The organism is Streptomyces sp. NPDC045022, assembly GCF_056432605.1.
In genome coordinates this window covers 1-57,538 of record NZ_JBWKIR010000037.1, presented here as the reverse complement: position 1 = coordinate 57,538, position 57,538 = coordinate 1, and the positions used below count along the sequence as shown (strand labels likewise).

45 protein-coding genes and 12 pseudogenes (1 of these 57 cut by a window edge) are annotated in these 57,538 nt (G+C 70.6%); 24 read left to right on the top strand and 33 right to left on the bottom strand.

Annotated features, from left to right (window positions below; genetic code table 11):
* The 16 genes from AC07C1_RS36945 to AC07C1_RS36870 form a co-directional block, all read right to left on the bottom strand.
* On the bottom strand, nt 1-894 hold the 5' portion of the coding sequence (locus AC07C1_RS36945) for a hypothetical protein (RefSeq protein ID WP_478946389.1). The gene continues 666 nt to the left of window position 1, outside the view; the window shows 894 of its 1,560 coding nt (coding positions 1-894); the start codon lies at nt 892-894; the stop codon falls past the left edge of the window.
* Between the two features lie 166 nt (nt 895-1,060).
* The gene (locus tag AC07C1_RS36940) at nt 1,061-1,561 is read right to left on the bottom strand and encodes a hypothetical protein (RefSeq protein ID WP_478946387.1); all 501 of its coding nucleotides are present in this window, start codon (nt 1,559-1,561) and stop codon (nt 1,061-1,063) included.
* 882 nt (nt 1,562-2,443) lie between these two features.
* On the bottom strand, nt 2,444-3,046 hold the full coding sequence (locus AC07C1_RS36935) for a hypothetical protein (RefSeq protein WP_478946385.1): 603 nt from the start codon (nt 3,044-3,046) through the stop codon (nt 2,444-2,446).
* Between the two features lie 2 nt (nt 3,047-3,048).
* On the bottom strand, nt 3,049-7,320 hold the full coding sequence (locus AC07C1_RS36930; RefSeq protein ID WP_478946383.1) for a LamG-like jellyroll fold domain-containing protein: 4,272 nt from the start codon (nt 7,318-7,320) through the stop codon (nt 3,049-3,051).
* Nucleotides 7,317-8,633, bottom strand: a complete 1,317-nt coding sequence (locus AC07C1_RS36925; RefSeq protein WP_478946381.1) for a baseplate J/gp47 family protein — start codon at nt 8,631-8,633, stop codon at nt 7,317-7,319. Before AC07C1_RS36925 ends, AC07C1_RS36930 begins: the two co-directional genes overlap by 4 nt.
* Entirely contained in the window at nt 8,626-9,135 is a 510-nt protein-coding gene (locus AC07C1_RS36920; protein ID WP_478946379.1) for a hypothetical protein, read from the bottom strand. The genes AC07C1_RS36925 and AC07C1_RS36920 overlap by 8 nt, the downstream gene beginning before the upstream one ends.
* Complete coding sequence (locus AC07C1_RS36915) at nt 9,135-9,509, bottom strand: hypothetical protein (protein ID WP_478946377.1); 375 nt, start codon at nt 9,507-9,509, stop codon at nt 9,135-9,137. The genes AC07C1_RS36920 and AC07C1_RS36915 overlap by 1 nt, the downstream gene beginning before the upstream one ends.
* Nucleotides 9,509-11,311 carry a hypothetical protein gene (locus AC07C1_RS36910; protein WP_478946375.1) on the bottom strand — a complete coding sequence of 601 codons (1,803 nt, stop codon included), beginning with the start codon at nt 11,309-11,311 and terminating at the stop codon, nt 9,509-9,511. Before AC07C1_RS36910 ends, AC07C1_RS36915 begins: the two co-directional genes overlap by 1 nt.
* Nucleotides 11,302-11,724 (bottom strand): hypothetical protein, encoded by a 423-nt coding sequence (locus tag AC07C1_RS36905; RefSeq protein WP_478946373.1) that lies wholly within the window; start codon nt 11,722-11,724, stop codon nt 11,302-11,304. The genes AC07C1_RS36910 and AC07C1_RS36905 overlap by 10 nt, the downstream gene beginning before the upstream one ends.
* Nucleotides 11,721-12,230 carry a hypothetical protein gene (locus AC07C1_RS36900; protein WP_478946371.1) on the bottom strand — a complete coding sequence of 170 codons (510 nt, stop codon included), beginning with the start codon at nt 12,228-12,230 and terminating at the stop codon, nt 11,721-11,723. The genes AC07C1_RS36905 and AC07C1_RS36900 overlap by 4 nt, the downstream gene beginning before the upstream one ends.
* 9 nt (nt 12,231-12,239) lie before the next feature.
* Nucleotides 12,240-15,959, bottom strand: coding sequence for an AHH domain-containing protein (locus tag AC07C1_RS36895; RefSeq protein WP_478946369.1), 3,720 nt, complete (start codon nt 15,957-15,959; stop codon nt 12,240-12,242).
* Nucleotides 15,956-17,647 carry a hypothetical protein gene (locus AC07C1_RS36890; protein WP_478946367.1) on the bottom strand — a complete coding sequence of 564 codons (1,692 nt, stop codon included), beginning with the start codon at nt 17,645-17,647 and terminating at the stop codon, nt 15,956-15,958. Before AC07C1_RS36890 ends, AC07C1_RS36895 begins: the two co-directional genes overlap by 4 nt.
* A 28-nt stretch (nt 17,648-17,675) precedes the next feature.
* A complete protein-coding gene (locus AC07C1_RS36885; protein WP_478946365.1) occupies nt 17,676-17,951 on the bottom strand; it encodes a hypothetical protein in 276 nt (91 codons plus the stop codon).
* A 19-nt stretch (nt 17,952-17,970) separates the two neighbouring features.
* On the bottom strand, nt 17,971-18,369 hold the full coding sequence (locus AC07C1_RS36880; protein WP_478946363.1) for a hypothetical protein: 399 nt from the start codon (nt 18,367-18,369) through the stop codon (nt 17,971-17,973).
* A gap of 51 nt (nt 18,370-18,420) precedes the next feature.
* Nucleotides 18,421-19,716: a hypothetical protein gene (locus tag AC07C1_RS36875; protein WP_478946361.1), complete on the bottom strand. Its 1,296-nt coding sequence runs from the start codon at nt 19,714-19,716 to the stop codon at nt 18,421-18,423.
* A 63-nt stretch (nt 19,717-19,779) separates the two neighbouring features.
* Complete coding sequence (locus AC07C1_RS36870) at nt 19,780-20,685, bottom strand: hypothetical protein (RefSeq protein WP_478946359.1); 906 nt, start codon at nt 20,683-20,685, stop codon at nt 19,780-19,782.
* A gap of 295 nt (nt 20,686-20,980) precedes the next feature.
* Here AC07C1_RS36870 and AC07C1_RS36865 point away from each other — a divergent pair.
* From AC07C1_RS36865 to AC07C1_RS36850, 4 genes and pseudogenes are all read left to right on the top strand, one after another.
* A pseudogene (locus tag AC07C1_RS36865) lies at nt 20,981-21,549 on the top strand (transposase); the annotation flags it as partial.
* 382 nt (nt 21,550-21,931) lie between these two features.
* Nucleotides 21,932-22,168 (top strand): annotated as a pseudogene (locus AC07C1_RS36860) (GntR family transcriptional regulator); the annotation flags it as partial.
* Nucleotides 22,116-22,307, top strand: a complete 192-nt coding sequence (locus tag AC07C1_RS36855) for a LamG-like jellyroll fold domain-containing protein (RefSeq protein ID WP_478946357.1) — start codon at nt 22,116-22,118, stop codon at nt 22,305-22,307. The pseudogene AC07C1_RS36860 and the gene AC07C1_RS36855, both read left to right, overlap by 53 nt.
* Nucleotides 22,308-22,524: 217 nt before the next feature.
* Nucleotides 22,525-22,713: pseudogene (locus AC07C1_RS36850) on the top strand (integrase core domain-containing protein); the annotation flags it as partial.
* On the opposite strand, the gene AC07C1_RS36845 reads toward AC07C1_RS36850, so the two are convergent.
* Nucleotides 22,714-23,703 (bottom strand): LuxR C-terminal-related transcriptional regulator, encoded by a 990-nt coding sequence (locus AC07C1_RS36845; protein ID WP_478946397.1) that lies wholly within the window; start codon nt 23,701-23,703, stop codon nt 22,714-22,716.
* A 261-nt stretch (nt 23,704-23,964) separates the two neighbouring features.
* On the opposite strand from AC07C1_RS36845, the gene AC07C1_RS36840 reads away from it, so the two are divergent.
* The 5 genes from AC07C1_RS36840 to AC07C1_RS36820 all read left to right on the top strand — a co-directional run bounded on the left by AC07C1_RS36840 (nt 23,965) and on the right by AC07C1_RS36820 (nt 28,501).
* Nucleotides 23,965-24,960, top strand: coding sequence for a helix-turn-helix domain-containing protein (locus AC07C1_RS36840; protein ID WP_478946355.1), 996 nt, complete (start codon nt 23,965-23,967; stop codon nt 24,958-24,960).
* 589 nt (nt 24,961-25,549) lie between these two features.
* On the top strand, nt 25,550-25,747 hold the full coding sequence (locus AC07C1_RS36835) for a hypothetical protein (RefSeq protein ID WP_478946353.1): 198 nt from the start codon (nt 25,550-25,552) through the stop codon (nt 25,745-25,747).
* Between the two features lie 5 nt (nt 25,748-25,752).
* Nucleotides 25,753-26,055: a hypothetical protein gene (locus AC07C1_RS36830; protein ID WP_478946351.1), complete on the top strand. Its 303-nt coding sequence runs from the start codon at nt 25,753-25,755 to the stop codon at nt 26,053-26,055.
* A gap of 364 nt (nt 26,056-26,419) precedes the next feature.
* On the top strand, nt 26,420-27,196 hold the full coding sequence (locus tag AC07C1_RS36825; RefSeq protein WP_478946349.1) for a hypothetical protein: 777 nt from the start codon (nt 26,420-26,422) through the stop codon (nt 27,194-27,196).
* A gap of 57 nt (nt 27,197-27,253) precedes the next feature.
* Complete coding sequence (locus AC07C1_RS36820; protein ID WP_478946347.1) at nt 27,254-28,501, top strand: hypothetical protein; 1,248 nt, start codon at nt 27,254-27,256, stop codon at nt 28,499-28,501.
* A 349-nt stretch (nt 28,502-28,850) separates the two neighbouring features.
* On the opposite strand, the pseudogene AC07C1_RS36815 reads toward AC07C1_RS36820, so the two are convergent.
* Nucleotides 28,851-29,612, bottom strand: a pseudogene (locus AC07C1_RS36815) (IS5 family transposase); the annotation flags it as partial.
* On the opposite strand from AC07C1_RS36815, the gene AC07C1_RS36810 reads away from it, so the two are divergent.
* The 5 genes and pseudogenes from AC07C1_RS36810 (at nt 29,551) to AC07C1_RS36790 (ending at nt 33,987) form a co-directional block, all read left to right on the top strand.
* Nucleotides 29,551-29,727 carry a hypothetical protein gene (locus AC07C1_RS36810; RefSeq protein ID WP_478946399.1) on the top strand — a complete coding sequence of 59 codons (177 nt, stop codon included), beginning with the start codon at nt 29,551-29,553 and terminating at the stop codon, nt 29,725-29,727. The pseudogene AC07C1_RS36815 and the gene AC07C1_RS36810 overlap by 62 nt on opposite strands.
* 1,022 nt (nt 29,728-30,749) lie before the next feature.
* Nucleotides 30,750-31,451: a DUF4232 domain-containing protein gene (locus AC07C1_RS36805; RefSeq protein ID WP_478946345.1), complete on the top strand. Its 702-nt coding sequence runs from the start codon at nt 30,750-30,752 to the stop codon at nt 31,449-31,451.
* Between the two features lie 697 nt (nt 31,452-32,148).
* Complete coding sequence (locus AC07C1_RS36800; RefSeq protein WP_478946343.1) at nt 32,149-32,733, top strand: DDE-type integrase/transposase/recombinase; 585 nt, start codon at nt 32,149-32,151, stop codon at nt 32,731-32,733.
* A pseudogene (locus AC07C1_RS36795) lies at nt 32,730-33,275 on the top strand (ATP-binding protein). The gene AC07C1_RS36800 and the pseudogene AC07C1_RS36795 overlap by 4 nt, the downstream one beginning before the upstream one ends.
* Nucleotides 33,276-33,528: 253 nt before the next feature.
* Nucleotides 33,529-33,987 (top strand): HIT family protein, encoded by a 459-nt coding sequence (locus AC07C1_RS36790; protein ID WP_478946341.1) that lies wholly within the window; start codon nt 33,529-33,531, stop codon nt 33,985-33,987.
* Nucleotides 33,988-34,098: 111 nt separating this feature from the next.
* Here the strand turns inward: AC07C1_RS36790 and AC07C1_RS36785 are convergent.
* The 6 genes and pseudogenes from AC07C1_RS36785 to AC07C1_RS36760 all read right to left on the bottom strand — a co-directional run.
* Nucleotides 34,099-34,705, bottom strand: a pseudogene (locus tag AC07C1_RS36785) (class I SAM-dependent methyltransferase); the annotation flags it as partial.
* Nucleotides 34,706-34,921: 216 nt separating this feature from the next.
* Nucleotides 34,922-35,353, bottom strand: coding sequence for a subtilase-type protease inhibitor (locus tag AC07C1_RS36780; protein WP_478946339.1), 432 nt, complete (start codon nt 35,351-35,353; stop codon nt 34,922-34,924).
* A 968-nt stretch (nt 35,354-36,321) separates the two neighbouring features.
* Nucleotides 36,322-37,110: pseudogene (locus tag AC07C1_RS36775) on the bottom strand (alcohol dehydrogenase catalytic domain-containing protein); the annotation flags it as partial.
* Nucleotides 37,111-37,338: 228 nt separating this feature from the next.
* Nucleotides 37,339-37,479, bottom strand: a complete 141-nt coding sequence (locus tag AC07C1_RS36770; RefSeq protein WP_478946337.1) for a hypothetical protein — start codon at nt 37,477-37,479, stop codon at nt 37,339-37,341.
* Nucleotides 37,480-37,549: 70 nt separating this feature from the next.
* Entirely contained in the window at nt 37,550-38,899 is a 1,350-nt protein-coding gene (locus AC07C1_RS36765) for an alpha/beta hydrolase family protein (protein WP_478946335.1), read from the bottom strand.
* A 459-nt stretch (nt 38,900-39,358) separates the two neighbouring features.
* Nucleotides 39,359-39,583: a hypothetical protein gene (locus tag AC07C1_RS36760; RefSeq protein ID WP_478946333.1), complete on the bottom strand. Its 225-nt coding sequence runs from the start codon at nt 39,581-39,583 to the stop codon at nt 39,359-39,361.
* Between the two features lie 163 nt (nt 39,584-39,746).
* On the opposite strand from AC07C1_RS36760, the pseudogene AC07C1_RS36755 reads away from it, so the two are divergent.
* The 5 genes and pseudogenes from AC07C1_RS36755 to AC07C1_RS36735 all read left to right on the top strand — a co-directional run.
* Nucleotides 39,747-40,407: pseudogene (locus tag AC07C1_RS36755) on the top strand (LacI family DNA-binding transcriptional regulator); the annotation flags it as partial.
* A 476-nt stretch (nt 40,408-40,883) separates the two neighbouring features.
* Nucleotides 40,884-41,539 (top strand): annotated as a pseudogene (locus AC07C1_RS36750) (IS110 family transposase); the annotation flags it as partial.
* Nucleotides 41,540-41,776: 237 nt separating this feature from the next.
* Nucleotides 41,777-44,497 (top strand): CHAT domain-containing protein, encoded by a 2,721-nt coding sequence (locus tag AC07C1_RS36745; protein ID WP_478946331.1) that lies wholly within the window; start codon nt 41,777-41,779, stop codon nt 44,495-44,497.
* Nucleotides 44,498-44,499: 2 nt separating this feature from the next.
* Nucleotides 44,500-45,033 carry a trypco2 family protein gene (locus AC07C1_RS36740; protein ID WP_478946329.1) on the top strand — a complete coding sequence of 178 codons (534 nt, stop codon included), beginning with the start codon at nt 44,500-44,502 and terminating at the stop codon, nt 45,031-45,033.
* A 360-nt stretch (nt 45,034-45,393) separates the two neighbouring features.
* A pseudogene (locus AC07C1_RS36735) lies at nt 45,394-45,934 on the top strand (transposase); the annotation flags it as partial.
* Between the two features lie 18 nt (nt 45,935-45,952).
* On the opposite strand, the gene AC07C1_RS36730 reads toward AC07C1_RS36735, so the two are convergent.
* From AC07C1_RS36730 to AC07C1_RS36720, 3 genes are all read right to left on the bottom strand, one after another.
* Nucleotides 45,953-48,298, bottom strand: a complete 2,346-nt coding sequence (locus tag AC07C1_RS36730; protein ID WP_478946327.1) for a glycoside hydrolase family 65 protein — start codon at nt 48,296-48,298, stop codon at nt 45,953-45,955.
* Complete coding sequence (locus AC07C1_RS36725; protein WP_478946325.1) at nt 48,295-49,038, bottom strand: HAD-IA family hydrolase; 744 nt, start codon at nt 49,036-49,038, stop codon at nt 48,295-48,297. Before AC07C1_RS36725 ends, AC07C1_RS36730 begins: the two co-directional genes overlap by 4 nt.
* 956 nt (nt 49,039-49,994) lie before the next feature.
* The gene (locus tag AC07C1_RS36720) at nt 49,995-50,468 is read right to left on the bottom strand and encodes a VOC family protein (protein WP_478946324.1); all 474 of its coding nucleotides are present in this window, start codon (nt 50,466-50,468) and stop codon (nt 49,995-49,997) included.
* Nucleotides 50,469-50,673: 205 nt separating this feature from the next.
* On the opposite strand from AC07C1_RS36720, the gene AC07C1_RS36715 reads away from it, so the two are divergent.
* A complete protein-coding gene (locus AC07C1_RS36715) occupies nt 50,674-51,039 on the top strand; it encodes a hypothetical protein (RefSeq protein WP_478946322.1) in 366 nt (121 codons plus the stop codon).
* Between the two features lie 412 nt (nt 51,040-51,451).
* On the top strand, nt 51,452-51,970 hold the full coding sequence (locus AC07C1_RS36710) for an alpha/beta hydrolase family protein (protein ID WP_478946320.1): 519 nt from the start codon (nt 51,452-51,454) through the stop codon (nt 51,968-51,970).
* A 19-nt stretch (nt 51,971-51,989) separates the two neighbouring features.
* On the opposite strand, the gene AC07C1_RS36705 is transcribed toward AC07C1_RS36710, so the two are convergent.
* Together AC07C1_RS36705 and AC07C1_RS36700 are read right to left on the bottom strand one after the other, a co-directional pair.
* Nucleotides 51,990-52,310, bottom strand: coding sequence for a hypothetical protein (locus tag AC07C1_RS36705; protein WP_478946318.1), 321 nt, complete (start codon nt 52,308-52,310; stop codon nt 51,990-51,992).
* A 309-nt stretch (nt 52,311-52,619) separates the two neighbouring features.
* Nucleotides 52,620-52,985, bottom strand: a complete 366-nt coding sequence (locus AC07C1_RS36700) for a MerR family transcriptional regulator (RefSeq protein ID WP_478946316.1) — start codon at nt 52,983-52,985, stop codon at nt 52,620-52,622.
* Between the two features lie 98 nt (nt 52,986-53,083).
* Here AC07C1_RS36700 and AC07C1_RS36695 point away from each other — a divergent pair, with 98 nt between their 5' ends.
* Together AC07C1_RS36695 and AC07C1_RS36690 are read left to right on the top strand one after the other, a co-directional pair.
* Nucleotides 53,084-53,554, top strand: coding sequence for a hypothetical protein (locus tag AC07C1_RS36695; RefSeq protein ID WP_478946314.1), 471 nt, complete (start codon nt 53,084-53,086; stop codon nt 53,552-53,554).
* A gap of 135 nt (nt 53,555-53,689) precedes the next feature.
* Nucleotides 53,690-54,144: pseudogene (locus AC07C1_RS36690) on the top strand (helix-turn-helix domain-containing protein); the annotation flags it as partial.
* Nucleotides 54,145-54,252: 108 nt separating this feature from the next.
* Here AC07C1_RS36690 and AC07C1_RS36685 read toward each other — a convergent pair.
* The 3 genes from AC07C1_RS36685 to AC07C1_RS36675 form a co-directional block, all read right to left on the bottom strand.
* Nucleotides 54,253-54,768: a DUF6069 family protein gene (locus AC07C1_RS36685; protein ID WP_478946312.1), complete on the bottom strand. Its 516-nt coding sequence runs from the start codon at nt 54,766-54,768 to the stop codon at nt 54,253-54,255.
* Nucleotides 54,769-54,862: 94 nt separating this feature from the next.
* The gene (locus AC07C1_RS36680) at nt 54,863-55,096 is read right to left on the bottom strand and encodes an ANTAR domain-containing protein (protein WP_478946395.1); all 234 of its coding nucleotides are present in this window, start codon (nt 55,094-55,096) and stop codon (nt 54,863-54,865) included.
* Between the two features lie 29 nt (nt 55,097-55,125).
* Entirely contained in the window at nt 55,126-55,632 is a 507-nt protein-coding gene (locus tag AC07C1_RS36675; RefSeq protein WP_478946310.1) for a GAF domain-containing protein, read from the bottom strand.
* Nucleotides 55,633-55,996: 364 nt separating this feature from the next.
* On the opposite strand from AC07C1_RS36675, the gene AC07C1_RS36670 reads away from it, so the two are divergent.
* Nucleotides 55,997-57,268 carry a cytochrome P450 gene (locus AC07C1_RS36670; RefSeq protein WP_478946308.1) on the top strand — a complete coding sequence of 424 codons (1,272 nt, stop codon included), beginning with the start codon at nt 55,997-55,999 and terminating at the stop codon, nt 57,266-57,268.
* Nucleotides 57,269-57,307: 39 nt separating this feature from the next.
* Here the strand turns inward: AC07C1_RS36670 and AC07C1_RS36665 are convergent.
* Nucleotides 57,308-57,538 (bottom strand): annotated as a pseudogene (locus AC07C1_RS36665) (ATP-binding protein); the annotation flags it as partial.

The window sequence follows — 57,538 nt, the reverse complement described above, 5'->3', positions numbered from 1 at the left end:
AGCGGTCCCCTCCAGCCCGGTCCCGCTGGTCACAAAGCCCTGTACTCCGGTCCCGTTCTCCATCTCGCCCAGCACTCCAGTGCCGCGGCCGCCCTTTCCTGATACCCCGGGGCCTTCCCGGCTGACCCCCGACACACCCGGCCCGGTGTCCGACGATCCGGACACCCCGCTCCCGCCGGTCGAGGAGCCCACCACCCCGTCCCCGGCGTCCGCCGTGCCCTGCACGCCGGCGCTGCCGTCACTGCCCGTGCCGAGCACACCGGGGTTGCCCTCGCCGCCGGTGCCGGACACTCCGACGTTCTGGCTGCTCTGCCCCACCACCCCCGGCCCGCCGTCGGCGTTGCCGAGCACCGCCGGGCCGGCTCCGAGTCCCTGCCCCAGTACACCGGCGCCCGTCCGCAAGCCGGTACCGGCCACGCCCGCGCCCACTTGGCTCTGGCCGAACACCCCAGGTGCGTTGACTCCCGTCCCGGACACGCCCGCGCCGTTGGGGCCACCCGTCCCGGAGACACCGACGCCCTGGGCACTCGTACCGGAGACACCCGCATCCGATCCCCTGCTCACCCCCGTCACGCCGACGCCCTGGGCGCTGGTACCGGCGACGCCGTCGGCGCCACTGGCGCTCGTGCCCCTCACCCCTACGCTCTCGGAGCTCGCCCCCTCGACACCGGCGCCGCCGACGCTGGTGCCCGACACTCCGGCGCCCTCGGAGCTCCGGCCGGACACCCCTGGCCCCTTGCCCGCCTCCCCCGCGACACCCACGCCCTCGCCGCCACCCTTCCCGGAGACGCCGGTTCCCTGACGGCAGTGGCCGTGCACCCCGATGCCCTGCGCCGCGATGTTCACGCCCAGCACGCCCACCCCGCTCTGGATCTCACCGTCGCCGGCCGGCACGCCGCTGCATCCCACCACCCCTGGACCGACGTTGCTGTCCCCGAACACTCCGAACCTGATCGGCGGACTCTCCTGCCCAGGATCGAATCCGCTGGGCCCATCCTGCGACTCCGGTGGCTTGACCGGCACCGTCCTCACCTCCAACTCGTCATGCGGATAACTGCGTTCACGGCTCCTGGCTCGGGGCCGCGGCGATTCCTTGTTCGGGTGGCTTTCCGTGCTCCCCGGGGTGCAGGAAGTAGCCGCGCTCGGTGGGGACCTTCTCCTTCTCGGTGGCCAGCGGATGGCCCCGCGCCCAGACATCCGTCCGGACGCCGGTCACCTGCCAGCTGACCCGCTGCCCCGGGCCACCGCCCGCCACCGCGAAGGAGTGGTCAGTGGCCTCCCGGCTGATGTGCAGCTCCGGCGCCGGCGCACCCAGCGCGGTGAGTTGGTAACGGAAGTCCTCGTTCAACGCCTCGAACCAATCGCGCAGTTCGACCGTCGCCCGGCCCTCCGCGTCAAGCGTGACCGTGCCGTCGTAGACGTTCTTGCGCTCGGGCGACTCGACGAACGAATGGGCCAGGAAGCGGTTCTCCGGATCGAGCGGGTGGTCGATACGGAAGCCGCCGCCGCCCTTGGTCAGCGTGCCCGTCACCTGGACGTCGCCGTTGAACTGGCCTGCCACGGGGCGCACGCTGGCCACGATTCCCACGGTTCCGCTGGCGATGACCCCCTCCGCCCCAAGGCTCGAACCCACCACGCCGGCCCTGAATATGCCGAAATCGTCGACGGCCGGCGCCGGGGTGTTGTCCTCGGGGGCTTCGCCCGGCAGAGGGCCGCCTTGGATACCGTCGACACGCCACGGCGGCCGGACGGGCAGCCGCCCGCTGCGCGCGGTGACAGCGGACGGCGGCCGGACGGGCAGCCGCCCGCTGCGCGCGGTGACAGCGCTTCCGGTGGCGCTGAACGCCTGCACCGCGACTGTCCACGCTGCTGAGGCCGAGTACGCCCGCCCCTCCCTCGGCCGGGCCCAGCGGGCCCGTCTCGACGGGCTGCGCGCTGCTGCCGACGACTCCCGGCCCGACGCCGCTATCACCCCACACCCCGAACTTGAGCGGCGGATCCTCCTGCCCCGGATCGAAACCACTGGGCACATCCTGCGATTCAGGCGGCTTGATGGACATCGCTTCTTTCCCTTCTCGCTGATCCCGCACTCAGTACTCAGTCCTGTTGTTCGCCCTCCGTCCTCCGCACCGGCAGCTCCCGGGCACGAGCTACGGCGATTGCTCGCTCGGGTGGCTTCCCGTGGGCCTCCGGGCACAGATGAGTCTCCGGCTCACATGCAGTCCTGGCGCCGCCGCGCCCAGCGGTGTCAGCTGGTACCGGAAGGAATCGTGGTCAGTACAGAAGGCACTGACCGCCGCACTGGTGACGCTGCTCGCCCACACCGCGTTCCCCTGTTCACTGACAGCCAGCACATCCGGGGCGAAGGTGCTGGGGCTTCCTCCCTGTGTCTGCGGCGATCCGAGTGACATCTCGGTGCCCCTTCTCGGTGGTTGACGGGCGATCACTGGTAGGAGATCTGGAAACAGGACAGCTTGACCGAGTCCGCACCAGCCGTGGTCGGTGCCCCGCTGAGGTCCGCCGTGATGAAGTACCGGTGTGTCTTGTTGGTTACTTTCGCCGGAGTCAGCAGATCGGCCGACGTGTTCAGCACGGTGACCCTGCAGAGGTCCTCCGCCCCGGCGCCCGAGAAGTCCTTGCGGCGCAGGGTCACCGTGATGGTGCTCCCGTCGTTCGGTTTGGTGCCGAACACCTGGAACGACTTGAGGTCGACCCCCTCCGGCAGGACGACGTTCATGATGCCGTGGGCCTCCGCGGACCCCGGTGCCTTCTGCGCCACGTCGGTGGCCACCAACCAGGGCAGCGGGGGCTGCGTACCGGCATCGGGCATCCGGGTCGGGGTGAGGATCGGAACCACCGAGAGAAAGGAATCCGGCCGGGCCAGGGCCTCGATCAGCGGGTTGAGGTGCTCGTCGGCCAGGGTGGCGAACTCGGCCTCCAGCTTGTGGAAGCGGATATTGAATCCGTTCTCGCCGCCCGCCTGGACCCTGTCCTCGTTGTCGATCCAGTCGGTATGGGTAAACTTGGGTGAATAGGAATGGATCATGGTCATCGTCCTTGGTCGTGGCCGGCGGCGGCACCGCCGTCGGCGCCCGGGTCGTCATTCCGTCCAGGGCGGGTGAAACGGGCAGGCCGGCGCTGGTCTCCGGCCCGGTAGGCCGGGAAGGTGTACGCGGGCGGCAAGCCCGGCTCCACGTCGTCGAGTTCGCGCACATGACCGCGGAGTCGTCCGGTCCGGAACTCCACACCGATGGGCTGGAACCAGTTGAGGATGTTGAGCACCAGGTCGTACTGGTCCTTACTGACCACGACGTCGCGCCGGGTGTCGAGGTCGGCCCGCAGCCGCACCTCGCACTGATAGGGCAGTAGCGGGCTGCCCCGGAGGTAGTCAGCGCGCAGCCGGACCACGCCGGGGGCGAGGCCGGTGACCTGGGTGACCGGGCTGCCGGGCGAGCACGGTTCGGCCCGGCCGGGGCCCGCCGGGGCCGCGGACCAGGTGAGTTGCGCGTCGGGTTCCGAGGCCAGGATCTGACGGAACGCCAGCTGCGGTGGCCCTGGCGGAACCCCCGCGAGTGGGGTCTGATCGGCGAGCAGCAGCGTGCCGGCTGACTCCACTGCGGCCAGCAGACAGGGCCGGTACGCGGCGCCGGCCGGGGAGGCGGCCAGCACCCGGCAGTCGCCGCCCGGGCTGAAGGCGGTCGGCAGCAGCGCGCCGACGGCCGGTTCGCCGTCGTGGACGCGCCCGGCGGCCAGGTCGAGGACGTGGACGCGCCCGGCGGCCGTCTCCGATCCGGTGGTGGCGACGTACAGGTGCCGTTGGTCCGTGGCGGCGCACATCGTGACCGGAACTGTGCCGGACGGGAGGACGCCGACGGTGGCGACCGGTTTGGAAGCGCCGGTCGGGTAGACCTGGACGGTAGAGTTCCCGGCGCCGGGCGTGGTGGGGCCGGTGCCCACGTACAGCTTGGTGCCGTCCGGGGCGAAAGCCGCGCAGAGCGCCGGGGTGCCCGCGCCGACGACGCCGCCCTGGAGCTGGAAGGCGGCCCGGATCACCAGGCAGAACCCGCCGCCCTCGAGCAGGACGGCGAGCACCGGGCTGTTCGGAGCGGCGACGATCGCGGTGGGCGTGGCGGGCAGGTTGACCCTGCCGGTCTGCTGCACGGTCCGCGGGTCGAACGCGCGCAGGGTGCGGTCGCCGGCGCAGGCGACGAAGAGCCTGGTGTCGTCGGTGGCCAGGGCTGCCGGGCCCGGCAGCGTGACGGGCAGGACGGCGGGCCCCAGGGTGACGGGGTCGAGAACGGCCAGCATGCCGACGCCTCGGTGGGCTACGAACAGCCGGTCGGCCGCGAAGGCGAGCGCGCCGGGCAGCGGGTCCACCTGCCTGGCGGCGGTGAGGGCCGGGACGGGCAGGGAGGTGGCCGTAGGGGCCGCCAGCCGAAGGGCCAGCACCCGGTGCCGACCCGAGTCGGCCAGGAAGAGCCGGGCGCCATCGGAGGACAGGCAAGCGGCGACCGGCACAGTGCGCGGCATGATGGCGACGGTGACCGTCCCGTCCACCCGGACCTCGGCCGCGACGTTCCCGGCGGCCCCGGCGGCCCCGGCAGGGGCCACCCCGGCGCCCACGACTTCTGCCCGCAGGTGTTCGCCCGCCGCGACCGCGACCCGCACGGTGGCTGGGGCACCTGCTGCGGCCGGGGCCTGGAGCGCGATGTGATCGAGGCCGGCTGCGAAGGCGCGGGCGGCAAGAGCGGGTGCGGACAGGGTGTCGTGGGCGAGCACCAGCACCCGGCCCTGCCCTGCCAGGCCGTGGTCGGCCTGGTCGAAGGCGCTGAGCACGTGCAGTTTGCCGACGGCCGGGCCGAGCACGTCGAGCAGCCGCTCCAGCGCGGCGCCGGCGGCCGGCTGCATCCGGCGCGCGGCCAGGTCCGGTCCGAAGACCACCGCGCGGGGCTCGGTGCGCACGTCGTCCGTGCGCAGTTGGAGGTAGGCGGGGTCGAAGTCGTCGGCGGGCGGACCGGCCGCCTGAGCCTCGGTGGCCCCCAGCCGGCCGTCCCGGCCGACGGATCCAGCGGCGCCGAGTGCGGTGTCCGGCAGACCGATGCGGACCGTCCGGCGGCCGCTTCGGGTGTGTCCGGCGCGGCTGACCTCGACGGTGACGGTGACATCCCCGGCAGCGGAGGCGAGCAGGGCGGGGGCCTCGCCGGATCTGCCGGGCACCACCGTGGCGGAGCCCGGTCCGCCACGGGTCACGGACCAGCGGACCTCAACTTCGGTGAGCGTGCCCGGGTCGGGGTCGAGGGCGAGGGCGGCGGGCAGGCCGGCCGTGGTGTCGGTGCCGGGAACGGGCGGCACGTCGGGACGAAGGGTGATCGCGAACGTTTCGGTCGGCGGCTGGGCGACGCGGAGCAGGCCGTCGGCGGTGTGGCAGACCCAGCCGAAGCCGGCGGCGTGCGCCTGGACGCCGAGCTCCGCGGTCGGGCCGGGGCCGGCCGGGCCGCTCGGTTCGTCGAGGCGGAGCAGCAGGGCCCGGCCGACCGAGAACAGGTCGGTGGCGGTGGGGTCGTAGGCCCGCACGACGGTGAGGGTCCGGGACGGGAGGGGCTGCGCGCCGAGCCGGGTAAGGAAGGTGTCGAGCGCCCGGCGGACGCCGAGTTGCATCAGACGGCAGCGGTCGTCGGCGAAGGCGAGCCCGTCGGCACCCGGGTGGTGGCAGAGCCACCCGGGGTCGAAGTCGGGTTCGCCGGCCGCGGTGCCAACGGCCTGCGCCTCGGTGCGCAGCCGGTCACCGTCGGCGGCGATGCACTGGCCGGTGGTGAGCGGCGGCGGGAGGACCCTCAGGTCGAGCGAGCCGGTGGCGATCCGGCCGGTGGTCTCGTCGATCTCGAACGAGCCGGAGCCGGATTCGGGCGTGTTGTCGCCGCTGACGCGGCCGGCGGTGCGGTTGAGCACGTCCTGAAGTGCGTCGGGGGTGGGCACCAGCCAGCGCTGGAAGATGTGCAGTCGCCGCCGGTAGTGGTCGTCGCCCTCTCCGGTGACCGGGTCGAAGGTGGTGCGGGCGGTGCGGGAGATCCGTACCTCCTCGACCAGGCCGTGGTATTGGGCGGGCCCGTCGGGGCCGGTCTCAGGGCCGTGGCCGATCACCAAGGGCTCGGGGCTGGTGAGGGCGCCCAGCTCGGGCAGCACGGACCGGGCGACCTGGGTGCCGTCGAGGTGGAGGCCGACGGCGGTGCCGTCCGGGGTGCGGCGGACCACCGCGGCGACGTGGTGGAAGCGGCCGTCGCCGAGGTCCCGGTCCGCGAAGAGCCGGATGTGGGCGGTGCCGTCTCCGAGGGAGAGCCTCAGGTTGTGGTCGATGCCGCGGAAGGTGCCGATGGCCAGGGACCAACCAGGGGCGGTGTCGTCATCGAGCCCCGCCCGCTTGGTCAGGACGGCGCCGGTGTCGGTGGTGGTGGTGCGCTCGGGGCGGACGACGGCCTCGGCAGTGAGGTCGGCGTCGGGGGCGACCGCGAAGTCGGAGTGGTCGGAGACGGTGATGCTGCTGTGCGGCGCCGTGAAGCCGAATGCGAACGAGAACCGGCCGGTGCGGCCCGGTTCGGCGCCGTGGTTGACCCCGTGGTGGTCGGGGGCACCGAACCGGGCACCGATGTCGGCCACGTTCAGCACGGTGGTCGTCGTCCCGTCGGGCGGGGTCTCGTCGAGGTGGTAGAGGGCGATGGTGTCGGCGTCCCAGGAGTACGGCCGGGCCGGGAACCGCAGCGCACCGAGGTCCTGGCCGAGCAGGTCGAGGCCGGCGCCCCGGGCGGTGGTGGCGACGCGCTGGGCGGCGACGTCGGTGAGCTGCCGGGTGAAGTCCTGGTAGTCCCGGCCGATCACCCAGAGCAGTTTGGCGAGGTTGCCGAGCAGCACGGTGAGCTGCCAGTCGTCGGCCGCGCGGGGCGCGGGGGAAAGCGGACGCAGTGCGGTGATCCGCAGTTCGTCGGTGAACTCGTCCGCGCGGCCGGGCAGTTCGACGGCGAGGGTGTCGCCGCCGGGCCAGCCGGCCGGAAACCGGACCTCGGCCACCTCCTCGGGGCCCCCGGTCCTGCGACGGAACGCGACCTGGACAGTGAGCGGTTCGGCGGTGTCCCGGGTGGGAGCGAGCAGGTAGCGGGGGGCGTCGGGGGTGCGGCCCCAGCGGTCCTGATAGGCCCGGGTGCCGTCGTCGGCGGGCCGCAGTCCGCCGTTGTCGTCAGAACGCAACGGGAGGGTGACGCGCTCCATGCCCCTGTCGTAGACGGGGGTCAGGCCGCCGCGCAGCACGTCGAGGAAGTCGCCGCTCATGGCCCGGCCACCTGGAGGTCGATCAGTGGACTGTCGAGCGCGAAGAGGGCGATCTCCTCGGCGGCGAGGGTCAGGTTCTGGCCCACCGACAGCTCTGCCGCGCTGCCGAATACGGCGTTGCCGAGGCCGACATCGCCGAAGGCGGGTGCGCCGCGGCGCAGTCGGAGGTTCTGCACGTCGACCACGCCGGCGACGGACCGCGCGGTGAGCACGATGTCGGAGTGGAGCACGCCCCGCCCGAGGCGCAGCCGGTCCACCCCGGCCTGGACGGCGGTGAGGATCTCGCCGCGGATGGCCTCGGGGTCGTGGCCGGCCTGGACGACCAGGGTGCCGCGGACGCCGACGTCGACCTGGTCGGCGGGTTTGACATCGGGGAAGACGGACACGGGCCGCCACTGCCGGACGACGTCCAGCACGCCGTCGTACACGGGCGGGACGGAGCCCTCGCCCTGGCGCCAGGGCCAGCCGGGTTCGACGGCGACGACGATGTCGAAGAAGTAGGGGGAGCCGGTGCGGCGTCCGGCGGTGAAGGTGCGCTGGCCGAAGCGGTAGGTGTGGAAGTCGCCGTGGGAGGTGTCGACACCGCCGAGCGGGTCGAAGACAGCGGCGTCCCGTACGCCCGGCACGTCGAGGATCCGGGCAAGGAGCGCGTCCTTGGTCCACAGGGTGCGGGGGACTCCGAGCAGCCGGGCGCGGTAGGTGTCGTCGGGCTCCTGCAGCTCGCCTCCAGTGACGGGGACGGGGGTCGCGACGGTGACCGTGGCCGGTCCCAGATTGAGGTGGAGTCTGGCCCAGTTGGGCTCCAGCCGGAGCGCCTGGCCCGCCGGGAGGTTGCCGTCCGGGCCGCGCCGGACAGCCCGGACGCCGACGGACAGCGGCGGGGCGCCAGCCGTGAGCGTGGCACGGGCGGTGGTCCGCAGGCTGATGTGCGGCGGGTCGGGGGTCTCGAAGACGGTCCCTTGCGGCAGGGTGAAGCGGTGTTGCGCGTCGGCGCCGGTGAGGGTGAGGGTGACCTCTCCGGTGGCGGGCAGGAACTGACGATCCAGTCCGAGATCGGTGCCGAGCAGGTCGAGTCCCGCGCCCTGGGCGGTGGTGGCGAAGTTGGCGTAGTACTGGTTCTCCAGGGCACGCCACAGTTCGTGGACGTGCACGGCGGCGGCGTCGAGCACCTTGCGCAGGGCGCTGCCGGAGCCAAGGTCGACGTCACTGCCGAACATGGCGCGAGCGCGGGCCTGCTGGTCGGCGACGATCCGGTCGAGCCCCTTGAGTACGAAGCCGTCCGGGGTCACACCGTACTGGTCTTGGTCACTCAAGGCGTCCTCCCGTTTCGAGCGTCAGCGCCGAACCGGCGACGGTGTCCACCACGGCGTAGACGGTGTAGCCGCGGCCGGTGCGCACGGTGTCTCCTGTGCCGCCGGCCGCCACCCGGTCGGGGACGGGTTCGGCGAAGCGCGAGTCGTCCTCGAAGAAGACCTCCCGGACGCCGGTGACCCGGCGGTCGGTGTCGAGGCAACGGACCAGCTCCATCCGGATGTGCTCCTTGCGGGCAGCGACGCCTTCGGCGTAGCGGCCGATGGCGAGCCGGTCGAATCCGAAGCCGCTGTTGAGGAGGTCGCTGCCGAGCTGGGTCCGGACGGTCAGGACAAGTGCCTGGACGAGGGCCGGGAACCCCTCGACCAAGGCGGGCCCGTGGGTGACGCGGTCGATGACGAGGTCCCCGTCATCGACGGCGAGGCTGCGGCCCAGGGCAGGTGCCCCGGCAACCGGGCTGGCCGGCCCGGGGGCGGGCGTGCCGGAGACGAAAGTGTCGGTCATCAGGAGGCCTCCAGGATCGTCTGGCCCGGGTCAATGACCTGCCAGGTGCCCGGCCCGGCACCGCTCGCGGTGATGCCGCTCGCGGTCGCCAGCAGGACGGGCTGCCCGCCGACGGTCAGCCTGACGGCGAGGCCCGTCGGCAGGGTCGGTGTGGTGACGCACGGCTGGGGCGCACCGGCGGGGGTGACCGCCGTGCAGGGCGAGACCATGCCGGGCACCGGGGAGACGGCCGAGCCGAAGGTGACTCCGCCCTCCTTGCCCGACGTGAGCACCCCCAGGCCCTTGACGGTGACGCTCGTGCTGCCGCCCGTCAGCTTGCTCTGCCCGCCGTGCGGGCAGCCGATCACTGCGCCTTCGATCAGTACGAGTGGCATCAGCTGATCGCCACCTTTCCCTTTCCGACCGTCAGCGTCACGCCGCCGGCCGACACGGTCACGTTGTTGTCCCCGACGCTCACCTCGGCGCCGCCGGCCGAGACGGTGACCTGGCCGCCGTCGGCCGTCACCGTGACGTTGCCGTCCGCGTCGATCCGCACGCCGGTACCGGACTTGTGGGTCAGCAGGAACTCGTCGGCGGTGCCCTCGGCGGGGCGCTCTCCGACCGGGGAGCAGGCATCCTTGCCGACGGAGATCTTCAGCCCGACCTCCTCGACCACCCGGCGGCCGTCGGCGGCGGTGAGGTCGTTGACGCCTTTGCCGGTGGGGCGCGGGCTGTCTCCGGCGGAAAGTTCTGTGGGCAGGCAGAGCCACCAGTCGCCGTCCTCGGCCCGCGGCCGGTCCATCTGCCCCGCGCTGTCGTTCGCCCAGAGGAAACCCGTCACCACCGTGTCGTCGCGGTCCGCGCGGACGTCGTTGAGCAGTGCCCGCATGCCCGCGTAGACGGGGACGGACAGGCCGACCCGGTGCCAGGCGAACGGCGCCGCGAGCGGCTTGTCCGGCAGGAACCGGTCCACGTCGGGAACAGGCAGGTCGACACTGGGCGAGACCGTCCGGGCGCCGCAGTCCTGCCCGTAGTCGAGGCTCACCGTGCGGGCCGCCGGGTCGCCGGTACGTACCTGGCCGACATCGACGGAGGGCGCGAGCGCCAGCTCGTCCCTGATCCGGCCGGCGATCGCGTCGGCCACGGCCGCCGGGCTGCCCCTGCGCACCCGGCCGGTGGCCTGCCGGTTGCCGTCCTTGCTCAGGACCGCCGCCCGGCCGGTGCAGACGTAGCCGGTCCGCGGGGACATCCGGTGGGTGAGCTGCACGATGCGGAAGCCCTGCAGCGGGTTCTGGTAGCCCTGGACACTGGCCGTGACCAGCTGCCCGGCCCGCAGGTCGGGGACGCCGAGCACGGTGAAGTCGAAGGCGGAGACGTCGCCTTTCGGCAGGTCGCTGTCGACCCCGAGGGCGCTGACCGGGCCGAGGTGGGCCGGGCGGAACTCGGCCAGCCGGGCGCTACTCATCCCCTTGACCGTGATCAGGCTGTCCTCGGTGGTGAGCAGGGCCAGCACCGAGGCCGGGTCGGGCACCGCCGGCAGGCCGCTCTCCGGCGGGTAGCTGACGGCCTTGCCGAACTGCACCGCGCCCTCCTGGACCAGCAGTTCGGCGCCGTACTTGTCGGCGAGCCGCCGCAGCAGCCCAAAGGCGTGCCGGTCTTCCGCGTTGATGCTGTCGAGTTCGTCCTCCTCGTCGCGCCGACCGGTCAGTTCGACGCCGGCCGACGCCGCGACCCGCTCGGCCGCCCCGGTGGGTGTCAGGTGGCGCAGCATGATCCGGGCGGTCCGGGTGATGTCCTTCTCCCGGTTGACGGCGACGGTGGCCAGCAGCTTGAAGGCGGCCTCCTCGTAGCCCTTGAGGGTGATGCCCAACGGGGGGTACCGCGTCGAGGAGGTGAGCCCGACCACCCGGCCGGTCACCACCGTGCGACGGGCACCGGGGGCGTCCAGGTAGCCGAGCCGGACCGTCACCTTGACGCCGCCCTCGGTGCCGGTGCCGGCCGTGGCGAGCGCGGCGACGAGTTTCCGGTGCTCGGCCATCGGCAGGTCCGCCAGGTGGATCTCAAACTCGCCGGGCAACCCGATGCCGTAGCCGACGCTGATCTCCGCGTCCAGCAGCAGCCCGCCGGACAGGGCGTCGTTGGAGACCTTGAGGCCGAGCGTCGGGAACTCCACGAGGTAGGAGATGATCACGCCCATCGCTGCGCCACCCCGATCACGATGCTGCTGCCGTAGTGGCCGCGCCCGTTGAGGTTGCCGCGGGCCACCCGCGCCTCCAGCACACGGACGGCCAGCCGGTCGGCGAAGTGGACGAGGTCCGGCTCGGCGACGAGTTTGCGCAGCAGGACGGTCTGCGCCCCGCCGGGACCCTGGCGGACCACCCGGAGCACCAGATAGCCGGGAGGTGTGCGCGGGGGGCGGGCGCCGGGGCCCGGACCCAGGTCGTAGAGGGTGTCCAGCGGGTCGTCGGAGCCGGTGTCCATGGCGGCGTACAGGCCGAACTCGTAGGAGGTGCCGCCGATCCGGCAGCTGAACACTTGCGGCAGGCCCTCGTCGGGTTCCACGGGGAGCCGGTGGTAGTCGGGGGCGGCAGGGAGCTGAGGGGTGTTCACAGGGCGCCTCCGAGCTCGCGTTCGACCGAGATGTTCCCGCTGAGGCTCGGGGCGGCAGCCATCCCGGCGGCCAGCGCCATGTCCAATGCCTCGCCGGTGATCGCCGACACGCTGGAGCGGGGCACCTGTTCCAGGGAGATGGAGACGTCGATGGCGTCGCGCTTCTGGTTGGACTGGGTGAACCTCAGATTGGTGATCTGCATGTCGAGGCTGACGGTCATCCCGCAGACCACCGGGATCCCGGCCAGGCTCATCGCGGGCGCGGTGGCCGCGGCCAGCACCCGCGAGGTGAGGGCCAGCGCCTCCAGGCTCTTCTTGACGAGCAGCCGGGTGCGGCCGACCAGGACCGCCTCGACCGCGATCGTCCGGGTGGTCGGGGACACCAGCTGGGCGAGCCGGCTGCCCGCGATCCGGGCCACCTGGTAGCCCTCATCCAGACTCAGGCTGGTGACGGTGAACAGCGGCACCGCACCGATCAGTACGGGGACGTTCCGGCCCGCGACCATGGTGTGCGCCTACCTTTCGCTGTCGTCGCCGGGGCGCCGCAGACGTCGCCGGGCGGGGGCGGGGGGAGGCTCGGGCAGTTCCTCAGGCAACTCCTCGGGCAGCTGCTCGGGCGGTGGGCCGGCCGGCTCCTCGGGTGCCACGCGCGGACGGACCGGGGGCTCCTCGGGGGGCGGCTGCGGGCCGGGCGCGGGACCAGGGCCGGGCGCGGGACCAGGGCCGGGCGCGGGACCAGGGCCGGGCGCGGCCGGCGGTGCCGCGGGCGGGGCGGGCGGCGTGGCCTGCGGTGCCACGGGTGGGACGGGCGGCGGGTCGGGCGGGGCACGGCGGGTGGCCGCCACCACTTCGTCGAACTCCTCGTCGGTCAGCCACCCGGCCTCGCTCCGGATCGACTCCAGCCACTGTGCGTACGTCTCCCCGCGCCGGGCTCCGACAAGGTCCTCGACCGCTATGCCGTTCTTCAGCTCGAACTTGATCTGTGCGAGCACCTCGTGGACCCTGCCCTCGCGGCGGGCCTTCAGCAGCCGGAGGGTCAGCTCCCGGTAGTACGCGTTGGTGTGCACCAGCGGGTGGCGGGTCAGGGCCTCGAGGATGATCGACGGGTCCGCCGAAGTACGGGGCAGCCAGACGCCGTTGAGCGGCGAGTTGCGGGGGTCGATGCCAACCTCCCGCAGGATCTGCCGGGCAAGCTCGCCGCGCGGGTCCGCGTCCGGCGCTATGTGGTGCGGCTCGTGGCCCTCCAGCCTGGGCTCGCCCGCCGCCTCCAGCCGGTCGCCGAGGTCCGAGGAGGCCCGGTCCCGGCCCGCCTTGGCGTGCCTCTCGTCACGCGCGCCCGGCGCCTCCGGCGGCGCCTCCCCGGCCTCGTGGTGCAGCACCTTCTCGTCCTGCGTCGCCCGCTTCCCGGCCTCCTCGACGTCGGCGGCCACCTGCTCTTCGACGCTGGGCACGCCGGGCCGGTCGGGGCGGTGGGCCTCGAAATTCTGCAGCTCCGACAGCGCCTTCTCCGGGTCGTCGCTGGCGAGCTTGCGCAGCGCGCGGATCTGGTTCTCCACGGCACGCGGGTCCTTCGCCCGACGCAGGTAGCGCAGGCGCAGCCGGCTGATCCGCTGCAGAAGCGCACCGGTGTCCAGCTCCGCGGCCTCCACGCCGCGGTGAGTGAGGAGGGCCCAGGCTTCGGCGTCGCCCGCCGTCAGCCGGTCCAGGAGGCCCACGTAATCGGCGAGAGCGTGCTCCTGACGGGCCTTGAGCTTCAGCCGGGCCAATTCCACCAGCAGCGAGTCGAAGGTCTCCGCCTTGCCCGCGGCACGGTCGAACACCGCCAGCAGGACCGGGTGGCCGAACTCCCCAACCGCATTCATCCGACGGGGCTCGGCCGCCAGCAGCGTCAGGAAATCGGCGCCGACGGCCGAGTGCGGACCGACCCGCTCCAGTCCGATGTGCTCCAGTACGGCGATCAGCCGGGCCCCCTCATCGGGCGCCAACTCCTTGACCAGTGTGCGGACTTCATCGGTGGTGAAGCCCTCCGGTCCGGCCAGCCGCCGGAACACCTCGCCCAGTTCCTCGGTCAGGCCTCCCGACTTGCGGGCCAGGATCTGCAGCGCCTCAACCTTGGCGACCGCCTCGGTGACCGCTTCCCCGATCTCCCGGTCCGTCACCAGGACGGACAGGATGTGGCCCTCACGCACCTCAGCCCGCGCCAGCGCCTCGGTCAGCCGCAGTTCGTCCGCCACCGGCAGTTCGGAGATCAGCCGCAGCACCTCGGCGTCGCTGCGCAGCGAGCGCAGGACCGCGCTGCCCTGGCGCATGGCCCGGGCCACCCTGGTCAGCCGGACGGCGATCAGATCGGCCTCGAGCAGGTTCCTGAGCCTCCCGGTCACGCCCAGGATGCGCAGCATCGCCACCGTCTTCTCGGTCAGGCCGACGGCCCTGGCCGCCGCCTTCAGCTCCCCCGCGCCGACGAACCAGGAGGCGAGTTCGATCAGCACGGCCCACCTGAGCTTTCGCAGCACCTGCTCGCCGAGCGGGGGCACGGACGCGGACTGCTCGGCCTCCTGGAGTACGGCCACGCCCTTCAAAGCGTCGAGGATCGCATCCCCCACCTTCCCAAGCAGCGCCGCGCACTCGGCCTGCGCGGGCGGATAGCCGACGTACGCCAGCTGGAAGGAGACCACCAGCCGGACCAGTTGCCCCAGCCCGCTGACGACGTCCAGAGGTTTCGTCAGCATGAAGTGCAGTCCCTTGGCAAGCCCCACCACGAAGTCCCAGACCCCGACCAGGGCGGTCTGGATCTCGGCGAGCGCCGACCACGCCGCGTGCTCAGGTGCGCCCTGTGTTGCCTCCCAGAGCGACTCCCGCACGTTCGCGCCGATGCCGAGGGACCGCTCGATCAACTCGACGATGTCCCCAGCGGTCAGCTTCCCGGCCTTGCCGAATCGTTTGCCGACGCTGGTCAACAGCTCCCAGAGGTTCTCGTCGAGGTCGTGGTAAAGCCGCTCGACCAGGCCGTTCTCGGCGAGGAGGGTGTGCAGTTCGGTGATGCTCCGGAGCGAGCAGAGGAGCTCGACGATCGCCCGCTGGTACTTCTCGTCCGATCCGGCTTCGAGCAGGACCCGCAGGTAGCAACGCTTGGCGGCCCAGTCGGTCAGTCCGAAGGACACCCGGTCGAGCCGGGCCAAGCGGTCGGCGGCCTCCCCCAGGAGGTCCGACTGGCCGGCCAGGACCTGCTCGACCAGCCGGTCGATTCCCGCGAACACGAGCCGCCCGACCTCCTCCGGTTCGAGCGCGGGCGGGGCCGCCTCGATGAGTTCCTGAAGGTTCTGCGCGGCGATGCCCAGCTGGGTCAGGTACTCCCCCTCGGTGGAGGTGACCGCGAGCACCTGGTAGTCGTGACCGGCCGAGTCCGTCACGCCCCGGAGGACCTCGCCCTGGTAGGTGGCCACCGTCTGGCCGGTTTTGCCGACGGTCCAGCGCTGGGAGCCCTGCACCAGCTCCCGTACCGAGACCGAGCGGTCGGTGGCGACGGCCCACAGCCCGCTGTCCGCCTCGCCCAGTGGCCCGCGCAGGATGGCGAACGAGCCGCGGCCGAAGGCCGCCCGGCCCAGTTCGAGCACCCGCATGATGTTGGAGGCCCGGACGTAGCGCTCCGCGCCGAGGGTCACCGTGTGGGATCCGGCCAGGATCATGACCACCCGGCCGTCGATGGGGCTGGGGCCCTCGATAACACGGTCGGCGGGCTGCCCGGGTGGTCCGGCGGCCGGCTCAGGGGGTGGCGCGGGCTCAGAAGTAGCCGGTTCGGGCGGGCCCTCCACTAGGTCGGCGGGCAGCGACATCGCGAGCGTCAGCCGGGCCGCGCGAACCGGTTCTGACGGCGCGGATTCGAAAGCGGTGGACTCGGGAGCGGCTGGCTCGGGGACGGCTGGCTCGGGAGCGGCGGGTTCCTCGGCGGGTGGTACCGGGGCGGCCGATGTCGGGGAGGGCCACCGGAGGGCTGCCGGCGGGCCCGGCGAGCCGACGGCCGGCGGCGGCGCCGGTTCCTGACCCGCGACCGGCGGCAGGTCGATCCGTAGGTCCGCCGGCCGCAGCCGCCCCAACGCGGTGGCGACCGCCCGCAGCAGCACGTCCTCGATGGCCCGGCGCAGCTCTGGGCGCGGCCCGCCTCCGCTGCCGCCGTGGAAGGCCACCCGCTCCGGCGGGTGAGGCCGGATCCACACGGTGTCGCCGCCCGTGTTCACGGCGTCCCCGATTCGCCCAGCCGACGGAGCAGTTCGTCCCGCCGGTACTGTGAGGCCAGCTGCTCCTCGGGGGTGGCCGAGGAGGCGCCAGCCGCGGACTCCTCGGCGGCGATCCGGCCCAGCAGATAGTCACGCAGCTCGGCCCTGCTCAGCGGTTCCAGCGCGACCGAGAAGACCCACCGGGTGAGGTCGCGCGGTGCCCGTGCGGTCACCCAGCTGCCCACCCAGATCCGCGTGTGCTCGGTGCGTTCGACCCTCTCCGTGCCCACCGAGACCGCGGTGACCTCGATCGAGCAGCCCACCGCCTCCTCGCCTTCGCCAGACGCCCGGTACACCGTGGTGAGCAGGCTGATCACCCCGAACAGCGGTGCGCCGGGGTGGGCGAGCTGCACCTCGGCGAGGTCGTCGGCCAGGGCGTCGAGGCGGGCGGTGACGACCGGTTCGAGCTCCCGCATCCGGCGGTCGGTCTGTGCGCGGAGCCATGCGCTCTCGATGGCCTGTTCCAACTTGGAGACCAGCGTTTCCCAGACCGACAGGGCGGCCAGCACAAGCACTTCACCACCAATCGCCCGCAGGCGGTGGCCGAGCTGCGGGCGGGCGGACTTCGCCGGCGCGGGCGCCTCCGGTATGTGAGTCTCGGTTATGTGGGTCTGCGGTGCGGCTGGTGGGTGTGTCGGCTTCGGCCCGGGCTCCGGCGCCGGCTGCCCGCCCGGCACCGGCTTCCGCGAGCGGGTGCCGCCGACTCGTTCCCGCATGGCCGCGGTGTCCACGTGACCAACCGGCCGACCGGTCCGCACGTCCTCTTTCCTTGCCCGGGCCTCGTCCTTCCTGCGCTGAGCCCGGACCTCCGGTCCGACCACGTCCTCCGGCTCCACCTGAGGCGGCAGGTTGCGTGCGCCCTGGCCGTACCCGCCCGCGTTGGTGAGCTTCAGCCTGATCCCCAGCCCCTCGGGGATCAGCTTTCCGGTCCGGACGGCCTCCAGCGCGCTCTCCAGCCGCCGGACGATGCCGGCCTTCTCGGGGAAGTCCGGCATGCCCCGGACCTGCGTGACGGCCTCGTTCAGGCTGCTGCCAAGGCTCTCGCCGAGGGCCGTGGCGATCTTGCCCTCCAGCTTGCCTCGCCGCCCGGTGGCCTTGTTGTCGATCAGCCAGATCTCGCCGTTCGAGGGGTTGAAGGCCACGGCGTCGACACCGTGTCCGGTGAGCTGGTGGGCGCCCGGGCCGGACGACGTGACCAGCAGCCGCATCCCGCGCCGACCGAGCTCGAACGGCAGGTCGTGTTCGCCGTACGTGCCCCCGGCATGCGCGGCGGTGATGTCGAACGGCTGGTCCGCGGCCGGTTGGGCGCCGGCTTGGCCCGCGCCGGACGGGGGCGGTGGCGCGGCGGCGCGCAGCTCGACGGGCCGGAGCGCACCGCCGGCGTCGTACCAGGGCACTCGGTAGACCGTGCCGTCCTCGGTGATCCGGCCCGGGTCCGCGGGTTCCTCCGGACGACGGCCGAGCGGACCGACCGAGCTGACCGCCGGCTCCGACGCGGTGAGCAGCAGCCCGTCCAGTTGCTGCCGGGCCTCGCCCAGCCGCTCGGTGAGCCGCTCGGCGACGGCCTGCCCGAGTCGTTCCAGATCCGCCGACGACGTGTCCGGCCCCAGCGACACCGTGATCGGGAAGTGGCACGATATTCGTGGCATGCCCGCTCCTCAGGTCGGCCCGGCAGGTTCAGCTCAGCGCCCCGTAGAGCGCATCGCAGATGGCGTCCACCACGTCGTCGTCGGCCGGCGCGCCCCCGTCGGCGAGCACCACCTTGACGGGGAACCAGTAGTGGACCTCGCCGCCCGCGCGGGCGGCAGCGGCGGCCACCGCGGCCTCGGAGCCGGGCGCCACGACGATCTCCTCCCCCGCGCTCACCGCCACCAGCCCGTCGCGGGCCACAGGCAGCACGGTCTCTTCGGGGGCCAGGGGCTCCTCCCCCGATCCGGGTACCGGATCCGTCATCACAACCTCCTTGTGCGGCTCAGGTGTTGGGGCTGACCTGCAGGCAGATGCAGTTGAACGTGGTGGTGGGCACGCCGTCGATCACGATGGTGTTGGCGACGGACGTGATGTAGCAGTCGTGGAAGGTGATCTGCTGGAACGTCCAGTCGGTCCCCGTCAGCTCCTGAACGCCGATGCTGAATCCGGTGCGGCTCAGCGCGAGCCCGGTCAGCTTGGCTACGGCCGTGCCGATGGCCTTGATCGCCATGGTGAAGGTGAACGCCTTCGGCTGAACGACGTAGGCGACGTTGTCGGCCTCCAGCGAATGGACCGGCTGGACCGGAACGTTGAAGGTCGGATTGAACGAGTCGATGGGTGACACCGCAGCGCCGTCCAGCATCACCGCCAGCCGGGTGTCCCACTTGGTGGCGTCGGGCATGGTCTCTCACTTCCCTGGGTGATCCCTGCTCGGGTTCCGGTCGGGCTCCGGTCAGGTGAAGACCAGGTCGATCTTCAGCCGGTGGATGGCGCCGGCGTAGACGACCGCGACCATCATGGGGATCTCCCGCGCACTCCGGGCGTTCTTGATCTTCAGCTGCTCAGCCCCGGACAGCTGCGCCTGGTCCTTGTCGAGCAGGGCCAGCAGCGGGATCACGATGGCGAAGTCCTCGATCACCTCCTGCTGGACCAGCGGGGAGAGCACCGACTCGACCATCGTCAGTACGGCACGCAGGCCGATCCGGGAGATCCTCAGGCTGCCGATCGCCCTGATCAGCTGGGCCTTGATCCGGAAGTTGATGTCGTCGAGGGTACGAACGACGTCGATGTACTTCTTGCCGAGACTCTCGTCGGCGGTGTAGCCCTCGCCCAGGTAGAGCGCGTGCCCGGGGAGCAGCACCGGGCTGGTGATCCAGTTGATCCGGCCTTCGTCGAGCTTGGTGATGTCGGCCTCGGCGAACAGCTCGGTCATCGCGATGTCGATCGGTTTCAGCAGCAGCGAGACGTGCGGCCGGTACCCGGCGATCACTCCCGCTGCCGCGGCCGCCACATCGTCCGGGGAGTGGTGGGCGACCAGCACCATCCGTTCGTTCTTCACGGGCGCCGCGTTCTGTTTGACCATGTCCTCGGCGCTGAGAGTGCGGTCGATCATGGCGACGCCGATGCGTTCCTTGCCGTCTCCGTCGGCGTGCTTCACATGGTCCGCCAGCAGGCCGAGGGTGGCCCTGTTCGCATCGTTGAGCGGCATGTTGGCGAGCGCCACGATCTGCACGTCGAGCCTGCCCACATCGTCGAGCGCCTCGCCCCACAGGGGCGTGCCGAAGTCCACCTGGACGCCCCAGACCCTGGTGGGCGGAGGCGACTGCCGGAAGACTGTACGGACCGCCCGGAGGAGGTCGCTGTCCTGCTCCTCCTGGAGTTCGGTCCCGGCGGGGTGGGGCTGGTCGAGTGCTGTGTCCAGGGTGAGGGTGAAGTTCGTCCCGGCGACCGCCGAGTCCTTGACGGTGCGGACCTCCGAGGTCGCCTCCGCGCCGATCCGCACAAGGGTGCCGACCGGTATGTCCACCGGAACGTCGAGGGAGTCGGAGCCGCTCTCGACAGCGGCCACCAGCTCGGTCGCCCCGTGCGGGTACGCACCCGCTGCCTCCGCCGGCGAGGCGAGGTCCACGGGCCGCGACTTCTTCGTAGCGAAGCCGCCCCTGCCGATGATCGCAATGTCTCCGAACGCCCTGATGGCGGGCGCGAACAGGTCGCTGCCAGCGGTGACATCGATATACTTGACCGCCATCGACCGCTCCTTACGTGAGGTCTGACGGTGGGACAGATGTGACGCTCCGTTGTCCGAGCTTGCTCACGAGGCGTCCACGAACGCAGTCACGAAGCCTTCGGCGGCCAGCAGGTCGGACACCTGCTGTGCGGTCATAGAGGCGTTGGGGAGTGGCAGCGCGGCGGTGGGAAAGACCGCCAGCCACGCACTGACAGCGAGCAGGGCTCCACCGTCGTACTCGTCGGGTCGCGGGCACGAGTCGTCCAGCGCCTTCCGGCACCGGACCAGTCGGCGCAGTGCGGCACCGAGGTCCAGCATGGGGAAGAACAGCACCGAAACACGCAGCTGGTACGTCCGGCCCGGCGCGGCCGGGTCGAACGGCGGCGGCTGCGCGTAGTGCAGGCGGTAGAGCCGGGGGAACTCCTCCTGCAGCTCCCTGAAGTCGGCGACCTTGGCGCGTCGCATCAGCTCCGCGAGGTCGATGAAGGAGAAGCGCTGGGCGAACTTCTCCTCGGTGAGGGCAGTGAGGTCCTCGTCGGCGATCGCGTCGAGCGCCCCCGAGGTCAGCTCGACCCGCGCGGTGATCAATGCCTCCAGTGCCAGGTCGATCCACTGCGGCGGCGCAATCCCCGGGAACTCCAGCACGGCCCGCCCCTGAGCGATGTCCGGCAGTAGCTGCTCCCAGCTCCCCCGGACCGTCACGGGGGCGGTCACGGGTACCTGGAAGCCTGTCGCCCTGACCGTGAGGTCGTCTACCACGCGCACTTCCAGCAGGCTCGGCTCGTAGACGCTCGCCAGCAGGTCCCGTACCCGGCGCCGGTCGGTGTCCTCCTGGGGAGCCAGGAGCAGCTTGGCCTGTTCCTGCGCCAGATACCGGATCATGAGTTGGTCGGCGAACCCGTTCATCTCGCTTCCCGCGCGCAGCAGGGACTCCCACAAGGGGCGGAGCGGTGCGCAGCACACCGGCAGGATTCGGGTCCATTGGGTCACCGGCGTGTGATGCACCGCTGGTACACCGTCCGGAGGGCATAAATGGCCGACGCTCCGGACCGGTTGATCACTCTCTTCACACTACGCCGTTCGAGTACGGACGGCACCTCGATCTCCAGGTCACCGTCGCCGCAACCAGTCCGACCGAACTTCAGATCGAGACAAGTGACGGTCAGGGCGACCCGGTCGAACAATCAGGTATTCGAAGTTTCTCAACTCATCAGCGCAAGTGCCTGGTTGGCTCCTATATCCTGCCGCACTCGACCTGCCTCATACGCTGGTCGAGTGGGTCACCATGCTCATCGTCACCCGCAAGGGTGACCGCCGCTGCAAGCTCCCGCCGCACCAACGCGGCTCGTCGGGCTGGTGTACCTGCGCATGCACGACGCCCTGGCTCAGATCTCTGCCGGCTTCGGTATCTCGGTCGGCACCGCCCACGCCTACACAGCCGAGGTGATCACCCTCCTGGCCGCCCGGGCGCCCGGTCTGCTCAAGGTCCTGCGCCAGCACGAACCGGCGTACGTACTGCTCGACGGGACGCTCGCCGAGTGCGACCGTGTGGGCGACGGCCGGGCCGACTACTCACACACGGCGTGAACGGGCAGCTCGTGACCGACCCGACCGGGCGGGTGCTGTGGATCTCGCCGGCCCTGCCGGGCCGGTGCCACGACCTGACCGCAGCCCGCACCCACCGGATCACCCGGATCTGCGAACGCCAGGACGTCCCCGTCTTGGCCGACCGCGCCTACCAGGGCGCCGGCCGGTCAACCGGCCACTGGGCCACGTAACCGCTCCGGGCACCCCGTCGAACGGGGCATGGCACTGCTGAAGTCCTGGCGGATCTTCCGAAGGTCCCCTGTCTCCCACGGACACCCCGACTTTCGCATAGGGGTAGGGCCAGGCTCCGCATCCATGGACGAGACGATCACGGCGCCACGCCAGCGGCCGTCAGGGCCGGGTTGGGCACTACGAACAGCACCATGCGCGCACCAAGAGCGTCCGCCACCCGGATTGGACACCAGCGTCTTGACAGTCCCCGTCAGCCGACACGGAAAGGGCGACCGCTCAGGGCGGCCGGGGCGCTGCTCCGCCACAGTCATACAGACGGAGATCAGGCAGGTCGCCGCCCAGATCGGCCGGGAGGCCAACCGGCCCCGCAAGGACACAGCCCGGGGCGGACGGTGAGCATGGTGGGCGGCGCCACGCCGCACCTGCCGGCGGATCCTGCCCTGCCCCGTACAGGCGGGCCGCCGCTGACCTCAGGCGGCAGATCCTGACCGCCCGGCTCAAGCCGCGCGAGCAACTACCGTCCCTGCGCATCCTCCGGCAGCAGTACACGATCGCCGGCATGACCGCCCTGGCCGCGCTGCGCGTGCTCAGTGACGAGGGACTCGTCGACGTCGTGCAAGGCCGCGGCAGCTTCGTTACCGATGGGCACCTGGACCCACCTGCTGGTCACCTACACCGCTCCGGTGGACGGTGACGCCGGCACCGGCGTGATGTCGATCTACCAGAACGGCAGTCTGATGGGGACGGCCACCAACCCCACCCCGCAGTACGACTCGTCCATGCCCCTGACCATCGGCGGCTGCGTCCGTCAGGCAACCAGGCCCTCTACATGATCGCCGTCAGCCGCATGGCCTGGGAGCCACGCACACGCGTCTACGTGACCCGCCGGACAGCCGAAGGCAAGACGAAGACCGAGATCATTCGCTGCTTGAAACGACACATCGCCCGTGAGGTCTACGGCCTGCTCGTCCGGCGAACCCCAGCGCAGCCACCCTCCCGCCAAGAGATGGCAACCGCAGCCTGACCTTCCTTGACAGCTATAGGAGCATCGGCAAGGTCGAACGCTTCAACCGCACCCTGCTCGACGAATGGGCCTACCTACGGCCCTACACCTCAGACACCCAACGGCAGGCAGCGTTCCCCGACTGGCTCGACTGGTACAACCACCACCGGCCCCACCCCGGCATCGGCGGCCAACCACCAGCCAGCCGCGGAACCAACCTCTCCGGCCAGCACACCCTAGAGCCAGCCGCGCTGGGCGGCCTTGAGTCCCGCCTCGAAGCGGCTGGAGGCGTTGAGGCGCTCCATCAGGGCGGCCATCTGGCGCCGCACCGTTCGCAGGGAAACTCCCAGACGCTTGGCTGCGGCCTCGTCCGTCATTCCGGAGGCCAGCATCTTGAGCAGGTTGCGCTCCGCCGGGGAGGTCTCCTCGTCCTCGGCGGCGCCCCAACGGTCCGCGCCGAGCGGGACGGCCGACTCCCAGGTTTGTTCGAACAGGGCGAGCAGGGATGCCACGATGCCGGGTGCATTCGTGCACAGGGCGCCCAGGCGGGTGTCGGCCGGATCGATGGGCACCACTGCGGTGTGCCGGTCGAAGATCAGCATGCGCGGGGGCAGGACCGGGCTCGTGCGCACCTGTCCGCCCTGCTCGCCGATCCAGCGTGCGTAGGAGAAGGTTGCCGGGTCGTTGCGGGCGCTGTCCTGGTAGACGGTCAGCAACTGCACGCCCCGGCCCAGTACCTGTTCGTCCAGCGGTCGTGACGCCTCCAGGCTCGCCCGCGACTGGGCACCGCCCGGTTCGATGGCACGGCATTCCTCGCGCAGCTGCCGGGCCAGCTCCTCCAGACGGTGCTGGATGGCATCGAGGCCGATGAGCCGCTCGGCGCCGTCCTCACGAGTGCCAGGTCGCAGCGTCGCGAACTCGGCAACGGTACGGGCCACGGCCTCCCTGCTGCGAGCCAGCTCCGCCTGACGGCGCAGAAGTTCCGCTTCCTGCCGACGCAGGATGATCTCCAGACCCACCTCGGGACTAACCGCGCGCAGCACGCCGGGAACGTCCCGGGACGGCTGGAGCAGCTGAAGATCCACGAGCTGGTCCAGGCACTCGCGCACCTCGGCCTCGGTGAGCGACAGCCGTGCGCTCAATTGGGCCACCCCGTTGTCGTCATGGCCCAGGACGGCTCGGTAGACCGATTCCACGGCCCGATCAAGCCCGAGTGATTCCAGCACGAACACCCCCAAAAAAACCACATCCTCGCAGGCATCAGCAGTTTCGATGCCGGAGCGGCACAACGTTATGGAGGGGCAGAGGGTCAGATGAGGGACGGTGTATGCCGTCCAGGGGACAGTACGCGCCACAGGCAGCTGCACACAGGACAGTTCGGACACCGGACGCCCGGGGGCGGTGATGACCTGCTGGCCTAATGCACAGCGGATGTGATCTTGCCTACGCACCAGGGAACGACCTCCAGCGCCCTCACTCGTCTGAGCGTGCGCACCGCACGCCTCGTCGGCGTACCTCAGGACCAGTACGCGCACCTGCTGGGTCTGGCTCCTGAGCACCTCAATGACGACATGTGCCGCCCCCCTGCCGTCACGAGCAATCACATCGCGGAGCTGACGACGGCCTGTGCTGCCTGGCCAGAGGTGTCCGGACTGCTGACGCAGCAGTCGGGCATCGGCACGCTCGGGGTCTGGGACTACCTGATCACCTGTGCACCCAGTCCGCTGGAGGGCATAAAAGACGCCTCGGCCTACTTCGGCGTCGTCGCCGACCCGGCAACAGACGCCCTGCGCATCATGGAGGACGGCGAACAGGTCACGATCAGCCACGTCAACCAGGCCGATCTGACGAACGACGCGGCCTGCGCCATCCGCGGCTACGCATTGGGCCTGTACCAGCAGCGCCTCAGCCAGGCCGCAGGGCGCCGCCTCGTACCCCTACGCGTCACCCTCGCCGCGAAAGCACCCCGCCGGCACGACACCCTGGTCGGGTTGTATGACACCCGCACCATCGACTTCGAGGCACCGGACACTTCCATCACCTTCCTCGCCTCCGACCTGAAGACCCCGACAGCACACGCCCAGCCCGGTCTGTCCTCAGTGCTGCGAAGACACGCCGAGCAGACCCTGGCCACCGCCGCCCCGCTGCGCAACTGGCTGGACCTCTTCCGCACAGCGTTGGCCTCCGTCCACGACGAGCCCTCCCCGACGCTCACCGCGGTGGCACAGCGCCTCGCCATCAGCGCCCGAACGCTCCAGCGTCGCCTTGACGAACACGGCACGACATGGAACGACGAGCTGGAGACCGTGCGTCGGACCCGCATCACGCACCTGCTGCGCAGCACCGATCTCAGCATCGACGCGATAGCCGCCCGAAGCGGCTACGCCAACGCCCGCTCCCTGCGACGGGCGGTACAACGCTGGTACGGCGTAACACCCGCAACGCTGCGCCGCAGTGGCTCGCTCGCACAGCGAAGCCATTAGCTGCTCACGGATCCTTCGCCGCAGCCCCGGCCTTCAGGCACGGGGCAACGCCATGCTGAGTGCCCCGATGGGAGCCCCCGGAGCGTCACTGCAAATGTTCTCACCGGCATCGCCGCGATCAGTCAACTACCAGACAGACAAGGGGACGTAGTCACGGTGTGCGGTCCCCGCGATCTGCTGGCGGCCCGACCTGCCCAGCGGCCTGACTGGGCCTTGCCGGCCCGGTGAGCATCAGCCGCGCGCTCAACCGAGGTCGCCGCCGACCTTCCTCATGAATCAGCCAAGTTCGAAAAGCCGGCTGCAACGACTGAACAAGCCGCCCGGCGATCCCAGCACGCGGCCCCTGACGAGCGCTTCCTCCGTCCAGAGCCATTCAAGGCGCACCCTTTTGCACGCAGTCCGTGCGGTGTGGCCGCCAGCCCCTGTCACCTTCGTGCCAGCCACCTTGGTGACAGCCGTAGGAGCTTCCCCACCGGTGACGCGACCCGCAGGATGGTGGTCAACGAGAGGGACACGGGCCGGACAGCCGGTCAGCGCCCTTACCGCCGTTGAAACCGTTTCCGTACTTCTGTCGTCCAGGGGGATCCGCATGCTCCGCACCTCTCGCCGTCTGATCGCAACCGGCGCCGCCGCTCTCGTCCTGTCCACCGCCGCCCTCACCGCAACCGGTGTCATCGGCTGGGACAGCGAGCCCGTACACATGCCGCTCGCCGGTGTCATCGGCTGGGACAGCAAGCCCGCGGACACCCCGCTCGCCGCGAGGGCCGTCGTCATCGGCTGGGACTGAGTCGCATGCGCATCGTCAGCGTGACCTTCCAGGCGCGCAGCAACTCCGGGCCTGCGGCGGGGATCTGCCCGCTCGTGCACGATCTGCTGTGGGCGCATGCGACACCCGACTCCGGGCTCGAGCATGTGCGGGTCCGTCCCGTTCAAACCGGCCTGGAGGCGGTGTGCTTCGTCAGTGTCGCAACCGACGCCGCCGCGGTCACCGGCGTACGCCGGCTGCTCGACCGGGTACGAGACCCCATCGCCGCGCACGGCTACTCGGTGATCTGGCCGAAGTCCGCCGGGTGCCGTACCGACTGGGGCACCTGACTTACCGCCACCGTTCGCCTTCCGCCTGCCATCCCGCAGAGTGAGCCACGTTTTTCGCTGACCGGCCGCCTTTTGCCGCGTATCCGGCCGGGACCATGCTCACCGGCAGTATGCCCCGCCCGCCGCACCTCGGCCGCCTTGGTTCGTCGGCGCCCACGGTTGCCGTAGAGGCCGCCCGTCCTGGCCCCCGGTCCGGCCAGGTGTGCCGCCGGCTTCCGCACCAGCCTCTGCACACCGCCACAACCCATTGCCTGTCCGCGGGCGCTTCGCCCTGCCCGTTTCCCACTTGCCCCGACTTCTTGGAGACCTTGCCGTGCCCAGCAGGAAAGCACTGATTGTCGGTACGAGCCTGACACTGTCCGCCGTGACGGCGGCCGTAGCGGCCGTAGCCCTGACCACCGGCGCATACGCAACCACGACGGCGGCGCCCGCACCGGCCAAGGTAGGCACCTACGCCCCGCACAGCACCGCCCCGGCTTCCACCCCGACCGCCACCGCCACGCACGGCAAGCCGTCGCCCACCACATCCCACCATGCGCGCCTCACACCCGGTCGTCCCATCCCGGGCACGACCGAGGCTGGCGGTGACTCGCCGGCACGGGCACCATCCAAGCCCCTGCCCGCCAAGAGTCTGCCCGACAGCAAGGCCGCCCAGTGGAAGCCGATGGGCCCCGCGAACACCCGGCCTGTCGCCCACGACACACCACTGAACGAATGCGCCGTTGTCCATGGCGCGATCTCCTGGCAGCAGCAGGGGTACGTCAGCGCCTTCAAGACCCCGGCCATCGAGGACTCGTTCACCTTCCGCACGCCCGCCGCCGCCACCTTGGCCTATCAGAGCCTCGTGACGGGCATGGACCACTGCCAGAGCACCTCACGCGAGGTGCAGCACAGGGGCGGTTTGACGGCGCATGCCCGCGTGGAACGAACCGCGGCCACGGCCGACGGCAACGCCTACAGCAGGCAGTGGACCGGCGTGGCCGGCATGTCCGCCCCCGGACCGCAGACGAATCACATCTACCTCGTCCGGCGTGGCGTCACGGTGAGCGTTCTTCAGTTCACCGAGATGCGCGCCTCCGGTCCACAGCACTCCTATGACACGGGCAACGACCCGGCCACGCTGGCTGCCCTGGCCCGCTGACCAGTCCCCACCCCTGCTTCTCCCCCGCAATTACCCTCTCAGCAAAGGAATTCCGGCATGTCCCGCCGCTTTCGCACGTCCCTGCGACTGACCGCCATCGCCACCGTGGCCGCCGCCGGCCTGACCCTGCCCCTCCTCAACGCCCCCGCCGCCCAGGCCGCTTCCACCGCCGGCGGGCCGATCACCCGCAGCGAAGTCCTCACCCGTGCCCAGAGCTGGGTGGATCAGAAGGTGCCCTACAGCTGGACCACCTACTGGAGCGACAGCAACGGCACGTATCGGGAGGACTGCTCGGGCTTCGTGTCCATGGCCTGGCACCTCACGAGCAGCCTGACCACGCAGACACTGCCGGACGTCTCCACGAAGATCGGCTTCAGCCAGCTCCAGGGCGGCGACATCCTGGACTACACCGCCAAGCACACGTTCCTCTTCAACAAGTGGACCAACAAGGCCAACGGCGACTTCACCTACTACGCCGAGTCCAACGAAAGCGATCCCACACACGGACCCACCGCCGCCAACATCAACGCCTCCAGCCTGGAGGGCTGGCCCACCAGTTACTACGGCGCGTACCGCTACAACCACATCGTCAACAACACCACGGCCGGCGTCGGTGTGTGGAACCCGTCGGACCACTACTTCCATCTGCGCAACGCGCTCAGCGCGGGCCCGAACGACAAGGACTTCGTCTTCGGCGGATCGGGAATGCAGCCGGTCACCGGTGACTGGGACGGCATAGGCACCGACGGCGTCGGCATGTACGACTCCGCCAACCACACCTTCTACCTGCGCAACAGCCCCAGCGCCGGCGGCAACGACTACACCATCTCCTTCGGCAGCGCCGGTGACATCCCCGTCGTCGGTGACTGGGACGGCAACGGCACCGACACCATCGGCGTGTGGCGGCCCTCCAACCACACCTTCTACCTGCGCAACTCCAACACCGCAGGCCCGGCGGACAAGACGTTCGTCTACGGCGGCGACGGCATGCAGCCCATCGCGGGCGACTGGGACGGCATCGGCACCGACGGCATCGGCATGTACGACGACTCCACCCACACGGTCTACCTGCGTAACAGCCCCAGCGCAGGCGGCAACGACTACGAGATCAGCTACGGCACCCCCGGCGACATCGCCGTCGCCGGCGACTTCAACGGCGACGGCAAGGACACCGTCAGCGTCTGGAACCCCAGCACCCACTACTTCGACATCAACAACTCCAACACCAACAACGACCCCTCCACCCGCTTCGTCTACGGCGCCACCGGCATGATCCCCGTCGCCGGCGACTGGGACGGCCAGTAGATCCCGCCCAGGAGTGCCGCCGCCGGGGCCATGGCTTTGCTCCCCGCGCGGCGGCAGGCCGCAGGCGGGTCAAGCAACGGGCGAGGAGCCGGAAGAAGCCCAGGCGCTCGCCGGTCTACGCCGGGATGACTTCCTCGACGAGCCGCCTAGAAATGTTCAACCGGTCCCGCTCGGTGCCGCAGTGCCGCGGTGACCTCCTCATGAGCTTGGTGGCGCCGAAGGACGACGAACATGTGGCGTTAACGGTCTGAACTGGCCCCACCGGTGGGGCGCGCGGGAGCGTTCAGGGGTTGTTCCGGCTTAGAGGTCGTTTTCTCCCGATGTTTCATCCCGGAATTGGTGTTTGATCCTATGCTGCCGGGTCGCGCCAGGAGATGGTGCTATCACCGGTGAGGCGGCGGGCCATCAGGTCGGTCATGGCGAGGTGGATCATGGCTTCGGAGCGGGCGGGCAGGGTCTCGTAGTCGCGCGTGAGGCGATGGTGGAACATCAGCCACCCGTAGGTCCGCTCGACTGTCCAGCGCTTGGGCAGTGGCGGTGAATCCCCTGGTCCCGGGGGCGCGTTGGACGATTTCCATGTCGATGCCGAGGGTGGCTGCGTGCTCGACGAGGTGCTGGCGGTAGCCGCCGTCCACCCAGACTTTGCGGATGGCGAGGTGGGCGGCGGCCACCTGGTCGATCAGATCGGTGCCGGCGACGCAGTCCTGCACGCTCGCGGCCGTGACCAGCACTGCCAGGAGCAGTCCGAGGGTGTCGGTGACGATGCTCCGCTTGCGGCCCACGATCTTCTTCGCCGCGTCCGTGCCCTGCCCCGCAGCCGGGACGCTGGTGGAGGTCTTCACGCTCTGGGCGTCGATCACGCACGCGGACGGCTCGGCTTCTTTGCCCTCCTTCTGCCGTAACAGCCTGCGTAGTACGCCGGTGAGCTGGGCGAATACACCATCCTTCTGCCACTTGGCGAAGTAGCCGTAGCAGGTCACCAGGGCGGGAAGTCGTGCGGCAGGTAGCACCACTGCACCCCGGTGCGGTCCACATACAAGATCGCGTTCATGATCTCGCGCAGATCGCGCTCCGGCGGGCGTCCGATGTTCAGCGTATGCCTGCGCCGCTCCCTCGACGACCTCCTGCACCACGGCGGACAGCTCGCCGACGGCTGGGCTGCACGCGACATCGACACCGCCCTGTACTGGGCCGGCGCCGATCCTCAACCGCCAGCACCGGCATAGCCCCCGCACCAGCAGCACCGGCCCGGGCTTAGGGCGCTCCAGCCGGCCTCGGCGGTGGCCCGGCGCTGGCGCACCGAGGAAGCCAGGGCGCTGTTCGCGGGGGCGGCGGCGCATCTGATGTATCCGCTGACCGGGCCGGCCAGTTCCGGTCGGGCTGATGCTCGTCGGCGCCGCGCACCGCTTCGGCTGGCCCGTCGCCCGCGGCGGGTCGCGGACCGTCACCGATGCGCTGGCCGCACTGCTCGCCCAGCTCGGGGAATCATCGAGACGGGGGTGCGGGTGGACTCCCTGGCCGAACTCGCCCCGGGCGCGGATCGTCATGCTCGACACCACGTCCGCAGCCGCGGCACGCATCTGCGGCGACCGGCTGCCGGCCGGGTGCGCCGGACCTACCGCGGCTGGCGGCACGGCCCGGCGGCATTCAAGGTCGACCTCGCCGTCCAGGACGGCAACCCGTGGACCCATGAGGCGTGCCGCCGCGCGGGCAGTGCATCTGGGGGGACCCTGGAGGAGGTCGTCCGCACGGAGGCGCAGACCGCCGCCGGACGGATGCCCGAGCGCCCGTTCGTCCTGGTCGGCCAGCAGTATCTCGCCGACCCGGGCCGCTCTCGCGGCGACATCCATCCCATCTGGGCGTACGCACACGTCCCGCACGGTCATCCCGGGGACGCCACCGAGGCGGTGCTGCGCCCTGCTCGGCGCACCGCTGCAGCCCGGCGCCCGCGGCAGCCACGGCCTCCGCCCGTCCGCCGTGCACGACCAGGCCGATACGGTTCACCGTCATACCCCCCCAGCCGGCTCGCGCAGCGAGCCATCCTCGCCACGAACCGGGCCGGCACCTCACATGCCACGCCGCCTTGACGGCCCCCGCCTGGGCCTTCCGTGTCGATCCGGGCTAGAGCTTGTCACCGCCATGTCACAGGTGATCCACAGCGGAACCCCTGGTCCGCAGGCGCTGTCTCCCTCGGTGAACACCGGCTCGGAGCCGGTCGACCTGTGCACTTCGGACATCGGGGGAACCCATGCAGTACGGAAACACCAGCCGCGTCGGCGCGTCGGCGCTGGGCCTGATCGCGGCCGCGCTGGCGCTGACGGCGTGCCAGCCGGACGGCGGCGACCCCACGTCCGGTGCGTCCTCCGCCGTCCCGACCACCGCGGCCTCATCCCCCACGGCCTCCTCTCCCACCAGCCCGGCCCCCGCGAGCTCGCGGACCTCCGGCGCCGGCACGCCCGCTTCCGGCGCCCCCGCCTCCCCGACGGCTGCCACCTCGGCCGGCACCGCGTCCACGTGTGCGGCCACGGCCCTGAAGGCGACGGCGTACCAGGCCGCTAACCGTCCGGTCGGCACCGGCACCGGAGCGGCGATCGTGGAGTTCACCAACGTCTCCGGAAAGCCGTGCGTCCTCACGGGCCACCCGACGGTGGCCGGGGCGGGCAACGGCTCCCCCGAGCACAACACTCCGTTGTCGGTGACCCCTACGGGCTCCGCGTCGAACGTGCGGGTCGCGCCGGGCGGCAAGGCGTGGGTGAAGCTGACCTTCGTCCAGGTCCAGGGCGAGGGTGACGGATACTGCGCGTCCGGCGCGAAGCCCGCCGTGTACCCGACGCTGATGGTCGGCCTGCCCGGCGCGGGCGCCCATCAGGTCGCCCTGTCGGACGGCGAGTTCGCCGAGTGCGACAACAAGGTCACCGCGACCGCGGTCTCCGCGGTCAAGCCCTCCTGACAGCGCCTTTCTTCCGCGAGTGAAGAACGCCGCCCCTGTCGAGCGCCGGGGGCGGCGTGCCGGCAGCGAGCCGTCGCGCAGGATAGGCGGCCCGGCCGGCCCGTTCCACCAGGGCAATGCCGTCCTGTCGCTGCGGCGGGGGGTAGTTGGCGTGCGGGATGATGTGGGAGCTGGGGGGGTGGCGGTTGGTTGAGAAGCTGGTTTGGTGGGCGTGGGGGTCTGACCTGGGGCTGTGTGGGTTGTAGCGATAGTGGCCCGGCCTTTGTATGTAGCTTCTGCGTCTGACTGGCCGTTCTCTATCCGTCCGTGTGGTCGGTTCGAACAAGGGCCTGGTTCGGGTGAGTCGGCCGGTACAGGTGTATGCAAGAAGGGCCTCTTGGTAGCTGGCGGTTGTCACCTCTGCGGTGCCGCTCACAAAGAAACCGGAGGCAGCCAGGGCCGCAAACCATGAGCTGATCCGGTCCTTGAACCATCGGCTCTGACTTGACCACACGTCCGGAGCGGTGGCACCCTCCCGACGCCCCGATGGCAGCACCAACGTCATGAAGTGGTGGCGGCGCAAGCCCGCACGGCCCGCGGACACCTACCCCCACCTCGCTCACATTCGGCAAGAGCTGAGCGTCAGGCCGGCGGCCCGGTGAGGTTGGCGGCCACGGCGTCGAGGACCCAGTACGGCTTCACCGGCAACTACCAGCGAGTGAAGTTGTACGTCCTGGAAGCCCGGCCCCGAGTCGCGCATGAACTGGGCATCGCTCCTGATGAACTGGCCGGTCTGCACCGACGGTTCGAGGTGATCCCCGGTGCTGAAGCCCAGGTCGACTGCGGTGACGAGGGCGAGATCCTCGCTCATGTCGGCATTCCGAAGGTCTACTCGTTCCACATGGTCTTGTTCTACTCGCGTGATCCGTTCTGCTGTTTCACCACCAGCCAGGACCTGGCGACGTTCTTCGACTGCCACCGTCAGGCGTTCGCGCATTTCGGCGGGGTGCCCATGACGATCGTCCATGACCGCACCAAGACGGTGGTCCGCCGCACGTCGCTCCTGGTGAGGCTGTTCCACTGCATCCGGATGCGGTGGCGTTCGCCGGGCACTACGACTTCCACATCGACGTGCTGGCCGCCTACCGGCCGCAGGACAAAGGCCGCGTCGAGCGGCAGGTGGATATCGCAGCCGAGCCGCGGCCGCCAGCATCCCGGTCGGCCGCCTCCGCTGTCGGTCTATGACGAGCTGACCGGCACCCGCCCCTTCACCACCAACCGAGCGACGAAGGACCCGTCTTGAGCGAGCTGACCGGCAACCGCATCCGCACCACGACCGGCAAACTCGGCCTGCCCCACTTGGCCGAAGCCCTGAACCAGTACGCTCAGCGGGCTGACCCAAGATGGGCTATCTCGACTTCCTCGATCTGGTTCTCTCCGAGGAACTGGCCGTCCGAGACGACCGGCGCTTCCGCCAGGGCCTCCGGCTGACGACATGGTCCCCAACCTCACGGCCGCTGAGGCAGCAGGGCGTCTGACCAGCGAACTCGGCACCCATCTGCGGCCCAGTGTCCTGGTGGTCGACGAGGTCGGCTACCAGCGCCTCGAACGCGCCGAGGCGAACCTGGTCTTCCAGGTGATCTCCAAGCGTTACGAGAAGGGCTCGATCATCCTCACCTGGAACAAGACCTTCAGCGAATGGGGCCCGGTCTTCGGCGACGGGGTTTGGCCACCGCGATCCTCGACCGGCTCCTCCACCACTGCGACGTCGTCACCACCAACGGACCCAGCTACCGGCTCAAGAACCGACTCGCGGCCGTCGAACGGGACACCCAGTGGGCCTGACACCGAGCACGTTTATCTGTACTTGGCTGAGCACTACTTTACGGAGTACGCCGACATCTGGACGACCGGGATGACCATGACGCCGCACGGCAGGTACACGGGGTAGGTGAGTGCCTCAGGCTCGTAAACCGTCCGCATTCCACTCGCGGCGCCGCAGGAGCCAAGCCCTTGTGCCGGGTGCGCCTGACTGCCGCGAAAACATGTGAAGAGGATCCTGGCAGCGGAGTACGACCCGATGCCGCATGCTGACCCTATGGGGTTGTACGCCGCGGATCCGGCCTGCACCTTCTGCGACATCGTCTCCGGCCGAGTGCGCGCCAGCCGGGTGTACGAAGACGCGGAGGTCCTGTCCTTCATGGACATCCATCCGGCTGCGCCCGGTGATCTCCTCATCATTCCCAAAGCGCACGCGGCGGGTCTGGAGGACATCGACCAGGCTCTGACGGCTCACCTGTTCCAGGTGGTCCATCTACTGGCGCGGGCGCTGCGGCGCTCAGGTCTGCCGTGCGAGGGAGTGAACGTGTTCCTCGCAGATGGTCGGGCGGCCGATCAGACGGTGTTGCACCTGCATGTGCACGTTTTCCCCCGTACCACGGACGATCGGTTCCGTCTGGAGGTCAGTTGGCTGGAGCGGTCCCGCGCCGACCTGGACGACGATGCCGGACGGATAAGGGCAGGCTTGGCACGTAGCGGATACCGCCCCGGTCCATGAGATGCAGAGGGTGGAAGACGGGCCTCTGAGGGCTCCGGACGGTGGTAGTGCCGTTGCTCAGGGCGAACCCCTTGTGGCCGTCGGTCCCCTTGGCGCTGGCCAGACCAGTGTCTAGCGCCAGAACAGCCGACGGCGTAGCCGCGCACCGGGGCAGTACCTGACGGGCATCGCGAACGATGTCGGGGGAGCTCATGGCCGCTGGCCGGGTCGGGGCGGTCATTGAGGCTGGCCGTGGGGCCTTGCGGCCCTTGTTCTTGATCCAGGCCATGGCGACGTTCCAGGAATGGCGGCAGCGCCGAGCAAGTGATCGCCGAGAGGTTATGCAGGGCAAGGCCGACGACGACCAGGGTTCCCCCAGGCGCCAGGTGCTGGCGGAAGCGGGTGAGGGCGTCGCTGAACGGCAGATGGTGAATGGTGGCGACAGAGGTGATGACGTCGTAGGAACCGGGTGGTATGTCAATGAGCGCGTCGCAGACGGTGAACGTCACAGGGGTAGTCGGAGCGGTGAACTCCGCGCTCGGGCGACGATGGTGGGGTCCGCGTCGATTCCTTGCACTGTTTTGGCACGTGTGGCCAAGAGCCCGGCCAGGTCACCGCTGCCGGATCCGGCGTCCAGGGCGCTGTCGAAGCGCCTCGGGGGCTGCCGCAGGATCCACCGGTGATAGCGGGCGTTGTGGTCCCAGGGATGTGCGGCATGGAACTGCTCAAGTGTGTGGAGGGCGGGGCGTCCGGGGCGTCATGGCGTGAGTCCATCAGGTTCTCGGTCGTCTGCGACGCCCCCGCCGAGCGACGATCACGGCGAATGCCCCGGCCTGGCCGACCCATCGGGTGCTCGGCTCCTGGTGCCGCAGTGTCCGGGCGCCGGCGCGCCGCTCCCCAGGAGGGAGCGGCGCGGCCACGGACGACCGGGGCAGCAGCTCGTCTGCGCCAGCTCTCAGAAGGCGAACACCGAAGCCCCCTCAACGTCCTTGAGACAGGCGTTACCGAAGGCATGCTCGTAGTTCACGCGCTTGCCGCGCCAGACGCCTTGGGCGGTGACGACGACCGGACGGTATTCCTTCGTGCAGTACCGGCCGCCACGATCTGCGCCGAGCGTTGCCAGACGGTCGAAGTCCCCGCCGACCTGCGCCAGTTCCCCACAGGCCTTTGCTGAGTCCGGATGAGTGCCCGAGGCGGTGGGCGCACAACTCAACGTCACCGCGCGCTCCGGTACCGCGGAGGCATCATCGCCATGCCCCACGGTGAGGACCAGGGAAGAGGGTGCATAGAGCGAAGCGGGGGCGCTGTGTGCGGGAACGCTCAGAGGACCCGACAAAGCCGTGGCCAGGAGAGCGCCTGCCGTAGCCCAACGTGCCATCGGTCGCATGATGTGTCTCCTTCCGTTGACGTGTTCGGTTGCCTCGGAGTACCCCCGTCGCGGCTCGCCCCGCGGATAACGAAGCCAAATGTGCACTTAGCGCAGCGATTCAGACTAATCGCGCATTGAATCAGTGGCTGGATTGGAATCGTTGCGCTCCATACGCGCAGGTCTAGAACCTTCCTCCGGTTCGCAGGTTGAAGACGTGGCCGAGTGCAATCGCTGTGAAATGGCGCGATACCTCTCCTCGTCGCTCGCACGCTGCCATCGCGACCACGCCGAGGCGGTTGCATGCCCGCATCGACTGGACGAGCACCGAGTCAACCGTTGCCTGAGGCGGGCGGCCAGTCCGCGGCAGTAGGCGCAGCGGCCGGCCTCGGTACACGGCGCATCGCCGAGCGGGCAACGACCGGCCGGCTCCCGGTCGGCAATCCGCGCCTGGGGCCGCCGACGCCCGACAGCGCGCACAGGACGACGCCCCGCGAGCGCGAGTACATGGAGAGGTCGGGCCGCGCAGCCGAGCAGCGTAAGGGAGCCGGTCCGGGACGGAGCGGAGCCAGCCGACGACCAGCACATGACGATCACGGTGGCGGCGTCTGCCGGGAAGAGGGCCGGGCGTGACCAGGCAGGGCCCGGTCGCAATCGGTCTCGCGCGGCCCGGAGGCGCTGCACCCGGGCAGTCTCGGAGGGGACTCCGCCGCCTGGTTCAACCACGAGCTGTACCAGCCGCTCCCGCCGTACCCGGCGCCGCGAGCTGCCCAGCTCCTGCTGCACCTGCTCGCCTACGACGTCGCCGGTATCAAGCGGGCCTCGCCGGGCGATCCGGCCACCCGGGCAGGCAGATGGCCGGCTCCCCGGTCGGCGGGGGCGACCGGTCGCGTGCGCGCCTCCAGCGCGATGTTGTCGAGCTCCTGAAGAAGGACAGGCACTTATCGCCGCCTGAGCGAGCTCAACATCCACAGGTATTGACAAATACTCTTGCCGGGGTCGATCTTCCGCTGCCAGATCAGCTCGGGCAGGTACTGGCGTACTGGGGCTGGACCGCCGTGCAGGTGGACCTGGGAGAAGAAGAGGCTTTTGCCGTTGAGGGCGACGTCGTGGTTCATGCCGACGAAGCCGACGTGTCCGCCGGGACGGGTGGAGCCGATGGCCTGCTGCATCGACTCCTCCGCGTTCGGTGACGATGTCGGTGGCGCCGAATTCAAGGGCGAGCTTCTGCCGGGACTCATAACGGCTCATCGAAAGGATCCCTGCGCGCCCAGTTGTTTGGCGGCCAGGATCGCGAGGAGGCCGACCGCGCCGTCGCCGACGACCGCGACGGTCTTGCCAGGGCCGGCCTGGGCGGCGACTGCGCCGAACCAGCCGGTGCCCAGCACGTCGGAGGCGGCCAGCAGGCTGGGGATCAGATCGGCGTCGGGCGTGCCCGGGGTGGCCACCAGGGTGCCGCCGGCGTGGGTGATCAGGGCGCGCTCGGCCTGCGTACCGGACTGCAAGACGCGGTTGACGCAGGAGGACGGGTAGCCGGAGCGGCAGATCTCGCGGGTGTTGTCGGAGTTGGCGAACGAGCCGACGATGAACTGGCCGGGCTCGATGTTCTTGACCTCGCTGCCGACCTCCTCGACGACGCCCACGTACTCGTGCCCCATGCGGGCGGGCTCGTCGACGGAGTCGACGCCGCGGTAGGGCCACAGGTCCGAGCCGCAGACGCAGGCCGCCGACAGGGGGATGATCGCATCGGTCGGAGCGATGATCTTCGGTTCTTCGATGTGTTCTGCCCGGCGGGAGTGTGCAGCACAGTGGCGCGCATAGTTCCTTCTTCCTTGATTGCTTTCTGGCAGGCCGCCGTCACGAGGCCGCTGTTCGTGCCGGCGGGGGCGGCGACCCGTCTATATGGCCCGCGCACGAGGCGTGTCGCCGGCGATGCCTCTTCATAGGCACCGCGGGCAGGTGGCAAGACCTCGCGTCGTTGCCGTTGGGTCCTTCAGAGCGCGAGGTCAGTCGCACACCAGTTCGCGCTGCCAGTCCGTCTCGGGCTGCTGGTGCAGGTTGAGGTATGCCTGGGCGAGGACGGCCGGATCGAAGCGTTCTTCGCCGCCGCCGATCTCACCGGCGATCGTGACGCTGGTGGCGTGCACACCCGTTCCCGCCAGGTGCAGCACATCCGAAGGGCGGCCCGCATGCAGGGCCGCCCTTCGGCTGCCCGGTTCAGCGGACGAAGGAGATCTCCGGGTATTTCTTGTCGGGGCCGTCGAGCAGACTGCGGTGCTGGTGGCGCAGTTCCTTGTCGAAGAAGGCGGCGAGGTAAACGCGCTGGATCTCGATCGCGCGGTTGGGGTCGAGCGTGCCGAGTATCTGCTGGAGCTGGGCCGGGGAGAGCCCGCGCAGGCCTGCCTCCTGTGGCAGCATCGCCTCCGTGTCGCCGAACGACAGGTGCGCCGAGCCCTGGAGCTGGATATCGAACCGGTCTCCCTTTAGATGCGACCACAGCGTGCGCCATGACCTGTCGTTGTTGCGGTTGTGGGTGCCGGAGCTGAAGAGCATGAAGGGGCGGTCCAGGTTCTTGCCCGGCGCCGAGCCGAAGAACTGGCCGTCCAGGTCGGCGCCGGCGTCGATACGGTGGTCGAGCTGCATGGCGGTGTCGACCGCCCCGCCGCCCAGCGACCAGCCGAACATCCCGATGCGGGACATGTCCACGGCGTGCGACAGCCCGGTGGGGAGCCTGGCGTGGCCGGCGTCCGGGTTGTGGCCCTTGCTGATCGTCCCGAGCTGGTTGATCACGAACCGGATGTCGGCCGCACGCACGTTGAGCGTGTCCGAGGAGTGCGCGCCCGCCGGCATGGTGTTGCCCTCAAGCCGCCCGCCGGGGAACTGCACCTCGTTGGCGTCGTGGGTGTGGTCGACCGTGACGACGAGGTAGCCGCGGCTGGCCAGGTCCTCGACGAGTGCAGTGCTCCCGGCGCGGTCCCCGTGCAGGCCGGCCGAGTACAGCAGGACGGGCAGCTTGCCGAGCTTGGTATCGACCGGAGCGAGCACATGGCCCGCGGTCTTCGGCAACGTCACCTGTTGTGGCGTCAGGCCCTGAGAGGCGAGGAAGTGGGCGCCGGAGGCTGACGGCATCCACGGTGCCTTGTAGTGCCCGCGGGTGGAGGCGGCCGGGTACCAGAACGACACCATCAGCTCGCGCGGCTTGTTACCAGGCACGTACGGGTCCGTGCGGGACTTGTCGACGAGGTGCAGGCTGAACGTACCCACGCCATGGCGCCCGGTCGGTGCGGGCAGACTGAGCTGGAGAGCGGACGTGGCCGCGCGGGGCGTGACGGCCTCCGGACGGACGGCCGTGTGCTGCTTCGGCACCCCGTCGTGCTGGGGCGCCCAGGGCGCGTCGCCCTGGTCGGGCTGATCGGGCGAGAACCCGGTGGCGGTGGGCTTGTTGGCCGTCTTCCCGGCGGCCATCGCCGGCGTCATCCCCGCGCCCAGGGCGATGGCCAGCGTACCCGCCGTACCGACCGCTCTGGCGATCACTCTGCGGCGGTTGCGCGGTCGGCGGTGTTTCATGGGACCCCCTTGTTGGGCAGCAGTCGACGAACTGGCGATCGGACTTCGCACCCGTACCGCCGCAGTGGCCTACGGATTTCAGGCCCCTTGCGTTCACCGTGGTGGCGGGCGGAACGAGCAGCTCAACCATGCGACCGGTGCGATCCCCGATCAGACCGTCCGCGTCTGCCGCCCTGGGCTGCCTGCCGCAGGAAGCAGGCCGGGGTGAAGGTCGAGCTGAAGAGTGCCCCGGCGAACGACAACCGGGCCGTGCCCCGGGTGTGGCCAGTTGATGCACAGGACGGACGGAACGCAGCGACGGGAGTTGCTGGTCGAGGGCAGTGCCCAGCACAGTGACAGCCATCGGTCACACCTCCCGTTCCTCACTCGGCCGCACGCGGCGGCACCCCGGCCACCGTGTGATGTGCGCTCACCCTGGGGACGTTCGTCTCCGGGCGCCACGGAATGTCCCTCCGCCCCTCATACGACGGCGATCAGCACGAGGACGACCAGCACGCCGATCAGCGGCAGGCGGGTCCCGATGACGCAGCCCGGCCTGATCGCCAGGTCGGTGAGCCGGGCCGGGAGACCGGGCGATCGCCCGGCGGCGGCCGGGGACTGCGGGGGCGTCGCGGCCGCCAGGGCTGCCGTGGGCGCGGGGAGACCGCCCGCCGGTGGTACGGCGGGCGGTGTGCCGTTGCGCATCGCCTCCCGCAGGATCTGGCTCCACAGGACCGGCGGCAGGTCCGGGAGCTGACCGTCCGCCGGTTCGACGAGGCTGTGCCAGAGCCAGTTTCCGGTGATGGGGTGGCGGTCCCGCAGGCCTGCGCCTGGTCCTCGACGGCTTCACGGCAGCCGACCTCAGTGACGAGGGCAGGGCGCGGCGCGAACCGGGGGCCACCAGGGCGCGAAGCTGGTCGACGTCGCGCGTCGGGCCGGCGTCTCGACCGGCACGGTGTCCAACGTCCTCAACCACGCCGAATGCGTCACCGAGGCCACGCGAGCGAAGGTCGAGCAGGCCATCGCGGACCTCGGATTCGTGCGCGGCGGCGTCGTGCCGGAGCATGCTGCCCACTGGCGCAGGAACGATTTCGCGACCTGGCTGTTCACGCCGGCGGTCTCCGGCTGGTCCCCGAAGAAGGCACCACAGGAGCCACGGCCCGTACCGCTGCTCGGTGCTCGGTGAACCTTGGCCCGGCGTCCCGGCCCGAGGACGCGGCGCCAGCGCACGGGCCGACGTCTGCTGGCTCCCGATAGCCAAGGGACTCACGCCCCACGGCCCATACCCACCGGCCGATGATGGAGGACCAGGGACCGAGAAGGTGCTCATGGACGAACGCATGGGCCACATCGACGGCTCGGTCTCGGCGCGCTACGCACACGTCACCCCAGGCATGCGCAAGCGCCTCATGCTGGGGCTGACCGAGCAGTGGGAGACAGCACTTGACGCCCGCCTCGCGATGAGCCCCACGTCGCCGGTACGCGTCCTCGATGGACTTCTGCGAGCGCGGCGGGGAGCGCTTCCGTAGCACAGGTCGGGCGGTCTCAAGGGGTACACCGGCATGCGCACGAGGGGTGAGGCCAGAGGTGTGAGGAGCCACCGGGCCTGACTGGGTTCAGGTGGGGTCGGACGAGGACCGCGGCGTCGTAGTGCCGTCGTTCGTGACGGCGGCGGTCTCTCGGCGGCGCAGGCTACAGAACCAGTTGGGTACGGGTGGCCCGTCGCGGAGCATGGTGCCCCCCCCCGTTATGTTCTTCGCGGTCCTGCAAGAGGGCCGCTGGCCTCCGGGCCCGGCATGACTGGTCCCCCCTGTCGAACGGATGACCTGGGGGGTGGTGTCACCGGGCTCGGGAGGTGCCGTTGGAGACGCTGATGAGGGGTCCGACTACCGCCCGGCATGGCGCAATGCCGGGCCGCTTGCGGGCGGCAGGTCTGCATAACGTGGATGCGCGCGTACGGCGCCAACTCCCTGGCCGGCACCGCACCGAAGCAGTTGGGAGCACGATGTTCGACATCGGTGACGTAGGCGTCTTCCTCGGCCTGGACGTCGGCAAGACCGCTCACCACGGCCACGGACTCACCCCGGCCGGCAAGAAGGTCTTCGACAAGCCGCTGCCCAACAGCGAGCCGAAGCTGTGGGCCGTCTTCGACAAGCTGGCCGCGAAGTTCGGCACCGTGCTCGTCATCGTCGGCCAGCCCGCCTCCATCGGCGCTCTCCCGCTCACCGTCGCACGGGACGCCGGCTGCAAGGTCGCCTACCTGCCCGGCCTGGCGATGCGGCGGATCGCCGATCTCTACCCGGGCGGGGCGAAGACCGACGCCAAGGACGCCGCGGTCATCGCCGACGCCGCCCGGACGATGCCGCACACGCTGCGCTCGCTCGAGCTGACCGACGAGATCACCGCCGAATTGACCGTCCTGGTCGGCTTCGACCAGGACCTCGCGGCCGAGGCCGCCCGCACGTCCAACCGGATACGCGGCCTGCTCACCCAGTTCCACCCCAGCCTGGAGCGCGTCCTCGGGCCGCGTCTTGACCACCCCGCCGTCACCTGGCTGCTGGAACGCTACGGCTCCCAGCCGCCCTGCGGAAAGCCGGACGCCGCAAACTCGTCGAGGTGATCAGACCCAAGGCCCCACGCATGGCCCAGCGGCTGATCGAGGATCCGCCGAGCTGCGCAAGGCACTGCCCACCGTGAGCCCGGAGGTGGTGAAGGCGACCCAGGCCGCCGAGCCGAGGGGCCGCGTAGTCGCCGCGCCTTTCCCGACCCGCCCCCTCGGATACCGCAAAGCGCCGGTGATCGACGCCCTTCCGGGGGAATCGGCGGTGCTTCGCCCCGGATCGCCCTACTGTGATGTCCCGTCAACCGTTGGGACGATGCGGCGCGGGGTGAGGGTGGGTGTCGGGCGGCAAAGCCGGTCAAGAGGGACAGGACTGGCGCTGGCGGCTGGCCGCGGCGGGCGACGCCTTCGCCATGCGGGTGCTGGCCACCGCGCTGGCCGAGGACGGGCGTCACGATGAGGCCGTCGCCTGGTGGGAGAAGGCGATCGCGGCGGGAGACGAGACCGCGCTGCACCAACTCGCGGATCACGTGGGCGCCAGGAAACTGGAACGACAGCTGCGCCGGCGGGCCGAGAGCGGTGACGTGACCGCCATGGGCAACCTGGCGAAACGCCTCGTGCGTAATAGCGGCGGCCAACGGCTCGTCGAAGCTGTCCACTGGCTGACGCTCGCCGTGCACGCGGGCGCCGCCCTGGAGCGGCAACTCGTCGCGGCCCTCGACAGCGCCGGACGGTCGGCCGAGGCGGAGGACCGGCTGCGGCACATGGCCGCCGCGGGTGATCTCCATGCCCTGCACGACCTCGTCGGGCGGCTGCGCGAGGGGGACGACGTCGAGCGGCTCGACGAAGCGGTCGTCTGGCTGACCCGGGGCGTCGCAGCCGGTGAGCCATGGGAGTGGGACCTCGTCGCCGTCCTCGACCGCGCCGGGCGGGCGGAGGAGGCCGAGGCGCGGCTGCGGCGGCTGGCCGACCGCCATGACGTTGAGGCGGTGGCGACGCTGGTGCGGCGCGCCCCCGAGAACATGCGTGCGCAGGTGTCCCGACGGGAGCTGGACGGGCCCGCTCGGGCGCGCGCCGTGGACCACATCCGCCGGGTCGCGGCCGTCCTCGCCCGTCTCGGTGTGCAGGAGGAGGCCGTCCGCTGGTGGGCGGCGGCGGACGGGCTCGACGACCGTGTCCTCTCCTCCCCCGCCGCGCACCTGGCCGCCCGACCGGCTCCGGCGTCCGGGGCCTCGGACGCCGGTGTGGAGTGGCAGTTGCGGGAGATGGCCGCCACCGACGACGTGACGGCGTCGCGGGTGCTGGCCGGTCGTCTCGCGCGGACCGGCAGGACGGCCGAGGCCGTGCGACTGTGGACGCTCGCTGACGCCGCGGACGGCCGGCGCCGCTGGGGCGGTGCTCTCGCGCAGCACGCCCTTGGCGGCACCTCGAACACGGTGACGACTCACGGCGGTCCGGTCAGCGCCTCGGGGGACGGCATGGTGGCCGACGCCTCGCCCGCGGACACCGCGTTCGAGGAGGCCCCGGCCGGGACCGTACGGGAACCCGACACCGCTCCCGCGACGGCCACGCACCACCTGTCGGCCCAGATGCCCTCCCACGCCGGGCTGTCCGAACCGGTCAGCCTGGTCGTGCGGGTGCCGTTCGGGGCGGATCACGACGATGGCGGGGTGTCGGCCCCGCTGGCCGGGTTCCGGCCGGCGCGCGACGGCTCCCCGTTGACACTCATCGTGCGGGCGCCCGCCGGACTGGACCCCCAGGGCCCGCCGGAGCACACCCTGCTGGTGCCGCCCTTCGGTGCCCCCGCGCCGGTGCGGTTCGCGTTCCTGACCCGGGAACCGGGCCTGCACCGCGTCCGGGTCAGCGCCTGGGCCGGGGGGACGTTCCTCACCGAGATCGGCCTGGAGGTGTCGGTGGAGCGCGACGGCCCCTACACGGTGGAGCCGCCCAGCGTCGCCGACATGGGCGAGATGCGCGCCCACCCCGGCGAGGTCACGCTGCTCGTGGACCGGGTCGGCGACCAGTACACGTTCCGTCTCATCTCCGAGCGGTGCATCTACGGCGCCGTCCTCGCGCAAGCCCTCACCGCCGCCCCGGAAGCGGCCGCGGAGCGCGCGTACGCCATGCTGCAGAGACTGGCGGCGGGCCGCGGGGAGTACTCCGGCGCCCACGCCCGACGCTGGATGAAGGAGACGGGGGTGGGTCTGTGGACGGAGATGGTGCCGGACCCGATCAAGGAGCAGTTCTGGCAACTGCGCGACCACATCACGGCGTTCAGCGTCGCGTCCGAGCACGACGTCCTCCCGTGGGAACTCCTCTACCCCATCGCGCCGGGCCGTGACGAAGGGTTCCTGGTCCAGCAGTTCCCGGTCCTGCGCAACAGCCTGGGCCGGCCCCGCTCGTCCGCGCTGCCGATCGGTGAACCGCACTACGTCGTCTCCGCGCGGGTCCCGGTCAACGGTGACAGCGAGATCGAGTCGATCCGCCGGATTCTCGGCACCGGAACCGTCGTCGACACGCTGGACGGCGTCCTCACCGTCATCGACGCGGGCACGACGGGACCGCTCCACTTCACGTGCCACAACACCTTCGACCCCGGAGGCGGTTCGTCGATCCTCCTCGCGGACGGCCCCTTCGTCCCCGCTCTCCTGAACAGCGCCGTCGCCCGCCGCGCCCTGCAGGACGGCCGCCCGCTCATCTTCATCAACGCCTGCCGGGCGGCCGGAGCCGTCCCGCAGTACACCCGGATGCTCGGCTGGGCGCAGCAGTTCATGGGCGCGGGCGCCGGTGCCTTCGTGGGCACGCTGTGGGCGGTGCGCAGCGACAGCGCCCAGCGGTTCGCGGAAGCCTTCTACGCCTCCCTCTCGGCGGGTGAGCCGCTGGGCACGGCGGTGCACCGGGCCCGCTCCCACGCCGGACACGACGAGACCGACCCCACCTGGCTGGCGTACACGGTCTACGGCGATCCCGCCGCGATCGTCTCCACCCCCACCCCTGCCTCTGCCGTCTTCAGTCCCGCCCGAGTCGTCCCCACCCCCGTCCGATGCGAGGAAACGTGAACGTGACCGACGACGGCGTGCCCGTCGAGGACCTGGTGGCCGCCGTCAAGCGGGCGGTCACGGAGTCGAACATGTCGGCCACCGCGGCCGGGCGGGATCTGCGTGTCACCTCGGTGCGGCTCACCCTGCACGCCCTCGCCACTGCGACGGCCGGCGGTTCCCTGAACTTCCGGCTCCCGTTCATCGGCATGAAACTCAGGATCGGGCGCACGGTGTCCCGCCGGGACACCCATGTCATCGAGATGACGCTCGTACCTCCAGACCTGACACAACAGCACGAGCTGCGGTACGGCACGGTGGACGCCGTCCTGGTCGACGCGATCGCGATGATCCGCCGCGTGACGGCGTCGGCGCGGACCGGGGACGATCCCTTCCACCTCCAGGAAGGCTCGGTGCGACTGGAGTTCGCGATCACGGCGGACGGGTCCGTGTCCCTCGGCCTGGACGGCGCCCTGCACGAGGAGGTGACACACACCCTGCTCGTCACAGTCGCTCCCCCGGCGCAACTGAACACCGGCTGTCCTCAGGCCTGTTGACAGCCGGGCGACGGCCGCGCGCAGGAGCCGCTCCCCCTGCCGCTGGGCTTCGAGGCGCATTACGTGATGAACCAGGAGGCGTGACACTCCTACGCGCTGTACCGGCTCGGCACCAACGACGTTGCCGAGCGAGCGGTCCACCGCGCGTTCCTGGAAGTGCTCCGGAACTGGGACGCACTGCTCACCGAGGCCAACCTGCCGCAGCAGACCTGGAGCATCCCGCGGCTCGTCGTCGGTGACGAGGCACTGTGCGCGGCTCGCGACGGGATCACGGCGATGCCCAGCACGATCGGCCTGTACCTGGCCCTGCTGAAGCTGCCGCAGCGTCAGCTCGGCCTTCGGCCACCATCCGCTGCCGGCGCACTGCTGCGGCCGGGAAGGGCCGGGTTGAACACCGCCGCCGACCACATCACCGTCGCCCTGATGGCACTCGCCCAACTCCCCAAGCAGCGTCGCCGCGGACGCCGGTCCCTGATCCGCACCGACTCGGCAGGCGGCACCCACGCCTTCCTCAACTGGCTCACCCGCCGCGGCCGCTGGCTCGCCTACTCGGTCGGCATGACCATCACCGAGGAGATCGACGCCGCGAGCCGCGCATCTTGAAGCAGGCCTGGATACCTTGGCCTACGACGCCGAGGGCGTCCAGCAGCCCGGCGCGGGGATCGTGGAGATCACCGACCTGCTCGCCCTCCCCCCGACCGGCTGGCCGACCGGAACGCGGCTGATCATCCGCGAGGAGCGGCCGCACCCCAGCGCCCAACTGCGGATGGCCGACATCGACGGCCACCGCTTCACCGCCTTCGCCACCAACACCTCAGGCGGGCAACTCGCCGACCTCGAACTGCGTCATCGCCGCCGCGCGCGAGCCGAGGACCGCATCCGCGCCGCCCACGACACCGGATCCACGTCAGCCGGCCGCTCAGTGCGGGCGGACAGGGCGGCGGCCTTTGGGTTGGGTGGGTTCCGGCAAGGCGGCAGGGGGTTCGATCGGACGTACCTGCGGGCTGCCACGGGATACGGTCACCGGCTCGCCGCAGTGCAGGATTTCGAGCGGTTCTCCCTCGGCCAGCGAGTAGGTGGCCCGGCCGTGGACGATTTCCACCCGCAGGCACCGATCCCGTACGTGCACCGAAAACGCCAGGCGGCTGAACTTCTCGGGCAATCGGGGGGTGAAGTGCAGGGTCCCGGCGCGGTAGCGCATGCCTCCGAAGCCGACGACGAGGGCGAGCCATGAACCGGCCAGTGAGGCGATGTGCAGGCCGTCGCGCGTGTTGTTCTCCAGGTCGTCAAGGTCCATCAGCGCGGCCTCGCCAAGGTAGTCGTAGGCCAGGCGGAGATGGCCGACCTCTGCGGCCACAACCGCCTGAACGCAGGCCGACAGGGAGGAGTCACGGACTGTGAGCGGCTCGTAGTAGGCGAAGGAGCGGGCTTTCTGGTCGTCGTCGAAGGCGTCGCCTCGCAGATACATCGCCAGGACCAGGTCCGCCTGTTTGACGACTTGCTTTCGGTAGAGCTCGAAGTACGGGAAATGCAGCATCAGTGGATAGTCGTCGGGGCCCGTGGCGGCGAAATCCCAGACTTGCTGGCGCGTGAAGCCGGCTGACTGCTCATAGATGCCGAGCTGGCCGTTGTAGGGGACGGTCATCGCCTTGGCGGCGTCCCGCCAGGCGGCGGTCTCTTCTTCCTCGACTCCGAGTGCGGCAGCCTGTTGGGGGTGGCGTTCGGCGGCATCGGCGGCGGACAGAAGGTTCTCCTGGGCCATCAGGTTGGTGTACACGTTGTCGTTCGCGACCGCGCTGTACTCGTCCGGGCCGGTGACGCCGTCGATGTGGAAACGACCGTGCGAGTCGTGGTGACCGAGTGAGCGCCAGAGTCGCGCCGTTTCAACCAGCAGTTCCACGCCGGTATCGCGTTCGAAGTCTTTGTCATGGGTGGAGGAGACGTAGCGCACCACCGCGTGGGCGACATCGGCGTTGATGTGGAAGGCGGCAGTGCCGGCCGGCCAGTAGCCCGAGCACTCCGATCCGTCGATGGTGCGCCAGGGGAAGGCCGCGCCCTGCAAGCCGAATTGGCGGGCGCGTGCGCGCGCCGCGGGCAGGGTGTCCTGGCGCCAGCGCAGGGCCTCGGCGACGCAGCGGGGGTGGACGAATGTGAGCAAGGGCAGGACGAAGATCTCGGTGTCCCAGAACGCGTGTCCGTCGTATCCGGATCCAGTCAGGCCCTTGGCCGGAATCGCCCGTTGCTCGGCCCTGGCAGCGGCTTGCAGCACGTGGTACAGGGCGAAGCGGACGGCCTGCTGGATCTCCGCGTCACCCTCGAGTTCTACGTCCGCATGCTCCCAGAAGTCGTCCAGGAACGCTCGCTGCTGGTCGACCAGGCCTTGCCAGCCGGTGCTTCGGGCGCCGGCGAGCGCGGCTTCCACCTGGTCCCGCAGCGCGGGCAGGGAGCGAGCCGCCGACCAGCCGTGCGAGACAAACTTCTCGAGACGGAGCGTCTCGCCCGGGTCGAGTTCGGTGATGACGGTGAAGCGGCCCACGTCAGCCGCGCTCTCTGCGGAGGTGCTCACTCCGGCCTGTCCGTGCACGTTGTGGTCGGCTGCGACCGCGATCCGCAGGTTCGTCGCTGCAGTGTGGTGTATCAGGCGCAAGCGCGCATCCTGGGCGGCGTGCTCCTCGGCCCGCAGTGGGGATTCCAGAACAGAGGCGACCCGCGGATCACCTGTCGGCGCGGGCAGTTGCTCGTTGGCAACGAGTTCTGACTGAAGTACGAGGCTGACCCGGCCGTCCAGCGGCTCCACCTCGTAGGCGATTGCGGCGATGGCCCGCTGGGTGAAGGAGACCAAGCGGATGGAGCGCACCCGGACGGTCCTGCCGGCGGGTGAGGTCCATTCGCAGGTACGACGCAGCAGCCCGGCGCGCAGGTCCAGCACCCGCTCGTGTGAGCGCAACCGGCCGTAGCGCAGGTCGAACGGCTCGTCATCGACCAGGAGGCGGATGAGCTTGCCGTTGGTGACGTTGATGGCGGTCTGGCCGGACTCCGGGAAGCCGTAACCCGCCTCGGCGTACGGCAGCGGATGCAGTTCGTGGACGCCGTTGAGGTAACAGCCGGGCAGACCGTGCGGCTCACCCTCGTCGAGGTTGCCCCGCCAGCCGACGTGCCCGTTGGACAGGGCGAAGATCGATTCACTTTGAGCCAGGATGTCCCAGTGAAGCCCCGTCTCACGGACCTGCCAGGGCTCCACCATGTAGGCGGAATGATTGATCAAGGCATGTCCTCGAGCAGCTCGGCGAGGTCCTTCACAACGCTGTCGGCACCGTGGCGGCCGAGCGCTGCCGCTTGGCCGACGCGGTCGACGCCGACCACGTATCCGAAGTGGCCGGCCCGTCCGGCGTCCATTCCTGCCAGCGCATCCTCGAAGACGGCTGCCGCCTCGGGCTCGACGCCGAGGTCACGTGCGGCAGCGAGGAAGGTGGCGGGGTGTGACCTTCCCGGAAGCCTGTGCTCGGCGGCAATGACGCCGTTGATCCGCACATCGAACTGCTCCTCCATACCGACCGATACGAGGATGTCGCGGCAGTTGGCGCTGGAGGACACCACGGCGGTGGACAGGCCGGCCGCCCGCACCGCCTCGACGTAACGCACCGAGCCGGCGTAAGCCTCGACACCTTCGGTGCGGATCTTTCGCAGCATCAAGTCGTTCTTGCGGTTGCCGAGCCCCAGCACGGTGTCGGCGTCCGAGGGGTCGTTGTGCGAACCTTCGGGTAGCTTGATGCGCCGCGAGGCCAGGAACGTCCTCACGCCGTCGGCGCGCGGGTGACCGTCGACGTATTCGTCGTAGTCGGCCACCGGGTCGAAGGGGCGGAAGCCGGGACCGTCATGGTGCCGCAGGAAGTCGTCGAACGTCGATTTCCACGCCGCGGCGTGGAAAACGGCTGTCTTCGTCAGCACGCCGTCGAGGTCGAAGAGACAGGCTCGCACGACGCCCGGTAGACCCAGTTTCGTCATATTTCAGACCCGTCCACACAGTCATTCTCCAACCCCGTGTGGGTCGCGCAAGCCGACGCACTGGCCGCCCCCGGTCGTCGCCTCTCGGTCCTCCCCCCCCGATGCCCATCGTGTTCGCCTACGCCGAGACGCGCACCTTGACGACCGTGCGGCACGCGCGCCGCCGCCCGCATCACCGTGCGGCCGGAGTCGCGCGGCGCAACCCCGGGCCGCCTCTCTCCACGGTGTGCAAACGAACCCCTTACAACGCGCAGGCCCCGGCGCCCAGGGCGACACTGTGACAGCGCCTTGCACTCGAAGACCAAAGCCCCGTCCCCGTCCAAACTACGTCCGGCGCTGGCAGCGGCCGTACGACCGGGGCGCATCCGCCTGCCGGCCCTCTCCGACCTCTCCACGGTGCTATGGACTCCTCACCCGGCTCCGCCCCCTCACCGGCCAGACCCAGTGCGGCGAGGCCCGGCGATCCCCTCTGCGCGCATTCGTCCACACCGAGGCGGCCAGCGCCGCCGTTCTCCTGGCCGCGGCCGCCGCCGCCCTGGTGCGGGCGAACTCGGCCCATCGGCCATGCCTCCCTGTGGGGCCAGCTCTTCGCCGTTCAGGCCGGCCCTCACCGCGGCCCACAGCCGGTTCTCCGGGCGCCGGGTCGACCAGCCCGGGCAGGTCGATCCGGTGACTCGGGAGGCGTACTCCTCGGAAGTGATCCTGGCCGAAGCGCCGCTCAGCCCGGCGTCCGCGCAGTGGATGGCGCGCGGCGACAGCCACCTGGCCGTGCCGCGCTACGACGCGGCCCGCGTCGAGCGCGGATCCACGTGCCGCCGTGCTCACCTTCTACGAAAGCGGCTACCAGGCCGGGGCCGGACACGCCGGTGGGACATCGCGGCGCTTGCGTGCCCCGGCGGAATCACGGACCCGGTCCGTCGCAACTGACGCATTCGGTCATTAGTGCGGTGCAGTGGTCAGGCGCCGGTATCGGTGCGCGCCAGGATGCCTTTGAGCAGGCCCGTGGACTGGCCGACCTCGATGAGGTAGCCATCCGGGTCGCGCATGTAGCAGCGCAGCTCGGCACGCCGGTCGATGGGCGCGGTGAGGAACTCGGCTCCCTTGGCGCGCGCTGCCGCGTAGAAGCCGTGGATGTCCGCCACCCGTACGTTCAGGAAGCTGGAGACGGTGTGGCGGTCCTCAGGCGGGCGCAGGACGACGTCGGGTTTGTCATCAGTGGGACCGCCACCGGGGTTCATGATGATCCAGCTGTTGGCGACCTTGATGATGCAGGGGTTCTCCTCCAGCACCACCCGCCCGCCCAGTACCTCGGCATAGAACGCCCGTGAGCGAGGGACGTCACTGACCGTGAGGAAGTGCGTGAGCAGCAGGCCCTCGGCCGGTGCAGGAAGATCGTCGGCCGTAGCGCCGGCGGCGATGACATCGGACATACGGCGAGCGTAGGGCGGAAGCCCCCGCCCGGCATTCCCACTTTGACCTGATCGAGGCCGACGCGAACCAGTCCCGCGCGGCCTTCATGGCCGGGGCTGCGTCGTTCCTGGCCGCGTACACGGACGTGTTCGATGCGGAAGTCGGTGAGGACCGGTGCCCCGGCCTCCCGAACAAGCCGGCGGAGACAGCACCGAGGGGCGCCACGTGAACCTCCGTATCGATCTCGCGTGGATCCTGGCAGTGGCGCAGCAGATTCCGGGAGCTCCCCATGTCGTCGACTACGGTGTCCCGGTCGCCGCGGAAGCACGTCACCGGGCGGAGATCCTTGACCACGAGGTCTACCCCGAACCCCATCACAAGGCCGCGGCACTGCTGTGCGCGCTGGCGAGAAACCCGAGCCTGGAGCTGCGGAACCTGCTTTTCGCAGCCACGGTGACCGCGGCCTACCTGTCAGCGTCCGGTATGCCGGTGAGCCCTGGCCTGGACACCGTTCTCCCGCTGGCCCGCGCCGCTCAGGACGGGCTCCCGGTGCGTGAGGTCGCCGCTCAGATCAAGACCTGGACGAGTTGATCGCTGCCGAGTTCCGCCCCAAGCCGGAGACCTGGGGGTGATCGAGGCTTGTCATGCACTCAACCTAGTCTCGCCGCTGAGTGCCAGCCGTCCCGTGGAGTGGCCGCAGCCCGGGCACCACATTGCGCGGCCGGGCATGACAGCGGCCCCCGGCACCCGCGCGGTGCAGTGTACCGACCCAGGCCGTCCCGAGACCTTCACCGCCGACCCGCACGACCGGCGCACGGTCGTGGCCCAGCTCTGGTATCCCGCGCGGAAGAGCCCCGCAGGCGCGCAGCGGGCCAGTACCTCGGCCGCACGGACCACGAGGCCCGCACCGTCTCCGACGCCCTCGCCCGCGCGGTCGACTGCCCGGCTTCCTGGTCGACGGCGTCCCGCGTGCCCACACCCATGCGGTCTTCAACGCCCCGCGGTGGCCGGCAAGGGCGGACGGTTCCCGGTCGTGCTGTTCTCGCCCGGGCCGGGCGGAGTGCGCACCCAGAACACCGCCTGGGCGGAGGAACTGGCCAGCCACGGCTATCTGGTCGCCGCCCTCGACCACCCGTACGACTCCGCCGCCGTGGTCCTCACCGACGGCCGAACGATTCACACCAAGACCACCTCCACCGGCGACCGCGACAAGGAAGACAAGCTGGCGGCCGGCTGGACGACTGTTCGGGGCGCCGACCTCGGCTTCGTCCTCACTCAGCTGGACCGTCTGGGCCGAGGTGAGATCGCCGGCCCGCTGACCGGACGCCTGGACACCGGCCGGGTCGCGGTCACCGGCCACTCCATGGGTGGTGCCGCCGCCCTCCAGGCAGCCCGGCAGGACCACCGGTTGGATGCCGTCATCGATCTGGACGGCCACCCCCACGGCCCCACCTCCCCCTCCCTCCACCAGCCGACGCTCGCGCTCACCCAGGCCATCACCCCACCGTGCGCCGGGCCATGACGGAAGTCGCTCCAACCGGTCACAGACCGGCGACGTCCCCGGCCCTCTTCAGCACGGAGTCGAGCGCGTCCACCACGGCGTCGTGCCGCCTCGCGCGCGCCGCCCGGTCCGTCGGCACCAGCCGCGCGGCGGCCTGCACGGCATAGTCGTCCGGGTCGCCGAAGGCAGTCCGCGGGTGCTCTCCCGTATCCGCGCACTGCGCCGTGACATCCTTGACCGCCTGGAGCACGACTGCCCGGTCCACGCCCGGCTGCATGGCCAGCCGTACCTGGAAACGCGCCATCCACTTCTCGCGGTCCTTCTCCCTCGACGCGTCCGTCTTCTGGTCCTTCTTCGCCACGTGCTCTCCCGGGTGATCGGCAGCCGTCCGTCATGGAGTTGGACGCAAGAGCATCGAAGTGGGTTGAGGAAGCGAGAATCTGATGAGTTTCAGGCGACTGCCGGGAGCCGCACGAGCTCTACCGACCGGTCCACTGGCACAAAACGTCAAGGATCACGGGTTCTGGCACAGCTTCCAGCCCCGCGCGCCCCGTCCGGAAGTCCTGGTGGCAACAGCCTGCCTTGGTGACAGCTATCGCGCATCGGCTCACGAAATGTGTGACTGAGCGCTTCAGTTGGCCGGCCTGTGCGCCATGTCAGCGCTCCATCCTCATCCGGGGCGGCCGGATACCCGCAACGGGCATCCGGTGCCGACGCGCTCGGAAAGTTCAGCGCGCAGAGCGGCGAGTTCAGCCATGCGTGCGTCGACTAGCTGAATCTTTTCCTCGAACAGCGAGGACAGCGTTCCAGCGACGTCCGGTGCCCTGCGCAGTTCCTCGCCGGTCCGCGCGATCTCTGCCAGAGAGAATCCGAGTGTCTGTGCGGTGCGGACGTACTGCAGCCAGGCCACTGCCTCGGGTGGGAAGTCGCGATAGCCGTTGGACAGTCGCCGACCTGCGATGAGGCCGACCTTCTCGTAGAACCGAAGCGTGTCCCTGGACATCCCCGTCTGCGCAGCCAGCTCTCCGATGCGCATACCCAGCGCCCCCCTTCGGATGAATGGACTTGACCTTGGACCGTACTCCACTGTTTAGCGTGAGGCGTCGCTTACACCGAACCAGCCGGAGCCTCATCATGATCCGTCTCTCCGCCCCCGCACGGCCCGCCTATCTTCGTGTCGTACGCGCGAGCGCCTGGTACGACCTCGCGGTCACCGCAGGGTTCATGACACCGTGGACGTACGCGCTGGTGCACGAGGCCATATCTTCATTGGGCGACGCACTCGGGTGGGGCGTCCTGCCCGAACTCGACCCCTGGCAGACCCTGTACGCGAATCTGATGGGCTCGGTCGTGGTCGTCTGGGCCACCCTGCGCGTCATCCGGCCGCTGCCGGTGCACGGCCTGTTCGACGGCATCGCGCGCATGCTGTTCTCAGCGTGGATGGCGTACGCACTGACCCATGGCGTTTCGCGGATACTGTGGCTGTTCTTCACCGTCGAGGTCGCGTGGGGCATTGTCCAGCTTGTGCCCTGGCGGCGGAACCGACACGGCTACGCCACCTTTGAGCACAAGGCCGGGCAACTGGAACGCTCAGCGGCCAACTGAAGCGCTCAGTCACAACATGTGTGACTGAGCCTTTTCCAACCTCGGGCTCGTGATGGCCAGTTGGGCTGACAGCGCAGTGAAGCCCCTGGTAGATGGGTTTTCGGCCAAGAGAGCCATCTCCACCAGAGGCTTCGCATGCTTGTCTATCCGTCCGGTGCCGACGTGTCCAGCTCCGCCCTGCGCTTCCTGTCGGCTCAGCTGCGGGCCCACCGCCGGCGACGCGGCACCCGCTGGCGACGTCTGAGCACCGACCACCAGGCCCTGCTGGCGCTGGCCCACCTGCGGTGCGGGCACACCTATGCCCAGCTCGCTGCCGGGTTCGGTGCCGGCACCACCACCCCTACCGGTACATCGCCGAGGCCGTCGACGTTATGGCCGCACTCGCCCCGAACCTGGCTGCCTCGGTGAAGACGGCGGCAGACAAGGCGTTCGTGATCCTCGACGGAACGCTGCTGCCGATCGACCGGATCGCCGCCGACCGCCCGTTCTGCTCCGGGAAGCACAAGAAGCACGGTGACTCCGGGATCTTCTCGTGCCGTGCTCCGCCGCGAGGGCACCGCGTAGTTGCACGGCCGTCAGGCCGACGCCTCCCAGGGTGCCGTGGATCAGCACCGAGCCGTTCCAGTGCAGGCCGAGCACACCCCCGGGCGTCGCGGGGCAGGCGGGGCTCCCCCGTCAGGCCCTGGCGCCTGCCGTGGTCACCACCTGTCGCCGGTCCGGTCGGGGGCCACGCTGGTGGCGGTGGCGGACAGCAGGCCGGTGACGGTGGCGCCGATGGCAAGGAAGACGGCGGCGCTGGCCAGTTGAGCGCTGGTGGCGAGGTCGGTGGTGAAGGGCAGCAGCATCATCGCCACGGTCACCAGGGAGGCGATCCAGGTGAAGAAGGCGCGCGGCCGGGCGACGGTGACCAGCAGCAGGTGCAGCAGCCCCGTGGCCACGAGGGCGGCGGCGGCTGCCCAGGCGGCGAGGTAGCCGGTGGTGGCGTCACCCCACACACCCGCCCGGCGCGGCGCGAACACCGGCACGTCCAGCACCCCGCGCATCAGCAGCGTGGCCACGACGGCGGTCAGGGCGGCCACGACCGCCGCGGCGGCACCGGTCGCCCACAGCCGTCCCGCCGCCACATCCGGCGACGCGGCGGGCGCCGACGGCTGCTCGGGGTAACCGGCGGAACCGTACGGCGTGTACTCCCCGTAGGGGGCGGGACCAGACACAAGATCACCTCGCTGGAGACGTGTCACTCGATGTCGCCCCGGGTGCCCCGCCCCGGCCTCCCGATGCGGAACCGCCCCCGGATGGCCGGTTCGGTCACCGCCCCGCCGATGCCCGCCGGGCGGCAGGAGCCCGGAGGTGGAAGACACCCCGTCCCCGTGCACGGCGTCTGCCGCGTCCTATCTCGGGCAGGGCGTGCTGTGAGGCGTCGGGGCGCGGTTCGGGGATCGTGGGAGGCCGGCCGGTGAGGTTCGTGATCAGTTCGGTGCACAGGTCACGGAGTTTGACGTTGCGGTGCTGGGAGGCTGAGTGCAGGATGCCGAAGGCCACGTCAGCGGTGCAGCGGCGCTGGCTCGTAATCACGCCCAGGGCCTGGTTGATGACGCTGCGCGGGACCGCATGGCGGTCTGCAGCTGGTCGGCGAACTGCTGGGTGTCGCTGATGCGTTGGGCCACGGCGATGCCGCCGGTGGCCTGGGCGGCCAGGGAGCGCAGGCCGGCGAGGTCGGCGTGTGCGAACGCGCCCGGCGGACCGCCGTACAGGTTGAGGGCGCCGGCCGTATGGGTGTGGGCGGCGATCGGCAGGGAGACGGAGGAGCGGATCCCGCAGGCAGCGGTGTAGGCGGGGTAGTCGCCCCAGCGGCTTTCATCCAGCATGTCGTGGACGGTGACCTCCTCGCCGGTGCGCAGGGCGCAGGCAGGGGCCGTCGTCCTGGCCGTACTGCTTCTCGTCCAGCTTGAGCGCCGGGGGCCTGCGCTTACCACGGTGACGGGCCGACCGTCGCGCTCCAGGGTCACCCCGGTGCCCTCGGCACCGGACAGCTCCAGGGCGGTGTCGGCCAGGGTCTGCAGGAAGCCCTCCAGCAAGTCCGTCTCCAGCAGCCACTGGGTGATGTGGGCGCTGTCGTACCTCTCGTCGCGCTCATGCTGTGTCCTTCGTGCGGCCCACGGGCCGGGTCAGCATCGGGTCTTGCCACCGGAGCGACGGAGTCCGGGGGTCGGAAGGAACGCCGGAACACGGGAACACGGGTGCGGGCCCGTGGTGTGCCATGGGCACCGGTTTCACCCGGCAGCGCTGCCGCTGGGAGAAGTTGGACCGCGGTGCCGTGCCCGACGGGGCCGGCCGGCCCGTCAGCGGGTGCTCGCGCCGCCGCGCGGCGGCAGGGCGGTCGTGCGCCCCACAGGCACCGTCCGCACGTGTCCCACCCCCGAGCCCGGGAACCCGTCGGCCATGGACGTACTGAGCTCGCCCGTGATCGACCGTTCCCTCCCGGCTCTCGCCCAGGGTTACACCTGGCTGCCTGGCCTGCTGCGCGACCGCCCCGAGGGCGTGGCACGCACCCGGGTGCTGGGCAGGCCTGCCCTCGCCGTACGCGGACCGGAAGCGCTGCGTTTCTTCTACGACGAACACAACGTGCGCCGCGGCGGTGCCCTCCCGGGACCCGTGCTGAGCACCTTGTTCGGCCACGACGCCGTCCACACCCTCGACGGCGGCGCCCACCGTGCCCGCAAGGAGTTCTTCCTGCCGCTGCTGCGGGCCGACCGGATCGCCGGCCTCGTCGAACACGTCACCTCCGTGTGGGACGACGCCGTACGGGAGTGGGGCACGGCCGGACAGGTCGTGCTGTTCGACGCGGCGAGCGTGGTCCTCACGCGTGGCGTGTGCCGCTGGGCGGGCGTCCCGCTGGACGAGGGTGCCGGTGAGGCGGAGGACCTCGCGCGCGACCTGGTCGCCATGGTCGACGGCTTCGCCACCGCCGGGCCACGGCACTGGCGGGCCCGGCGGGCCCGGAGCCGGCAGGAGGACCGCCTCACCCGGCTGGTGGAGAACGTGCGCTCGGGCAGCGCCGCCGCTCCCGAGGGATCGGTGCTCGCGGCCGTGTGTGAGCACCGTGAGGCCACCGGTGAACTGCTGCGCCCGCACACGGCCGCCGTCGAGCTGCTGAACGTCATCCGGCCCACGGTCGCCGTCTCCTGGTTCGTCGCCTACACGGCGCACGCATTCCACCTGCAGCCGAACCAGCGCGAACGGCTGCGCGGCGGCGACACCGCCTACACCGCCGCGTTCGTGCACGAGGTGCGCCGCTTCTACCCGTTCGCGCCGTTCCTCGGCGGCCTCGCCGTCCGGGACCTGTCCTGGCGGGGCGTGTCGGTGCCGGCCGGTGCGATGGTGCTGCTCGACGTCTTCGGCCAGAACCACGACGAGGAGCTGTGGGGCGACCCGTTGGTCTTCCGCCCGGAGCGGTTCCTCGAGCACCCGGTCGAACGCGACGAACTCATCCCGCAGGGCGGGGGCGAGCCGCGCACCGGCCACCGCTGCCCCGGTGAGGGCCTCACCATCGGGCTGCTCGAAGCGCTTGCGCTCCGCCTGGCCCGCCTCGACTACACCGTCCCCGACCAGGACCTGAGGATCTCCCTGCGGCGCATTCCGGCACGGGTGCGCAGTGGCTTCGCCGTACGGGACGTACGGGTGCCGAACGAGCGCCTCATGACGGCCGTGTGACGTCCTCGGCCGCAGGACCCGCCGGCCTTCTCAGCCGGGCTAGTCGTCCGCCGGCCGCACCTCGAACCCGCCCCGCCCGTCGAACCGTACGTCGTACACTGCGTCGAATCCGTCGGCGGGCGTCGGCCGGCGCAGCCGTCGCAGCGTGGCGTGGATGCCGACGTCGGGCACGCGGGCAGGGCCCGTGCGCCCGGCGTTGCGGCGAAGGGAGCCCGCCAGGTCGGGAGGGAACCAGTACGCGGTGACGCCGGCACCGTGCGCACGGCCCGC

Excerpts from the sequence above, each read along its gene's own strand:
- AC07C1_RS36935 (WP_478946385.1), bottom strand. The coding sequence starts at position 3,046 with ATGATCCATTCCTATTCACCCAAGTTTACCCATACCGACTGGATCGAC.
- AC07C1_RS36930 (WP_478946383.1), bottom strand. The coding sequence starts at position 7,320 with ATGAGCGGCGACTTCCTCGACGTGCTGCGCGGCGGCCTGACCCCCGTC.
- AC07C1_RS36920 (WP_478946379.1), bottom strand. The coding sequence starts at position 9,135 with ATGACCGACACTTTCGTCTCCGGCACGCCCGCCCCCGGGCCGGCCAGC.
- AC07C1_RS36915 (WP_478946377.1), bottom strand. The coding sequence starts at position 9,509 with ATGCCACTCGTACTGATCGAAGGCGCAGTGATCGGCTGCCCGCACGGC.
- AC07C1_RS36910 (WP_478946375.1), bottom strand. The coding sequence starts at position 11,311 with ATGGGCGTGATCATCTCCTACCTCGTGGAGTTCCCGACGCTCGGCCTC.
- AC07C1_RS36900 (WP_478946371.1), bottom strand. The coding sequence starts at position 12,230 with ATGGTCGCGGGCCGGAACGTCCCCGTACTGATCGGTGCGGTGCCGCTG.
- AC07C1_RS36890 (WP_478946367.1), bottom strand. The coding sequence starts at position 17,647 with ATGCCACGAATATCGTGCCACTTCCCGATCACGGTGTCGCTGGGGCCG.
- AC07C1_RS36885 (WP_478946365.1), bottom strand. The coding sequence starts at position 17,951 with ATGACGGATCCGGTACCCGGATCGGGGGAGGAGCCCCTGGCCCCCGAA.
- AC07C1_RS36880 (WP_478946363.1), bottom strand. The coding sequence starts at position 18,369 with ATGCCCGACGCCACCAAGTGGGACACCCGGCTGGCGGTGATGCTGGAC.
- AC07C1_RS36875 (WP_478946361.1), bottom strand. The coding sequence starts at position 19,716 with ATGGCGGTCAAGTATATCGATGTCACCGCTGGCAGCGACCTGTTCGCG.
- AC07C1_RS36855 (WP_478946357.1), top strand. The coding sequence starts at position 22,116 with ATGGGCACCTGGACCCACCTGCTGGTCACCTACACCGCTCCGGTGGAC.
- AC07C1_RS36835 (WP_478946353.1), top strand. The coding sequence starts at position 25,550 with ATGCTCCGCACCTCTCGCCGTCTGATCGCAACCGGCGCCGCCGCTCTC.
- AC07C1_RS36830 (WP_478946351.1), top strand. The coding sequence starts at position 25,753 with ATGCGCATCGTCAGCGTGACCTTCCAGGCGCGCAGCAACTCCGGGCCT.
- AC07C1_RS36820 (WP_478946347.1), top strand. The coding sequence starts at position 27,254 with ATGTCCCGCCGCTTTCGCACGTCCCTGCGACTGACCGCCATCGCCACC.
- AC07C1_RS36810 (WP_478946399.1), top strand. The coding sequence starts at position 29,551 with ATGATCTCGCGCAGATCGCGCTCCGGCGGGCGTCCGATGTTCAGCGTA.
- AC07C1_RS36805 (WP_478946345.1), top strand. The coding sequence starts at position 30,750 with ATGCAGTACGGAAACACCAGCCGCGTCGGCGCGTCGGCGCTGGGCCTG.
- AC07C1_RS36790 (WP_478946341.1), top strand. The coding sequence starts at position 33,529 with ATGGGGTTGTACGCCGCGGATCCGGCCTGCACCTTCTGCGACATCGTC.
- AC07C1_RS36780 (WP_478946339.1), bottom strand. The coding sequence starts at position 35,353 with ATGCGACCGATGGCACGTTGGGCTACGGCAGGCGCTCTCCTGGCCACG.
- AC07C1_RS36765 (WP_478946335.1), bottom strand. The coding sequence starts at position 38,899 with ATGAAACACCGCCGACCGCGCAACCGCCGCAGAGTGATCGCCAGAGCG.
- AC07C1_RS36760 (WP_478946333.1), bottom strand. The coding sequence starts at position 39,583 with ATGCGCAACGGCACACCGCCCGCCGTACCACCGGCGGGCGGTCTCCCC.
- AC07C1_RS36725 (WP_478946325.1), bottom strand. The coding sequence starts at position 49,038 with ATGACGAAACTGGGTCTACCGGGCGTCGTGCGAGCCTGTCTCTTCGAC.
- AC07C1_RS36720 (WP_478946324.1), bottom strand. The coding sequence starts at position 50,468 with ATGTCCGATGTCATCGCCGCCGGCGCTACGGCCGACGATCTTCCTGCA.
- AC07C1_RS36700 (WP_478946316.1), bottom strand. The coding sequence starts at position 52,985 with ATGCGCATCGGAGAGCTGGCTGCGCAGACGGGGATGTCCAGGGACACG.
- AC07C1_RS36695 (WP_478946314.1), top strand. The coding sequence starts at position 53,084 with ATGATCCGTCTCTCCGCCCCCGCACGGCCCGCCTATCTTCGTGTCGTA.
- AC07C1_RS36670 (WP_478946308.1), top strand. The coding sequence starts at position 55,997 with ATGGACGTACTGAGCTCGCCCGTGATCGACCGTTCCCTCCCGGCTCTC.